Source organism: Rubrivirga sp. S365, from assembly GCF_032248475.1.
In the GTDB taxonomy this organism is placed as follows: domain Bacteria; phylum Bacteroidota; class Rhodothermia; order Rhodothermales; family Rubricoccaceae; genus Rubrivirga; species Rubrivirga litoralis.
Genome location: NZ_JAVTTN010000001.1, coordinates 567,199 through 624,364, shown reverse-complemented (window position 1 = coordinate 624,364; position 57,166 = coordinate 567,199). Strand labels below are relative to the sequence as shown.

Below are 57,166 nucleotides of genomic sequence, written 5' to 3'. Positions count from 1 at the left end.
TAGCAAAACTGCATCAGGGTCGAACCTGAAGCACCTCCACCTCGGTGGGGTTGTAGACGGTTCGTCTTGCTGAGACAAAGCATCGAGCGACTGGAGACTCTCCAGATCGAACGTAGACTCAATCGAGGTCGCATCAAGCGATTAAGAGCACACGGTGGATGCCTTGGCACAAGAAGGCGACGAAGGACGTGATAAGCTGCGATAAGCCGCGGGAAGGGGCAAATACCCGACGATCCGCGGATTTCCGAATGGGAAAACCCAGCAGGTTGAAGACCTGTTACCTGCACCTGAAAACATAGGGTGTAGGGGCCAACCCGGCGAACTGAAACATCTAAGTAGCCGGAGGAAAGGAAAACAATTAGTGACTCCCTAAGTAGTGGCGAGCGAACGGGGAATAGCCCAAACCGAAAGAGTTTCGGCTCTTTCGGGGTTGTAGGACCTGCACACGGTGATCTGCAAGCAGAAGACGAAGTGGTCTGGAAAGCCACACCATAGAGGGTGATAGTCCCGTAGACGTAAAGCGAGCAGCGCCGCAGTGTTCCTGAGTACCACGGGACCGGAGAAATCTTGTGGGAATCTGCCAGCACCATCTGGTAAGGCTAAGTACTCTCTTGTGACCGATAGTGAACTAGTACCGTGAGGGAAAGGTGAAAAGAACGCCTAGTAGGCGAGTGAAATAGTACCTGAAACCGTGTGCTTACAACCAGTCGGAGCCCGTATATCGGGTGACGGCGTGCCTTTTGCATAATGATCCTACGAGTTACTCTTCACTGGCAAGGTTAAGGCGTTTAGCGCCGAATCCGAAGCGAAAGCGAGTCTGAATAGGGCGCACAGTCAGTGGAGGTAGACGCGAAACCAGGTGAGCTACCCATGGCCAGGTTGAAGCGCGGGTAAGACCGCGTGGAGGACCGAACGGGTGTCTGTTGAAAAAGGCTCCGATGAGCTGTGGGTAGGGGTGAAAGGCCTATCAAACTTGGAAATAGCTCGTACTCCCCGAAATGTATTTAGGTACAGCGTCTCTCCATAGTGTGCCGGAGGTAGAGCACTGATTGGACGCGGGCCCTTCACCGGGTACCAACTCCAGACAAACTCCGAATGCCGGACACACGTTCAGAGGCAGTGAGGGCGCGGGTGATAAGATCCGTGTCCGAGAGGGAAACAACCCAGATCGACAGCTAAGGCCCCCAAGTCCATGCTAAGTTGACCAAAGGAGGTCGGACTGCTTAGACAACTAGGATGTTGGCTTAGAAGCAGCCATTCATTTAAAGAGTGCGTAATAGCTCACTAGTCGAGCGGTCCGGCATCGAAAATGTATCGGGCATCAAGCATGGCGCCGAAGCTTCGGATTCTACTACGTAGAGTGGTAGGGGAGCATTCCAGCAGCGCTGAAGCTGAACCGTAAGGTTTGGTGGAGCAACTGGAAGAGAAAATGTAGGAATGAGTAACGATAAGACGGGTGAGAAGCCCGTCCGCCGTAAGCCCAAGGGTTCCTGTTCAACGTTAATCGGAACAGGGTTAGTCGGGACCTAAGCCGAGGCCGAAAGGCGTAGGCGATGGCAAACGGGTTTAATATTCCCGTACCACCCAAAGGCGTTAACGTGAGGCGTGACGCAGCAGCGTAAGGTCCGCGACCCGACGGAATGGGTCGTTGAAGTGCGTAGGCTGGAGCGGTAGGCAAATCCGTTGCTCCTTTAAGGCCGAACCACGACAGTAGGGGGATCCGAGAGGTGAACCCATAGTGACCCCAAGCACACTGCCGAGAAAAGCGTCGTACGTTGCCAAGGGTGCCCGTACCGTAAACCGACACAGGTAGGCGAGGAGAGTATCCTCAGGCGCTCGAGTGATGCGCGGTCAAGGAACTAGGCAAATTGGTCCCCTAACTTCGGAAGAAGGGACGCCCTCTTCGGAGGGCCGCAGTGAAAAGGCCCAACCGACTGTTTAGCAAAAACACAGCTCTCTGCCAAGTCGCAAGACGACGTATAGGGAGTGACACCTGCCCGGTGCTGGAAGGTTAAGGAAGGGGGTTAGCCGTAAGGCGAAGCTCTCGACCGAAGCCCCAGTAAACGGCGGCCGTAACTATAACGGTCCTAAGGTAGCGAAATTCCTTGTCGGGTAAGTTCCGACCTGCACGAATGGTGCAACGAGTTGGGCACTGTCTCGACCGCGCGCTCGGTGAAATTGTGGTCCCGGTGAAGACGCCGGGTACCCGCAGCGGGACGGAAAGACCCCGTGCACCTTTACTACAGCTTAGCATTGACTCTGGCCAAAACGTGTGTAGGATAGGCGGGAGGCTTTGAAGCGGCGTCGCTAGGCGTCGTGGAGCCACCCTTGAAATACCGCCCTCGTTTTGGTCGGCGCCTAACCCGCTGCCGTTATCCGGCAGGGGGACAGTGTTAGGTGGGTAGTTTGACTGGGGCGGTCGCCTCCCAAATTGTAACGGAGGCTCCCAAAGGTGCCCTCAGCACGGTCGGTAATCGTGCGTAGAGTGTAAAAGCACAAGGGCGCTTGACTGCGAGACATACAGGTCGAGCAGGTACGAAAGTAGGGTTTAGTGATCCGGCGGTCCCGTATGGAAGGGCCGTCGCTCAAAGGATAAAAGGTACGCCGGGGATAACAGGCTTATCTCCCCCAAGAGTTCACATCGACGGGGAGGTTTGGCACCTCGATGTCGGCTCATCGCATCCTGGGGCTGAAGAAGGTCCCAAGGGTTGGGCTGTTCGCCCATTAAAGCGGTACGCGAGCTGGGTTCAGAACGTCGTGAGACAGTTCGGTCCCTATCTGCTGCGGGCGTTGGAGAATTGAGTGGATCTGTCTTTAGTACGAGAGGACCGAGACGGACTGACCTCTAGTGTACCAGTTGTGACGCCAGTTGCATTGCTGGGTAGCTACGTCGGGAAGGGATAAGCGCTGAAAGCATCTAAGCACGAAGCCCACCACAAGATGAGTTCTCCCTTGTAGATCGTTCTAGATGAGGACGTTGATAGGCGGCAGGTGTACGCATGGCAACATGTTTAGCCGAGCCGTACTAATTATCTACCAGGCTTGATGCACTCCACCTCGACTGCGTGTACGTACGTCAGGAGGGTCTCAAGACGCTCGATGAATATTTGCAAGGAGAGTTACAGGCATTGCCTGTTGGCTCTGCCCTGTGCAGTTTTGCTACGGCTATCCATATGTCATCCGATTCTTGGTGACTATAGCGCGGGGGATCCACCTCTTCCCATTCCGAACAGAGCCGTTAAGCCCCGCAGCGCCGATGGTACTGCCTTTTAGGTGGGAGAGTAGGTCGTCGCCAAGTCCCCTTAAGCCCCGACGCTTCAGAGCGTCGGGGCTTATTTGTTTGGCTGAATCCTGTTCGGACTTAGGAGACCAAGAACGTCATCCAAGACATTCTGACGAATCGCCTCAGCTGTGGCCGCACCGTCTAAACGCACAGTACGGTCCGGGCTTGAGTCGCAGAGGCGGAGATACGCATCTCGGACTCTATTGTAGAAGGGGATGTCTTCCTTCTCGATCCGATCGCTTGTGCCTTCGTCTCTCCGACTCTTTGCCTGTTGAGGAGTGACGTCGATGAAGTAGGTCCGGTCTGGCTGCCGACCTGCCACAACGAAATCGTTGAATGTCTCGAACCACTCCAACTCCTTCAGGGAGCGCCCTCCACCCTGGTAGGCCGTTGAGGAGTCAGCAAACCGATCCGCGATTACGATGGCGCCTCTGCTTAAAGCAGGTTTGACGACTGTGTCGACGAGGTGAGAGCGCGCTGCGCTGAATAGCAGCAGCTCAGTTCGTGGCGAGACCGTGCGTGTGCTGTCGAGTACTATGCCCCTTAGGTCTTCCCCCAACTGAGTTCCCCCGGGTTCTCGAACCTCCACCACGTCATACTGGAGGCGGCGCAGCTCAATGCCGAGGAGCTTTGCTTGCGTGCTCTTCCCAGAGCCGTCGATGCCTTCGAAGGAAATGAAGAGGGGCTGAGACATGACGTGGCGCAGAGGGCCGACAAGCGGGACGACTGAGAAGGAATGCTGGAGGTGGACGGCGCTGGTGTGAACCGCCTGCGCGTTGCATCACCCGAAGCGCCCGGCTATACTAGGCACGCCCATAGGAACGAGATGGCCTCGTCCCGATCTCCTGCTCACATAGAGCCTAAACGCTCGCGCGAATGTTCGACTACGAGTTCGATGATCCCGCTGGAGACGACCGCACGGACGAACTGGTAAAGGCGTACGAGGCTTCTCTCTGCGACGGCGCTGCAGGTTTCTTTGCCTTAGACGACCTGGAGCACATCGCCGCCTACTACTTCGAGGTGGGCCGCTTTGAGGAGGCCCTCCGTGTTGTCGACGATCAGATCGAACGGTCCGCAGGGGCGTCCGATCCGTGGATGCGGAGGGGGGTGCTGCTGAACCACATGGAGCGGCACGAGGAGGCTTTGAGAGCGTACGAGCAGGCTCTGTCTCTGAACCCGATCGATCCGGAGACGCTTGTCAACTACGGGATCACGCTTGACACCTTAGGCCGCTCAGAAAGCGCGCTCGTTGCGTTCGACCGCGCATTGACAGTTGACCCTCTCGCGGCAGACGCTCTCTTCAACAGCGGAATCGCGCTTGAGAAGCTGGAGCGATATGATGAAGCGGCTCTCGCGCTCGAGCGGTGCGCAGAGATCGACGAGGAGCACCCGGAGGTGTGGTACGAGTTGGGGTACTGCTACGACAGGTTGGGACGCCTTGATGAAAGTGTCCGCGCGTATGACCAGCAGATTGAGGTCGACCCGTACGCGCAGAACGCGTGGTACAACCGAGGCATCGTCCTCAATCAGGTCGGGAAGTACGACGAGGCGGTACAGTCGTACGACTTCGCGGTCGCGATCGACGACGGATTTACGTCTGCGTGGTACAACCGGGGGAACGCCCTTGCGAACCTGGACGACGCCCGGGGGGCGGCCGAGAGTTACCTCAAGGTGCTGGAGCACGAGGACGGAGACGCGTCCACGTTCTACAACCTGGGGCTCGCGTACGACGACTTAAACGAATACGAGGCGGCCGTCGACTACTTCCGCCGCGCCGTCGGCGACGACCCGGAGTATGCCGATGCGTGGTACGGGATGGGCTGCGCCCTAGACGCTCAGTCCCTCTACGCCGACGCGCTGGCTGCATTTTCGCAGGCCATCTCTCTCACGCCACAGGAGAGCGAGTACTGGCACGCCCGAGCGGACACGGAGTACAACGCCGGCCAACTCGCGGAGGCGTTGCGCTCGTACGGGCGGGTCATCGAACTGGACGCGTCGAACAAGGAAGCGTGGCTCGACTTGGCGGAGACGTGTTTGGAGATGGGGCTCCGAACGGAAGCGCTCGAAGCGTTCTCGCAGGTTATCCGCCTCGACCCCGAATCCAGCGAGGCGCACCTGCGCCAGGCCTGGGCGCTCGCGTCTGTCGGCCAGCGGGAGAATGCCGTGCGGTCGTTCCGGCGAGCGGCAGAGCTTGACCCGTCGCGGGCCGATGAGATTCGGCGGGCGTACCCCGACCTGATGGGCGACCTGAGGTCGGGTGGGTTCCCCCGCGGCCCCGTCTCTGGAGACGAGAGGGCGTAGTGGCAGCGAGGTTGGTCGTTCTGTTGGGGACGCCGGTCGCGCACTCCGTCTCGCCCGCCCTCCACAACGCGGCCTTCCAGGCGCAGGAGTTGGACTACACCTACGTCGCGTGCGACGTGGACAGGCCGTCGCTGCCGGCTGCGGTGGAGGGGCTGTGGGCACTCGGAGGCGCCGGAGCAAACGTGACGATCCCCCACAAAGAGCAGGCGCTCTCGCTGGCATCCGCCGTGACGCACAGTGCCGAAGTGGTCGGCGCCGCCAACACCCTCGTCCGCACCGCCCAGGGCTGGCGAGCCGATAACACCGACATCGACGGATTCCTCGCCCCGCTCAGGCGACTCGCCACCCCGCCCCGCTACGAGACCGTCGTCGTGTTCGGAGCGGGCGGGGCGGCCCGCGCCGTCGTCTACGGCGCGTTGCGCGACCTGAGCCCGCGCCGCGTCACCGTCGTCGCCCGGCGGCCGGAGCAGGCAGAGCGCCTGATCCACGACCTCCACCACGTCGCGGGCGGGGCGGAGCTTGTCGCCGCCCCGCCCGGCGAGGCTGGCGGCGCCGTCCGCGAGGCCGCGCTCGTCGTGAACGCCACGCCGCTCGGGATGGGCGATGGGCGGACGCCGTGGGCCGAAGCCAGCGACTTCCACGCCCGCCAGGTCGTCTACGACCTCGTGTACCGCCCCGCCCAAACGCCCTTGCTTCGGATGGCGGCCGAGCGGGGGGCGACGACGATCGGCGGGCTGCCGATGCTGCTCGCGCAGGCCGCGGGGAGCTACCGCCAGTGGACGGGCCGCGAGCTCCCGATGGACGTGGCCGAGCGGGCGGCGCGTGAGGCGCTGGGAATAGGATGACCGACGCCGCTCTCCGCCCCGCCCTCTTCGCGGACGCTCCGGGGCTCGTCGCCGGGTTTACGACGCGCGCCTTTTCGCCCGCTGGTGAGCCGCTCGACGCGGCGCGCGCGCGGCTCGCTCGGGAGACGGGGATAGCGGTCGCGTCTGTCGGGCAGGTGCATGGAGCGGATGTCGTCGTTGTTCGACAGGCGGGGCACGTTCCCGATCACGACGGGCTCGTGACGGACCGTCCCGGCCTGCTCCTGAGCGTGATCGCCGCCGACTGCGCGCTCGTCCTGCTCGCCGACTCCGAGGCCGGCGTCGTCGGGGCGTGTCACAGCGGGTGGCGCGGGACCGTCGCCGGTGTCGTCGGGCGGACGGTCGAGGCGATGGGCGGGGTGGGCGCCGACCCCGCCCGCCTGCTCGCCTATGTCGGCCCGTGCATCTCGGCCGAGGCGTTCGAGGTGGGCGAGGAGGTCGCGGCCCAGTTCGACGCCTCGGTTGTCGTGCGGCGTCCCGAGTGGCCCCGCCCGCACATCGACTTGCGGGCCGAGATCGAGCGGCAACTCCGGGCGCTCGGCGTCCGCCCCGCCCGCGTCGAGGCGACCGACGCGTGCACGGTGGCCGACGGCCGGTTCTACTCGTACCGCGCCGAAGGCGGGGCGGCCGGGCGGATGCTCGGGTTCGTCGGGCGGCGCTCCGCCTGAGGACCGCCCCGCCCGCGCGAGACGGGCGGGGTGGGGAGAGCGGCCCGGTGCCCGCCCCGCCCGCCCCGTATCTTGGACGCTAGTAAAACAGAGAGCGGGGCGGGAACGCTCCGGCACCTATGACCGAGGATTCCCCCGCCGCGCCCTCCCCGTCGGAGGACCCCGGCACGACGACCCGCTGGACGCTCCGCGCGGTCGAGGACGAGGCCGCCGTCGACCAGATCGCCTCCGACCTCAACGCGCTCCCGCACGCGCTCGCGCGGTCGCTCGCGCTCCGCGGCGTCCGGTCCTTCGACGACGCCCACACGTTTTTCCGCCCCGCCCTCGGCCGTCTCCACGACCCCGGCCTGATGCGCGACATGGACCGGGCCGTCGAGCGCGTGGCGCGGGCCGTCCGCGGCGGCGAGCGCGTGCTCGTCTACGGCGACTACGACGTCGACGGGACGACGTCGACGGCCATGATGACGACGTTCCTGCAGGGGCAGGGGCTCGACACCTCGTTCTTCATCCCCAACCGCTTCGAGCACGGATACGGGCTGGGCGAGGCCGGGATCGACGCGGCCGTCGAGCGCGGCGCCTCGCTCATCGTGGCCCTCGACTGCGGCATCACGGCCGTCGACGAGGCGGCATACGCGAAGGCGCGCGGGCTCGACCTCGTCATCTGCGACCACCACACGGCGGGCGACGTGCTCCCCGACGCCGTGGCCGTCCTCGACCCCAAGCGGCCCGACTGCGACTACCCGTTCAAGGGCTTGAGCGGATGCGGCGTCGGGTTCAAGCTGATCCAGGGCGTCCTCGCCGAGCTTGGCCTGCCGCCCGAGGAGGCGTGGCCGTACCTCGACCTCGTCGCCGTCTCGACGGCGTGCGACATCGTGCCGATGGTGGGCGAGAACCGCGTGCTCATGCGGGCCGGGCTGAAGCAGCTCGTCGAGCGCCCGCGGCTCGGCCTCACGCTTTTGGCCGACCGCGCGGGCGTCGACCTGGATGCGTGCACGGCGTCGAAGATGGTGTTCCAGATCGGCCCGCGCATCAACGCCGCCGGGCGGATCGCCGACGCCGGCATCGCCGCCGAGCTGCTCGCCACGACGGACGCCGTCGAGGGGCAGCGGCTCGTGGACGAGATCGAAGGCCTCAACATCCGCCGCCGCGAGCTCGACCGCGAAACGCGCGACGAGGCGTTCCGGCTCGCCGAGCGCCAGATGGACGACGACCCGCTCGCGCTCGTCGTCTACAAGCCCGGGTGGCACCCCGGCGTCATCGGGATCACAGCCAGCCGCGTGGCCGAGCACTTCCACCGGCCGACGGTCCTCATGACCTCGAACGGCGACACGCGCACGGCGAAGGGCTCGGCCCGGTCGGTCCAGGGCATCTCGATCTACGACGCGCTCGCCCAGTGCTCGGACCTCCTCGACCGCTTCGGCGGCCACGCCTTCGCCGCCGGCCTCGCCCTCCCCATCGACCGCGTGGACGAGCTCCGCCGGCGGATGCAGGACGCCGTCGGCCTCGCCGTCGACGACCCGTCCGACCTCGTCCCCGAGATCGAGGTCGACGCCCACCTCCACCTGGGCGACGTGACGCCGCGGTTCTGGAGCGTCCTCAAGCAGTTCGGCCCGCACGGGCCGGACAACCTGCGCCCGGTGTTCTGGGGCGAGGGGCTCCGCGTGGTCGGCCAGCCGTCGCGCGTGGGCGCGCAGAAGCAGCACCTCCGGCTCCGCGTGGCCCAGCAGGAGGGCGGGGCGACGTTCCCCGTCATCGGGTTCGGCTTGAGCGAGCGGTACGACGCCGCGCTCGCGAGCGTCCGCCGCGGGCGCCCGCTCGAGCTCGCCTTCCAGGTCGACGAGAACACGTGGAACGGGCGGACGACGCTCCAACTCAAGGCGCAGGACCTGCGCGTAGCCGAGGTCTAGAGGCCGCCGCCCCGCCCAGGGCTCGTCCACATGCGGCCGCCCCGCCCTCGACGTCGAGGGCGGGGCGGTCTGTATTAAGGGGTGCTGCCCGGGCGGAGAGGCGGCTCCGGGCGGGGTGTCGTCGGAGCGCGTTGTCGGACAGACACGTACGTGCAGGTCGGACGCGGCCCCGTCTTCGGGCGGGGCGGGACATTCGGGTGTCTGGAGGCGGTTCCAGACAGCACCACACGACCCCCCTTCCCTATGTCATCCCCCCTGCCCCCCGCTCTCGCGGCAACCGACCGCCGCGGGTTCTTTAAGCGAGCTGGACTCGGTCTGGGCGTCGCGGCGGCCGCGACCACGCTCCAGGCGTGCGACACGAACGACGACGACGACGACGCGGGCGCAGTAACGCTCGACTTCTCGTCCGATGTCGGCGTGCTCAACTACGCGTACGCTCTCGAACAGCTTGAGGCCGCGTTCTACTCGGCCGTCGTCGCCGACGCCGGCTTTGGCTCGACGTTCAACGCCGACGAGCAGGCCGTCCTCCGCGCCCTCTCGGCCCACGAGAACATCCACCGCGACTTCTTCGCGACGGCCATCCAGCAGGCGGCCGGTGCCGCGGCCGTGCTCCCGGACCTGGAGGTCGACTTTAGCGCCGTCAACCTCTCGGACCGCCGGAGCGTGCTCGAAGCGGCGCGGACGTTCGAAGACACGGGAGTCGGCGCGTACAACGGGGCGGGGCGGTACCTCGAGAGCGCGGACTACCTCCTCATCGCGGGCAAGATCGTATCCGTCGAGGCCCGCCACGCCTCGGTCATCGCGGGCCTGCTCGAAACCAACGCGATCGGCGGGACGCGCATCGGGGGCGGAAGCCAGATCGACGGGAACGGCCTCGACCCGGCGTACACGCCCAGCGAGGTGCTGGGGGCGGTCGACCCGTTCGTCCGCACGGTCATCCGCGCCGTCAACGTGCCGTCGTAGCACTGGCGCTCCTGTCCGTCTCTCCCTCTATTCCGACTCCCCATGTTTGACCTTCTCTCCACGCTCGACGCCGACGCGGCGGCCGGCGTCGCCTCCCGCCGCCGCGCCCTCCACACGGTCGGCAAGATCGGCCTCGGCGCGGCCGCGGCCTCCATCCCGTTCCTCAAGCCGTCCGTTGCCTTTGCCCAGTCGGGCGGCAACACGGCGTTTGAGGTCCTCAACTACGCGCTCACGCTCGAGTACCTGGAGCGGTCGTTTTACCGCCAGGCGCTCGACATGAACTATCTCTCCACAGCCCGCCCGCTCGTCGAGACGATCGAGGCCGACGAGACGGCCCACGTCGCGCTCCTCCGCGGCGCGATCGAGGCGGCCGGCGGCGACCCCGTTGATTACGAGGACGCCGACTTCACGTTCGGCGACTTTCTCTCGTCTTACGACAACTTCCTCGCGCTCGCGCAGTCGCTCGAAGACACGGGCGTCCGCGCGTACAAGGGGCAGGCTGGGGCCATCCAGGGCACGGACTACCTGACGACGGCGCTCCAGATCCACTCGGTCGAGGGGCGCCACGCGGCCGCCATCCGCCGGCTCCGCGGCAACCAGGGCTGGATCCCGCTCGACCAGCCCGGCGCTCCGGTCCCCGCCGTCTACGGCGCCGGCAACGGGTTCCCGGCCGAGGACAACGTGACGCAGGGCGGGGTGGACCTCGCGGGCGCCCTCACCGGCTACACCCGCCAGGAGATCACCGAGGCGTTCGACGAGGGCCTCGACATGGAGACCGTGCTCGGCATCGCCGGCGGGTTCATCACGGGCAACAAAGACCAGGACGACGACGGCGATGGCAGCGACAACAACTAGCCGCCCCGCTCGCTAAACCGCGCCGCCCCGCCCTCACGTTGAGGGCGGGGCGGTCGTCGTTAGAGGAGGCGGGTCGCCGCCCCGCCCGGGTGGGGCGGGCTACTCGGCCACGCGCCGCGCGAGGACCGAGCCCAGCGCGAGCGTCAGCACGTCCTCAGCGACGGCGACGGCCGCGTCTGGGAGGCCGGTCGCGTCGCTGGAGGTGCGCCGCACGGAGAGCATGACGTAGGACGAGGCCACCGCCCCGCCCGCGCCGGCCAGGATCGAGGGGACGAGCGACGTGCGCCGGGCCGCCGCCGCGGCCGCACCCACGAGCGCGCCCGATGCGATCCGCCCGGCGAGTACGCGGGGGGCCGTCCGCGACTCCATGCCGGGCATCTTGTCGCCCACCATCTCGCCGGCGGCGGCGACGGTCAGGAGGCGGCGGGCGAGCGTCGAGTGAAGCGCGTCGGCCGGCTGGCGGAGGCGGCGGCGCCCTTCGAGGGCGCGGCTGAGGAGGGCGGGGGCGGCCATGCTGCGCATGCCGGCGGCCCAGCCGAGGCCGGCGGCGAGGGCTGGTGTGGAGAGGTCCATAAAGAGGGGGAAGAGGAAAGGAGTCCGACGCTCCCCGCCCCGCCCCGTTTCACCGTCCGCCCCGCCTACACCCTAATCGGGGGGCGCCCTACACCTGCGGCGCGCGGTCGCTCGGCGCCGTCCCGGCCGAACACGACGCAGGGCCGGCCCCCGGTGGAGCCGGCCCTGACGGAGCGCGCGGGCGGGGCGCCCTACATCGACCGCTCCCTGGCCAGGCGGATCGCCTCGGCGGCGTTAACGACGCCGCCCGTGGCCGAGAGCGTCCCGAACGCGACGGGCTCGCCGCTGCCCGGCCGCGCGACCTCGTCGTCGGCGTAGCGCGTGGCCGAGTCGAGGAGGATCTGGCGGACCTCCTCGGCAGTGAAGTCGGGGAAGTACGCCATCACGAGCGCGGCCACGCCGGCCACGACGGGCGAGGCGAAGCTGGTCCCGTTCGCCGTCTGCACGCCGCCGCCCGGGGCCAGCGACGTCACGTCGGCGCCGGGCGCGAACAGGTCGACGCCGGCCTGGCCGTAGTTCGAGAACCCGGCCGCGAGGCCGGCCGAGTCCGCCGTGCTCGCGCCGACTTCGAGCCAGCCGTCCGAGGCCGTCCCGTTGAGGAAGGTCCGCGTCGGGAAGTTGTCCTCGACGTCGATGTCCTCGCCCGAGTTGCCGGCGGCGTGGACGAGCAGGACGCCCTGATCGACGGCGTACGCCACGGCCTCGTCGACGGCCTCCTTCTGCGGCGAGTACGACTTGCCAAAGCTCATGTTGATCACGCGCGCGCCGTTGTCAGCCGCGTAGCGGATGGCGTTGGCCACGTCCTTGTCGCGCTCGTCGCCGCCGGGGACCGCCCGGAGCACCATGATCCGAGCCGGCGCGATCCCGTCGATCCCGAGATTGTTGCCGCGCACGGCGCCGACCAGTCCGGCCACGCCGGTCCCGTGGTTGGGGTCGGGGCCGGCCACGTCGGTGTTGCCGTAGAAGCGCTCCGTGACGTCGGCGTAGTCGTCGCCGACGATCTCGCGCGGGTCGTAGTCCGGGTTGAGGCCGTACGTGAGCATGGACGAGATCTGCTCCTCGGCCGCTTCGACGTCGGAGAGCGAGGCGCCCTGGCCGGCGAGGAAGCCGAGGATCTGCTGGGCGCGCTGCGCGTCGGGGTCGTCGCCCACGTCCAGGGCCGTCGGGTCCTCGGGGTCGTAGTCGTCGCCGAACCGCTCGCGGAGCGTGGCGTCGGCGCCGCGGACCTGGCCGAGGATCTGGCCGATCTGGGCGGCCTGCGCCGCGAGCGGCGCGCGCTCGGCTTCGAGGTCGGCCTCGAGCGCCTCGCAGTCGGTGTAGGTCGGGTCGGGCGTGCCGTCGCGGCAGAGCTTGACGAGCCGGGCGAGCTCGTACGAGTCGTGCTCGACGTTCCGGCCGTCTGCCCCGCCCAGGAAGCTCCAGCCGTGGACGTCGTCGACGTAGCCGTTGCCGTCGTCGTCGACGCCGTTGCCGGCCACCTCGTCCTCGTTCGTCCACAGGGCGGGCTCGATGTCGGGGTGCGTCACGTCGACGCCGCTGTCGATGATGGCGACGACGACGGCCTCGGGGTCGCGGTCGCCGAGCTCGGCGTACGCCCGGTCGAGGTCGATGCCGGCCACGCCGGCGTCGCTCCCGAGCAGGTGCCAGTCTGACGGCGGGGGCGGGGCGGCGTCCTGCGCGAAGGCCGGGGCGGCGACGAGGGCCGCGGCGGCGAGGAGGGGGCGGAGAGTCATGCAGAGAGTAGATGGGAGGGCGAGAAACGGGGGCGGGGCGGCGTTCGCGTGGCCGCCCCGCCCGGCCGCTGGCGGAGCCGGAACCTACTCGCGCGGGCGGGGCGGCCGGCGCCGCGCGGCGTCGCCCACCCCGCCCCAGCCGAGGCCGCCCATGTCGGGTGGGGCGGTCGGCGGGAGTCCCCAAAGACGCCGCCCCGCCCACGGCGTGCGGGCGGGGCGGCGGGTGCGCGTGGGGGCGGCCGCTACTGGCGGCGGAGGGTGGCCGGGGCGTCGCCGGGGTCCGTCTCGATGGCGATCGTGTCGCCGTCGTCGCTGACGGTCCCCGTCAGCGCCTCACCGTCCACGACGAGCGTGAGGGCGGGGTGGTCGTAGGTGCCGGTGCCGGTGACGGGGTCGATCACCTCGTCGAACCCGCCCTGCTCAATGACCGAGCCCTCGAACCGGAACGACTCGCCGCTCTCGGTGTCGGGAATGTCGACCGTGAGCGTGGTGAACGTGCCCTCGCCTGTGTCTTCATCCCGGAGGTCCTCGGTCACGCCGGAGTAGGTCCCTCCGATCTCGAACTCGGAGTCGGCCGAATCGCAGGCCGCGAGCGCTAGCGTCGCAAGCAGGCAAGCAGAGAGGGCGGTTGGGTAGAAGCGGCGCATCGGGCGGGGGCGGGGTGGGTGCAGAGGCAGTGAGTTTACGGGGCCTCCGTGCAGGGTGCACGGTCGCCGCCCCGCCCCGAGTCGCCGAAGCACTCAACGCCCCGCCCTGTGGCGCGAGCGGGGCGGTCGCCCCGCCCTCTGCCGCTGCGTCCGGGCACCACGGGGCGGGGCGGAGCGTTGGGACGGCCTCCCCGCCCGACCCCCGACCGCCCCGCCCGTCGCTACACCCTTAACTCCCGCTCCCATGCCGCGCATCCTCTGGGCCGACGACGAGATCGACCTCCTCAAGCCCCACGTCCTGTTCCTCGAAGCCAAGGGCTACAACGTCGAGACGGTCACGAACGGGGCCGACGCCGTCGACCGCGTCCGCGAGCGGGGCGGCTACGACGTGGTCTTCCTCGACGAGCAGATGCCCGGGCTGGGCGGGCTCGACGCGCTCCAGGAGATCAAGGGCGCCCGGCCCGAGACGCCGGTCGTGATGATCACGAAGTCGGAGGAGGAGCACATCATGGAGGACGCCATCGGCCGCCAGATCGCCGACTACCTCATCAAGCCGGTCAACCCGAAGCAGATCCTGCTCTCGGTCAAGAAGATCCTCGAGGGCGACCGGATCCGCGGCGCGCAGGTCCAGCAGGACTACCTCCAGGGGTTCGGCGAGCTGACGGCGCGGATCGGGGGCGCCGACGACGCCGGCGACTGGACCGACGTCTACGAGACGCTCGTGCGCCACGACCTCGGCCTGGGCGGGGCGGACGAGGGCGTCCGCCAGATCCTCGACGACCAGTACCGCGAGGCCAACCGGGCCTTCGCCGGGTTCGTCGAACGCCGCTACCCGCGGTGGATCGAAGACGTCCAGGCCGGCGAGAAGCCGCGCCGCGACCGCCCCGCCCTCAGCCACGAGGTGCTCCCGCGGTGGGTGTTCCCGCACCTGGGCGGGGCGGGCGAGCGGCCCGAGCGGCCGGTCGTGTTCCTGCTCATCGACTGCATGCGCTACGACCAGTGGCTCCTGTTCGAGGACCACCTCCGCGCGCTCTACGACGTCGAGAAGGATTGGCACTACGGGCTCCTGCCGACGGCCACGCCGTTCAGCCGGAACGCGCTCTTCGCCGGGCTCCTGCCCATCGACCTCGCCAAGCGGTTCCAGAACTACACCGTCGACGAGCGGGGCGACGAGGCCTCGCTCAACGCGCACGAGGCCGAGTACCTCGACGACCACCTCGCGCGCCGCCACCGCGGCGACGTCCGGGTCCGCTACGACAAGCTGGTCTCGCAGAGCGACGGCACCCAGTTCGCCGACCGCGTGACGGACTACCTCCAGCACGACCTCTCGGCCGTCGTCGTCAACTTCGTCGACATCTTGGCCCACAGCCGCTCGGACACGCGGATCCTCAAGGAGATCGCCCCCGACCTCCCGGCCTACCGCTCGCTGACCGGGGCGTGGTTCGAGCACAGCTGGCTGCTGGCCGCGCTCCAGGAGCTGGCCCGCCACGACTGCACGGTCGTCGTGAGCACCGACCACGGGGCCGTCCGCGCGCTCCACCCGACGAAGGTGATCGGCGACCGCGAGGCGTCGACGAGCCTCCGCTACAAGCACGGCCGGAACCTGAAGGTGGACACCGACGACGCCATCTTCGTCAAGGAGCCGGAGACGTACGGGCTGCCGCGGCTGGGCATCAACGAGAACTACATTTTCGCCCGCGGCGACAGCTACTTCGTCTACCCGACGAACTACAACCGCTACGTGAACCAGTACCGCGACACGTTCCAGCACGGCGGCGTGACGATGGAGGAGGTCCTGCTGCCGGTCGTCACGCTCCGCCCGAAGCAGAACGGGAACTAGGAACGGGAAACGAGGAACGGGGCAGAGTCAAAATCGGGGGCGGGGCGGCCGTCATTTTCCTATTTCCCGTTCCCGTTGCCTGCTCCCCACCCCGCCCCGCCCCCCGGCTACCTCCCCGCCCGCGTCGAGCGGCGGCTGGACGTGGCCGACGACCTCGCCGTGATCTGGCTCCGCCCGTCCGAGCCGGTCACGTTCCTCCCCGGCCAGTACCTCACGCTGGCGGCGCCCGGCGCCGACGGCGGCGTCGTGAAGCGGCCGTACTCGGTCGTGAGCGCGCCGCACGAGCCGCTCGTCGAGCTCGTGGTGGAGCTGGTGCCCGAGGGCACGCTCACGCCGCTCCTCTGGCCGCTCGGCCCGGGCGACGGCGTCTGGGTGCGGCGCCGGGCCGCGGGCCGGTTCCTGCTCGACCCGGAGCGCTCGCGGCACGTCATGGCCTGCACCGTGACCGGCGTGGCCCCGTTCCTCTCGATGATCCGCGCGCACGTGGCCGTGGGCGGGGCGGCGGATGACCGCTTTCTCGTGGTCTGGGGCGCGAGTCACGCGGCCGAGTTCGGCCCGTACCTCGAGGAGCTGGACGCGCTCGCCGCCCGGGACGACGTCGAGGCTGTCCCGACGGTCAGCCGGCCGTGGGAGAACCCGGCGTGGGACGGGGAGGTCGGGCGCGTGGAGGACGTGCTCCGCAAGCACCTCGACCGCCTCGGGTGGGCCGCCGCCGACGTGGCGGGCTACGCCTGCGGGCACCCGCAGATGGTCGAGACCGTGCAGGGCCTGCTCCGCCGCGCGGGCGTCGCCGAGGACCACGTCCACGAGGAGGTGTTTTTCACCGAGGGCGGGGCGGAGGACGATCCGCCCGCCCCGTCCGGGACGCTCCCGCCCGAGCCGCCCCGCCCGAGCCGACCGCCCGGCGCGCCGGGCGGGGTGGTGCTGAAGACGGTCCCCCGCCCGTAGGCGCCCGCCCCGCCCTCGACTCGGGCGGGGTGGTGCACGGAGGCCGAACCGCCCCGCCCCCTGGCGCGGCGCGGACGGGGCGCTCATCTTCCGCCTTCCGCCTTCCGCCTTCCGCCTTCCGCCTTCCGCCTTCCCGTGTTCGACGGCCTCCTCCCCGCCCAGACCGACGGCGCCGCCGAGACGCTCGCGCTCGGCCGCCGCCTCGCCGCGCGGCTGGAGCCCGGCGACGTCGTCGCGCTCCAGGGCGACCTGGGCGCGGGCAAGACGCACCTCGCCAAGGGAATCGCGGCCGGTCTCGGCCTGGACCCCGACGCGGTCACCTCGCCCACGTTCACGATCGTCCAGGAGCACGGCGACGGCGCGCTCCTCCACCTCGACCTCTACCGGATCGAGTCCGACGCCGACCTCGCTGGGTTGGGGCTCGACGAGCTCCTCGACGGCGACGCGGTCGCCCTCGTCGAGTGGCCCGAGCGGGGCGGCGCGTGGCTCCCCGCCCGCACCGTCTGGCTCCGGCTCGCGCACCTCGGCGGCGACCGGCGCCGGGTGGAGGAGGCGGAAAGGGCGGAACCGGAGACCGGGGAGTAGGTGAGCGGGGCGGGGTGGACGAGTCCATTTCCTAGTTCCCAGTGCCCACCGCCTCTACAGCTGAAGACCGCCTCCTCGCCCTCCCCCGCTTTGCCGACGCCGGCGCGGCGGCGTACAAGCCCGGCCTGGAGCGGATGCGCGCGCTCCTCGCCGCGCTGGGCGACCCGCACCTCGTCTACCCTACGGTCCACGTCGCCGGGACGAACGGGAAGGGCTCGACGGCGTCGTTCGCCGCGTCCGTGGCGCAGGCCGCCGGGCTCCGCGTCGGGCTCCACACGTCGCCGCACCTGGTCTCGCTCCGCGAGCGGATGCGCATCGACGGCCGCCCCGCCCCGCCCGCGTGGCTCGACGGCGCCGTCGACCGCTGGGGCGGGGCGGTCGAGGCCGTCGGCCCCAGCTTTTTCGAGGCGACGGTCGCGCTGTCGCTCCTCTACTTCGCCGAACAGGACGTGGACCTCGCCGTCGTCGAGGTGGGGCTGGGTGGGCGGCTCGACGCGACGAACGTGCTGGTCCCGTGCGTGGCCGCGGTCACGCACGTCGGGCTCGACCACACGGACCTGCTGGGCGCGACAACGCGCGAGATCGCGCGCGAGAAGGCCGGCATCGCCAAACCGGGCGTCCCGCTCCTCCACGCCGTCGCGGACGCCGACGCCCGCGACTCGCTCGAAACCGAAGCGCGCGGGCGGGGCGGGGTGGTGGAGGCCGTGCGCGAGACGTGCCGCGTCGAGCCCGCCGGTGTGGGGTCTGGCGGCGCGGAGGCCGCCCCGCCCGGTTCCGCCCCGCCCGGTCCCGCCCCGCCCCGCGTCTGCCTCGTGACGCCGCTGCGCGACTACGGGCCGGTCGTGCTCGGGCTGCCCGGGCCGCACCAGGCGTGGAACGCGGCGCTCGCCGTACGCGCCGCCGAGGTTGCGTCGCCCGCCCCGCCCACGCCCGAGGCCGTCCGCGCCGGACTGGCCGAGGTCGCCCGGCGGACCGGCCTGCGCGGGCGGGGCGGGGCCTGGGCCGCCGACCCGCGCGTCGTGCTCGACGTGGCCCACAACGCCGACGGCTGGCGGGCGGCGCTCGACGCCGTCGCCGTGCCCGAGGGCGGCCGCTTGTGGGTGCTCGCCGGCGTTCTGGCCGACAAGGACGCCGCGGCGCTCGGCGCGCTCCTGGCCCGCCGGCCCGCCGGCCTGCCGTCTGCCCACCGCGTGCTGGCCGCCGGGCTGGAGGGCGAGCGGGCGCTCTCGGCCGAGGCGCTCGCCGAGGCGCTGGGGCGGGGCGGGGCCGACGCCGAGCCCGCAGGAACGCCCGCCGAGGCGCTCCGCCGGTTCCAGGACGCCGCGGGGCCGGCCGACCGGCTCCTGGTCACGGGGTCGCACCAGACGGTCGCTGCCGTGCTCCAGGGCGAACCCTGAGCGGGGGCGTGGGTTAGACGGCACCCCGGGTACAATTTGCCGCCGGGTCCACGTCTATATATCCCCGGACCGCACCCCGCCCCTCTCCGCGGTCCGCGCCTCCTCCCCCAGTCCCGCGCCCCGGTGCCGGGGCGCCGTCGACATGAACATCACCGCTCTGGAGCAGAAGAAGGTCTCCGAGCTCCACGAGATCGCGCGCCGCCTGGGCATCGGGGGCTACGCGGACCTCCGGAGGCGGGACCTCATCTACGAGATCCTCGGCGCGCAGGCCGACGCGGAAGCCGATGCCGCCGAGCCGCCGCCCCGCCCGGGCTACGACGCCGGCGACCGCCCGGCGGTCCGCCCCCGCTCGTCCGTGCGCCGCGCTGCGCCGGCCGAGGGCCGCCGCGAGGTCCGCCGGCGGCGGACGTCCCGCGAGCGCCGGCCGATCTCGCCCGAGTGGCCCGGCTACATGCAGGGGTACGACCCGCAGGCGGTCACGCTCGACGGGCTCATCCGCAAGGCGGGCGTGCTCGAGATCCTGCCCGACGGGTACGGCTTCCTCCGGTCGGCCGAGTACAGCTACCTCCCGTCGCCCGACGACATCTACGTCAGCCCGAGCCAGATCAAGCGGTTCGCGCTCCGCGTCGGCGACACGGTCGACGGCCAACTCCGGCCGCCGAAGGAGGGCCAGCGCTTTTTCGCGCTCATCCGCGTCCACTCCATCAACGGCCGGGCGCCCGAGGACTTCGACGAGCGGACGGGCTACGACTACCTCACGCCGGCCTACCCCGACCACCAGCTCCGCCTCGAAACGACGCCGGACGAGCTCTCGACGCGCGTGGTCGACCTGGTCGCGCCGATCGGGAAGGGCCAGCGCGGGCTCGTCGTCGCCCCGCCCCAGTCGGGGAAGACGGTCCTCCTGCAGAAGGTCGCCCGGGCGATCCTCGAAAACGAGCCGGGGACGACGGTCATCGCGCTCCTCGTCGACGAGCGCCCCGAGGAGGTCACGGACTTCGAGCGGGCCGTGCCCGGCGTCGAGGTGGTCGCCTCGACGTTCGACGAGTCGCCCGAGCGCCAGGTCCACATTGCCGACCTCGTGCTCGAAAAGGCCAAGCGGCTCGTCGAGGCGGGCCAGGACGTGGTCGTCCTGCTCGACTCGATCACGCGCCTCGCCCGCGCCCACAATGCCCTGCCGCACCCGGGCGGGGCGGCCGTCGAGGGGGCGGGGCGGACGCTCTCGGACACCGTCGACGCCGCCGCGCTCCGCGGCCCGAAGCGCCTGTTCGGCGCCGCCCGCGCCGTCGAGGAGGGCGGCTCGCTGACCGTCATCGCGACGGCCCTCGTCGAGACGGACAGCCGCATGGACGACGTGATCTACGAGGAGTTCAAGGGCACCGGCAACATGGAGCTCGTGCTGTCCCGCGACCTCGCCGACCGCCGCACCTTCCCCGCCGTCGACGTCGCGCGGAGCGGCACGCGCCGCGAGGAGATGCTCGTGCCGCCCGAGCGCCTCGCCCGCGTCCACGCCCTCCGCCGCCGGCTCGCCGGCCTCGACCCCGTCGACGCCATGACCTTCCTCCTCGACCGCCTGCGCGGCACGGCGTCGAACGACGCGTTTCTGCAGGAGATGGGCGACGAGTGATGAGTGAAGAGCGGGCTGCAAAGCGCCGGGCGGGGCGGGGTAGTCGTATTCAAGGCGGGGCGTCCCCGACCACCCCGCCCGTTACTCGTCACCCATCGCCCGTTGCCCGTTTTGAAAGCTGTCTTGCTCGACATGGACGGCGTCCTCGTGGACGTCCGCGGCTCGTTCCGGCGGGCCGTCGCTGAGACCGTCGGCCGGTTTACCGGCACGGAGCCCACGCCGGAGGCGATCCAGGCCAAAAAGGACCAGGGCGGGTTCAACAACGACTGGATCCTCTCGCACACGCTCGTCCAGGAGGCGGGCGGGGCGGCGTCGTTCGACGAGATCAAGGAGGCGTTCAACGCGCTCTACCGCGGCCGCGACTTCGACGGGCTCATCGCGACCGAGCCGCCGCTCGTCGAGACGGCCACGCTCGAAGCCCTCGCCGAGCGGTACGCGCTCGCGCTCGTCACCGGCCGCCCCGAGGAGGACGCCGAGTGGACGCTCCGCCGGTTCGGGTGGGACGCGCTCGTGCCCCTCGTCGTGGGGATGGGCCAGCAGGCGGGCCGCGAGAAGCCGGACCCGTACGGGCTCGCGCTCGCGCTCGACGCGCTCGGCGCCGCCCCGCCTGAGGCCGTCTACGCCGGCGACACGGTCGACGACCAGCGGGCGGCCGTCGCCGCCGGGTGCCGGGCCGTCGGCGTGGTGCCCCCCGGCCTCGACGTCGGCGCCCACGGGCGGACGCTGATGGCGGCCGGCGCCGAGGTCGTGCTCTCGACCCCGAACGACCTCCCCGCCCTCCTGGCGACGTGGGATGCGCGGTAGCAGGTAGAGCAGGTAGAGCAGGTAGAGCAGGTAGAGCAGGTAGAGCAGGTAGAGCAGGTAGAGCAGGTAGAGCAGGTAGAGCAGGTAGAGCAGGTAGAGCAGGTAGAGCAGGTAGAGCAGGGGGCGGGGCGGCGACCGAAAAGTTCCACGGCGGCTCCGCCCCGCCCGGTGGCGCGCACGGGGCGGGGCGGGCACCTTGCTCTCTCCGCTCTCTCCGCTCTCTCCGCTCTCTCCGCTCTCTCCGCTACGCCGCCTGCTCCGTCGGCTCCGGCAGCGCGCGCCAGACGAGGGCGGCCATCGCGAGCGTGACGGCGGCCGAGACCAGCGTCGTCGCCCGGTAGCCGGCGTCGGCGTAGAGGGCGCCGGCGGCCGTGGCGCCCAGGCCGGTCCCGATCTGGCCGACCGCGATCGTGAGCGACAGGAACGCCCCGCGCTGGCGGCCGGGCACGAGCGCCGTGAGGAGCGCCTGGAGCGGGGCGGCCCGCATCGCGAACAGGCCCATGATGGCCACGTACACCGGGTACGCCGTCCACCGCTCGGCGACGACGAACGTGAGCGCCGCCGTCACGACGGCGAGCCCGAGGCACGAGGCGAGGATGAGCGGCTTGCGCCCGACCGAGTCCGAGAGCGTCCCCGCCCGCGGCCCGATCGCCACGCTCGCCGCCCCGCCCACGAGGAACAGCGTGGCGATAAAGTCGAGCGGGAGCCCGAAGACCGCGAGCGGGCGCCCGAAGACGGCCACGTCGAGCGGGAACCGGGTCGTCAGCCACTGGGGGAGGTAGACGATGAGGAGGCCCAGCCCGAGGTACATCAGGAAGTAGGTGGCGACCGCGACCGCCGTGTCGCGCCGGGCCAGGAGCGCCCGGTACTGGCGGAGCGCGCCGGCGACCGTCGGCCGCTCGTCCGAGAGGCGGACGTCGGGCTGCGGCACGACCGTCAGGATGAGGACGAACGCGATCACCATGACGCCGGCGAACGCCACGAACGGCGTCCTGAACCCGACGCCGACCGCGAGCGCCCGCCCGATGGGGATGCCGAGCACGAGCCCGAACGGGACCCCGCTCATGACCCACCCCGTCGCCCAGCCCCGCCGCTCGTACGGGAAGTAGTCGCCGCAGTAGCTGACGGCCGCGCCCGAAAGCATCCCGCCCCCCGCGCCGGCCAGCACGCGGACGGTCAGGAGCGACCCGAACGTGTCGGCCAGGCCGTGGAGCGCGAGCGCGGCTGCCAGCGCCCCCGACCCGATGAGGAGCACGCGGCGGCGCCCCACGCGGTCCGAGATCGGCCCCATGACGAGCGCCGCCGCCGCGAGCACCCACGAGTACGCCGACACGAGCAGCCCGAGCTTCCCCACACCTACGCCCAGCGCCTCGCCGATGATGGGCAAGATGGGCGTGACGACGATCGTCTGGCTCGCCGCCGTGAACACGAGGAGCCAGAGGGCGAACAGGATGCCGGCGGTGCGGGCGGAGGAGGGGGCCAGTGGGGTCAGTCGGTGTCGGGGGGAGCAGGACGAGCTTGGGCGGGGCGGGGTTCGCGTGGGCCGCCCCGCCCCACGCGGCCGTCGGCGCGCGCCATCCGGGAGGCACAATGATCGGGGGCGAGCCGAGTCTTTTCCGTCCCGTATCCTCGCCGTCATGACCCGCGCCGCTCTCCTCCTGCTCGCCCTCCTCCCGGCCGTCGCCGCGTGCGGCGCCGACCGCCCCGCCCCGCCCGCCGTGGTCGCCACGGGCGGGGCGGTGGAGGCCACAGAGGCCCCGGGCGGGGCGGCGCCCGCCGTCGTCCCCGCCGGCCTGGACGTGCCCGCCGAGATGGCCTACGTCCCGGGCGGGGCGGTGACCGTCGGCGTGCTCCCGGGCGAGGGAGGGATGCCCCACGAGCGCCCCGCCTTCCGCGCCGATGTCGCCCCGTTCCTCCTCGACCGCTCGCCCGTCACCGTCGCCCGCTTCCGCGCCTTCGCCGAGGCGACGGGCCGCGAGACGGAGGCCGAGCGGTTCGGCGACGGCCTCGTGATGGACCAGCAGACGGGGCAGTGGGCGCTCGTGCCCGGCGCCTCGTGGCGCCGCCCGCGCGGGGGCGCCGCGCCCGCCCCGCCCGACGACCACCCGGTCACGCAGGTGTCGTGGGCCGACGCCGACGCCTTCTGCCGCTGGGACGGCGCCGACGCCGGCGCCCCCAAGCGGCTCCCGACCGAGGTCGAGTGGGAGCACGCCGCGCGCGGGGCCGCCGACGGCCGGAGCCCCTACGCCTGGGGCGACGCGCTCGGGGCCGGCGACCCGGCGCGGGGCGGGGCGGCCCGCGCCAACACCTGGACCGGCACGTTCCCCGGCGGCGACGACGGGGCCGACGGCTACCGCGACGGGACGAGCCCGGTCGGCGCGTTCGGCGCCACCCCGCTCGGGCTCACCGACCTGGGCGGGAACGTGTGGGAGTGGACGGCCTCGTGGTACCGGCCGTACCCGCTCGGCGCCGACGGCGGGGCCGGCCCCGGCGCGCCGGCCGGGCCGAGCGGCGAGCCGGAGCGGGCGCAGCGCGGCGGCTCGTTCCTGTGCCACCCGTCGTACTGCCACGGCTTCCGCGTGAGCGCGCGGAGCCACTCGACGCCCGAATCGTCGTTCGCCCACGTCGGCTTCCGCTGCGCGCGCGACGCGGGCGGGGCGTAAAGGGCAGAGGGCGGGGCGGCCTCCGATCTCCACCCCGCCCCACCGGAGCGCGGGCGGGGCGGGTGTGAGAGACTGTTTGGTGGAGGGTCTCCCTCCCCCACCGGGGGAGGGCCGGGGAGGGGGACGGACATCGAAACGGCCGTTGGGGGCAGGGCGGCCGCCCTGGGTCCCCTGGCTGCGCCGACCTCACGGTTGGCTGCGCCGGCCTTTCGGCTCCCGGCCTCGCAGGCTGGGGGAGGACTCGGAGCCGACTACGACCAGTCTCTGAGGCGAAGCCACGGCTCGCTTTAGCACAGGCTCGCCCCGGCGGACGGTTCCGTCGGGGTCCCGGCGGGTCCAGATGGACTTACCCTTGCGGGATCCCTCACCCGCCCCGCCCGACCGCTGGAATGGACTTCGCCACAATCGATTACGTCGTCTTCGGCGCCTACGCCGCCCTCATCATCGGCGTCGGCCTCTGGGTCTCGCGCGAGAAGGAGGGGCGCACGAAGGACTCGGCCGACTACTTCCTCGCCGGCAAGTCGCTCCCGTGGTGGGCGATCGGCGCCTCGCTGATCGCGTCGAACATCTCGGCCGAGCAGTTTATCGGCATGTCGGGGTCCGGCTTCCGGCTCGGCCTCGCGATCGCGTCCTACGAGTGGATGGCGGCCATCACGCTCCTCGTGATCGCGTGGTTCTTCCTCCCGATCTACCTCGAAAAAGGCATCTTCACGATGCCCCAGTTCCTCGAAGAACGCTACGACGGCCGCGTGCGGACGCTGCTCGCCGTGTTCTGGCTGCTCGTCTACGTCTTCGTCAACCTCACGGCCGTGCTCTACCTGGGCGCGCTCGCGATGGAGGGGATCATGGGCGTCCCGCTGTTCTGGGGGATCGCCGGGCTCGCGATCTTCGCGACCGTCTACTCGATCTACGGCGGGCTGGAGGCGGTCGCCTGGACCGACGTCGTGCAGGTCGTCGTGCTCTTGGGAGGCGGCCTGCTTACGACGGTCCTGGCCCTCGACGCCTACGCCGACGGGGGCGGGGCGGCGGCCGGGCTCTCGAAGCTCGTCAGCGACCTCCCCAGCCGGTTCGACATGATCCTCGGGCCGGGCGAGCTCCTCTACCAGGACGACGCCGGGGTCACGCAGGACGCCTACCAACTCCTGCCCGGGCTGGGCGTGCTCTTGGGCGGCATGTGGGTGGCCAACCTGTTCTACTGGGGCTGCAACCAGTACATCATCCAGCGGGCGCTGGCGGCGAAGTCGCTGAAGGAGGCCCAGCGCGGGCTGGCGTTCGCGGCCGGCCTCAAGCTCGTGCTCCCGCTCGTCGTCGTGATCCCGGGCATCGTGGCGTTCGGGCTCGACGCGCCCATCGACAAGGCGGACCAGGCGTACCCGTGGCTCCTGGGCACCTACATCGGGCCGGGCCTGAAGGGGCTCGCGTTCGCGGCCCTCGCCGCGGCGATTGTGTCGTCGTTGGCGTCGATGATGAACTCGACGGCTACGATCTTCACGATCGACCTCTACAAGTCGCGGAACCCCGGGGCGTCGGAAACGCGGCTCGTGACGATCGGCCGGCTCGTGAGCCTCGTCGCGATCACGATCGCGGCGCTCGTGGCGTACCCGCTCCTGGGCGCCATCGACCAGGCGTTCCAGTACATCCAGGAGTACACCGGTTTTATCAGCCCAGGCGTGCTCGCCGTCTTCGTGATGGGCCTGTTCTGGCGCAAGGCGACGGCCAACGCCGCGCTCGTGACGGCGGTCCTCTCGATCCCGCTCTCGGCGCTCGCCAAGGTGCTGCTCCCGTCGATCCCGTTCCTGAACCGGATGGGCTACGTGTTCCTGGTCTCCGTCGCGCTCATCGTGGTCATCTCGCTCCTTGAGGCGAAGGGCAAGGACAGCCCGAAGGCGATCCGCATCGCGGGCGTGAAGCTGGCGAGCGATCCGGTGTTCCTGACCGCCACGTTCGGCATCCTCGGCGTGACGGCGGCGCTCTACGCCGTGTTCTGGTAGGATCGCCCTGCTCGCGGAAGCCGCCCCGCCCGATCCTGTGCGCATGGTCGGCGCGGTCGAGGCCGTCGCCGGAGCCCCGCCCCCCGCTGCGACGGCTGGGGCGGGGCGGCGGACCTGGAGGTGACGCGGGCCGTGAACCCGCCCGGGCAGCCCACCACCCCGCCCGGAGACTGCGCGGGCGGGGCGGCGGGCTCGCAGGAAAGCCAGGCCGAAACGGCCTCGGCAGCCGCTTAGCGGTCGAGGACGCCCGCGAACTCGTCGATCCCCGCGCCCTCGGGGTACGGGTCCTTCGGGTCCGGCCCGTACGCGTTGGGGCCGGCGTCGCCCTCGATGACCATGAAGTAGAGGAGGATGAACCCGCCGATAAAGGGGACGAGCGACACGAGGTACCACCACCCGCTCCGGTCCGTGTCGTGGAGCCGGCGCACGGCGACAGCGAGGGACGGAAGGAGGAGGCCGAGCGCCAGCGCGATGTAGAGGAGGCCTGCAACGATCGCCAGACTCTCCGAAATGGAGATCAGGATGACGGCGACGACGACGACCGCGATCGCGACAAGTACGGAGAACAGGTAGAACATCCAGTACTCCTTGCGCCGCGCGCGGCCCTCGAAATCGGCGTAGTGGTTTTTGACGATGTCGACGAAGTATTCCTGGAAGGCGTCCATAGGGGCGAGGTGGGTGGAGAGGCTCCAAAGAACGGAGCCCTAACCCCTTGTGCAACTGGAGAGCCTTTGCCGCGCCCGTCCGTCGCGGGGAGCCGCCGGCCCGCCCGCCGGTACCTTCCGGCTCCGCCCCGCCCCCGCCCTCTGGGTCCGCCCGCATGACGCCGCAGCCGCTCCCCGCCGACCCCGAGGTCACCGACGCCCTCGCCCGCGAGCACGGGCTGACCGACGACGAGTACGCGCGCGTCCAGGAGGTCCTGGGCCGCGTGCCGACCTACACCGAACTCGGCGTGTACTCGGTCATGTGGTCCGAGCACTGCTCGTACAAGAACTCGATCGCGCTCCTCAAGACGCTCCCCCGCGACGGCGAGCGGCTCCTGGCCGCGGCCGGCGACGAGAACGCCGGGCTCGTCGACATCGGGGGCGGGCTCGCGTGCGCGTTCAAGATCGAGAGCCACAACCACCCGAGCGCCGTCGAGCCGTACCAGGGCGCGGCGACGGGCGTGGGCGGCATCCAGCGCGACATCTTTACGATGGGCGCCCGGCCCATCGCCAGCCTCAACTCGCTCCGGTTCGGGTCGCTCGACAGCCCGCGCGTGCGGTTCCTGTTCGACGGCGTCGTCCGCGGCATCGGCGGCTACGGCAACTCGTTCGGCGTGCCGACGGTGGGCGGGGAGGTCGTGTTCGACGCCTCTTACGAGGGCAACCCGCTCGTGAACGCCATGTCGGTCGGCGTGGTCAAGGCCGGCGAGACCGTGAGCGCGACGGCCGAGGGCGTGGGCAACCCGGTCTACATCGTGGGCTCGGCGACCGGCCGCGACGGCATCCACGGGGCCACGTTCGCGTCCGAGGAGATTTCGGAGGACTCCGACGCGAAGCGGCCCAACGTCCAGGTGGGCGACCCGTTCACCGAAAAGCTGCTGCTCGAAGCCAGCCTGGAGGCCATCGCGACGGGCGCCGTCGTAGGGATGCAGGACATGGGCGCGGCCGGCATCACGTGCTCGTCGTCGGAGATGAGCGAGAAGGGCGGGGTGGGGATGGACCTCCAGCTCGACCGGACGCCCCAGCGCGAGGCCGGCATGACGCCGTACGAGCTGCTGCTGTCCGAGAGCCAGGAGCGGATGCTGGTCGTGGTCGAGCGGGGCCGCGAGGCCGAGATCGAGGCCGTCTTCGACAAGTGGGACCTCCACGCCGTCCAGATCGGCGAGGTCACGGACACGGAGCGCGTCCGCGTCTTTTGGCACGGCGACTTGGTCGTCGACGTGCCGGCCGAGTCGCTGGTGCTGGGTGGCGGCGCGCCGGTCTACCATCGCGAGACGCAGCGGCCGGGCTATCTCGACGCCACGCGTGCGTGGGACGCCACGGACCTGGCCGACCTCCTGCCCACGTCGGCGGAGACCGGCGCTGGGACGGCCGGCGGCGCCCTCGTCGCGCTCATGGGCGCGCCCAACGTGGCCTCCAAGCGGTGGGTGTTCCAGCAGTACGACCACGAGGTGCGGACGAACACCGTCGCCGGCCCCGGCCCCACCGACGCCGCCGTCGTCCGCCTCAAAGGCACCACCCCGCCCGCCGCAGACGGCCCGGGCGGGGCGGGCAGCCCGGGCGGGGCGGAGCGCGGGCTGGCCATGACGACCGACTGCAACGGCCGCTACGTCTACCTCAACCCGCGGCGCGGCGCCCGGATCGCCGTCGCCGAGGCGGCGCGGAACGTGGTCTGCGCCGGCGGCGAGCCGCTCGCCGTCACGAACTGCCTCAACTTCGGTAACCCGTACAAGCCCGAGGTCTACTGGCAGTTTACCGAGGCCGTCGGCGGGCTGGGCGACGCGTGCCGCGCGCTGGGAACGCCCGTCACCGGCGGCAACGTCAGCTTCTACAACGAGAGCCCGGACGAGCGCGGCGGCACGCGCGCCGTCTTCCCCACGCCCACGATCGGGATGGTGGGGCTCGTCGACGACGTGGCCGCGCACACGACGACGGCCGCGTGGGCGGCGCCCGGCGACCGGCTCCTCCTGGTCTCGCCCGCCGCGTGGTGGCACACGGGCGGGGTGGAGGCGAGCGAGTACCTCGCCCACGTCCACGGGACCACGGCCGGCGACGCGCCGCACCTGGACCTGGACGAAGAGAAGGCGGTCCAGGCGGCGGTGCTGGCCGCGATCCGCGCCGGCCTCGTGCGGAGCGCCCACGACGTCGCCGACGGCGGCCTCGCCGTGTCGCTCGCCGAGAGCGCCGTGTTTTCCGGCCTGGGCGCCGAGGTGGCCCTCCCCGCCCTCGACGCGCGCCTCGACGCCGTCCTGTTCGGCGAGGCCCAGAGCCGCGTCGTCCTCTCGGTCGCGCCCGACGACGCCCAATCCGTGCGCGCGCTCTGCGCCGAGCACGGCGCCCAGGCGACGCCGATCGGGACGGTCACGGACGGCCCGCTCCAGGTCACCGTCGGTGCCGAGCCCGCCCTCTCGGTGCCGGTCGCCGACCTCGCGCGGCCCTACGAGACGGCGATCCCCGACGCGATGGCCGCCCCGGAAGCCAGGGGCGGCCCGGCGGTCTAGCCGCCCCGCCCGCGCCGCTGGGGCGGGGTGGCTCCCGGGCGGGGCGGCCGCTACGCCGCGCGCAGGACCGGGGCCGGAGCGTGCTCGTTAGCCGCCCCGCCCCGCCCGGCGGCAGGCGTTTCCGCGAGTGGGGCGGTGGGCGGGGCGGCGGCGCCGCGGGGGAGCGTGACGGTAAAGGTGGTCCCCACGCCGGGCGCGCTCTCGGTCGCGATCGTGCCGCCCATCAGGTCGACGAGCCGCTGGGTGATGGCGAGGCCCAGCCCGGACCCCTCGTGGCTCCGCGCGTCGCCCTCGGACTGCTGGCGGAACTCGTCGAACAGGCTGGGCAGGAAGTCCTTTGAGATGCCGATGCCCGTGTCGGCCACGCGGAGGACGACGGCGGCATCGTCGGGGCAGACGCCGACCTCGACCGTCACCCCGCCCCGCTCGGTAAACTTGACTGCGTTCCCGACGAGGTTGGTCAGGATGCGGTCGAGGGCGCCGGCGTCGAGCGTGGCCGGGACCGGGCCGTCCGGGGCCACGACGTCGAGGCGGAGGCCGCGGGCCTCGGCCGCCGGGCGGAGCAGCGTCGCGCTCCCCTCGACGTGGCCGACGACGTCGAGCGGGACCGGCCGGAGCGCCTCGGTGTGGGCGTCGAGCCGGGCCAGGTCCAGGACCGAGTTGAGCGTGGCCAGCAGCCGCCGGCCGCCGGTCTCGATGGCCTCGACGAGCCCGCGGGCGTCGCGGTCCACCTCGTCCATGAGGAGGTCGGCGAACCCGATGACGGCCGTCAGCGGCGTGCGGATCTCGTGGCTCATGTTGGCCAGGAAGGCGCTCTTCACGCGGGCCGTCTCCTCGGCCGCCTCTCGGGCCTCGACCAAGCCGCGCTCGTAGTCCCGCCGCGCCCCGACGTCGCGGCCGAGCGAGAGCACGCGCTGGGTGCCGCCGACATCGATCACCTGAGACTCGAACTCGAGCAGCCGCTCGGACCCGTCGGGCAGGACCACGCGGAGGTCGGTCCGGGCGTTGCCGACGGCCTGGAGGCGGCGCATGTGGTCGCGCGCGAGCGGCCGGTCCGCCTCGGCCACGGAGCCGATCAGGGGCGGGGCGGCCTCGCCCTCGGCGACGCCCATGATCGCGCGGGCGGCCCGGTTGAGCTCGGCGTCTTCGCCGTCGAGGCCGTGGACAAACACGGCGTCCGAGGCCCGGTCGACGAGCGTGTGGTAGCGAGCCTCCGACGCCCGGAGCGCCTCGACGCGGCGGCGGACCTGGGCGCGGAGGGCGACCGACGCCCCGAACGCGAGCAGGAACAGGACGCCGGCGCCTAGCGCCCCCCAGCGGTACGCCGAGGCCGAGATGCCGGCCCGCTCGACGTCGGCCGGGCTGCGTGGGTAGATCTGGTACGACTCGTCGTAAGGGGCTAAGCGGTCGTACTGGCCCGCCACGCCGACCGCGCGGACCCGGTCGCCGGCGCCCAAGCCCTCGAACGACACGGGCCTCGGCTGCCCCTCGAACGCGAACACGACCACGAGCGAGAGGTCGTCGAGCGAGACGAGGAGCGCGCGGCCGGCGCCCACGTCGTTCTGCCCCACGACCGTCCCCTCGACCTCGACGAGCCGGCCTTCCAGCCCTTCGGCGTCGGCCGCGTCGTAGGGCAGCGGCGCGGGCGCACGGGACCGCCCCGCCCCCCGCTCGAGCGCGCGGGGCTCGATCATGGCGACGCCGTTGCGGAACCCGAGCGTCCCCGTGACCACGACGGGCTCGCCGGCGCGGACGCGGCGCCCGTCGGCGAGCACGCCGCCGCCGACGGCGACGCCGCCCCGCCCGTCCTGCACGTAGAGGTCGGCCGGCGACGACCCGAACGCGCCCTGGTCCGCCGAGGCCCACCCCGCCACGGTCACCGTCTGCCCCACGCGGTCGGGCACGCGGTCGCCGTCGGCGTCGTGGAGGACGTCGGCGATGGGCTCGGGCCGCTGCGCCGCGGCGGGCGGGGCGGCGGCGACGAGCGCGAGGGCCAGCCAGGTGCGCGTGCGCATGTCTTTAGGAGAGGGCGGGGTCGTTCTCGGCCCGTTCGACGGTCGGGGGGCGGGGCGGGGCGCTGTCGCTGTCGGGGGCCGCCGCCCCGCCCGCGTCGGAAAACGGAGCGGCGGGCGCGGCCGAGGGAGCCGGGGGCGGGGCGGCCGGATCGGGGGCGCGCTCGGGGAGGACCACCTCGAACAGGGTCCCCTCGTCCTTCCGGCTCCACACGCGGATCTCCCCGCCCATGACGTCGACGAGCCGCTTGGTGATGGCCAGGCCCAGCCCGGTCCCCTCGTGGCTCCGCGTGTGGCCGTCGGACTCCTGCTTGAACGCCTCGTAGAGGTCGGGGAGGAACGCGTCGGAGATGCCGACGCCCGTGTCGCGCACGCGGACGACGACGTAGCCCTCGGCGGCGTGGAGCGAGACGCGGACCTCGCCGTGGTCGGTGAACTTGACCGCGTTCCCGACGAGGTTCGTCACGATCCGTTCGAGGGCCGTCCGCGAGTGGTGGGCGGGGAGGGCGCGGACGTCGGACTGGACGTGGAGCCCGAGCCCCTTCCGCTGGGCGAGCGGGGCGAGGAGCCGGACGGCCCCCTCGACCACGGGCACCACGTCGACGGCCTCGGGCGCGACCGGCGCGCGCTCGGCGTCGAGCCGCGCGAGGTCGAGCACGTCGTTGAGCGTGTTGAGCAGGCGCTCACCCCCGGCGTGGACCGTGTCGGCGTACTCCCAGAGGTCCTCGGGGACCTCGTCGCGCAGGATGTCGGCGAACCCGATGATGGCCGTCAGCGGCGTGCGGATCTCGTGGCTCATGTTGGCCAGGATCGACGCCCGGAGCTGGGCCGTCTTCTCGGCCTGCTCGCGGGCCTCCTCGGCGGCCTGGATCGCCCGGAGCAGCCCGTGCTCGTAGGCCCGGCGCTCCTCGACGTCGCGGGCCACGGACACGAACGCCGAACCGTCGCGGAGCCGGCGCGTGGCGATCTCGAACGGGACGGCCGCCCCGCCCGGCCCGCGGAGTTCGAGCACGCCCGAGACCGACCCGTTCTTGTCGGCGTCGGCGAGGTGGAACCGGGCCTCCTGCTCGTCGAGGGCGAGGTCGGCGAGCCGGACCTCCCGGCCGTCGGGGCGCGCGCCGTCGGCCGCGAGCCCGAACGCACGCTGGGCGGCCTGGTTGGCCGCCGTGACCTCGCCGCCCCGCCCCGTGTCGAGGACCAGGACGGGGTCGGCCGCGGCCTCGAACAGGTGGCCGTAGCGGGCCTCAGACGCCCGCAGCGCCGCCGTCCGCCGGCGGACCTGGGTGCGCAGGGCGACGGCCCACAAGAGGGCCACGACGAGCAGGCCGCCGACGGCGACGGCCCCCCACGTGTACTCGGCCGGCGAGAGCCCCCGCCGCTGGACGTCCGACGCCGCGAGCGGGTAGACCCGGTAGGCGCCGCGGCCGTCCGCCGCCGGCCCGTCCTGGACGAGAACGCCGCGGACGCGGACGTAGTCGCCGGCGTCGACGCCGGCGAACCCAGCCAGCTCCGTCCGGTGGTCGGGGACGACGGCCGAGACGAGGTCGACGCCGGACAGCACCACGAGCCGGTGGGCGCCGTCCGCCTGGTCGATCTGGACCGCCCGGCCCTCCAACTCGACCACCTCGCCCTCGCGGGCCTCGAAGTCCAGCCGCCGCCCGCCCCGGGCCAGCTCCCGCACGGGGACCGGGCGGGGCGGGGCGGCCGCCCGCGCCGGCGGGCCGACGGTCTCGACGCGGGCGTCGGCCAGCTCGGTCGTCCCGTGCCGGACCTGGAGCCGGCCGACGGCGCGGACGCTGTCGCCCGTGGCGACGGGCGCGCTGCCGGGCGCGAGCGCGAGGCGGAGGCCGCCCGTCGCGTCCTGCACGAACACCTCGTCCGGCGCGACGAGCCCCGAGCCCGCCGTGACCCGCCCCGCCACGGCGACGGTCGCGCCCGCCCGCTCGCCCTCGGCGCCCGCGCGGACGGCGCGAACGGACTCGACCGCCGGCGCCCCCGCCCCGCCCGCCTGTGCCCACGCCGAGAGCGGCGCCGCGCTCGCGAGGAGGAGCGCGACGGTCCATAAGGGGCGTCGGGGGCGCGTAGGCACAGGGGGCGGGGTGGGACGCCCCCGGTATCGTCGGGCCGGTGTCGGACCTAAGGCGCGGCGGGCCGCCGCGGTAAGAGCGGCGGGCGGGGCGGCGTCTGGAGAGCGTGCGCCGCCGGCCGGAAGAACCCGAACCCGCCCCGCCCGTACTATTCCGACCCCTTACCATCTCCACGTTTCCATGTCCGCCTACGTCACCGGCACCGACGACAACTTCGAGTCCGAAGTCCTCCACAGCGACCAGCCCGTCCTCGTCGACTTCTGGGCCACGTGGTGCGGCCCGTGCCGCACGATCGCCCCGACGATCGAAGAGATCGCCGCCGACTACGACGGGAAGGCCAAGGTGGTCAAGCTCGACGTCGACAGCAACCCGCAGACGGCGATGAAGTACGGGATCCGCTCGATCCCCTCGCTCCTGTTCTTCAAGGGCGGCAAGCCCGTCGACCAGATGGTCGGCGTGGTCCCGAAGAAGGTGCTCGCCGAGAAGCTCGACGCCCTCGCCGGCCAAGCGGCCTAGCCCGCCCCGCCCGCGCCGGGGGCGCCTCCTCACGCGGGGGGGCGCCCCCGACTTGTATCCGCTCGCACTCCGAAACCGATGCCCACGCCCCCCACCCCGCTCCCCGACGGCCTCGACTGGGGCGCCGCCGAGCGCCGACCGATCGTCATCGTCGGCACCGGCCCCGCCGGGTTCACGGCCGCCCTCTACGCCGCCCGCGCCGGGCTCGCGCCGCTCGTCGTCCAGGGGTCCGAGCCCGGCGGCCAGCTCACGACCACGACCGACGTCGAGAACTTCCCCGGCTACCCCGACGGCGTGATGGGGCCGGACATGATGGCCGACCTCGAAAAGCAGGCCGTCCGGTTCGGCGCCGAGCTCCGGTGGGGGACCGTCACGCACGTCGACTTCTCGGGCAGCCCGCACCGGCTCGTCGTCGACGAGACGACGCCCATCCTGGCCGACGCCGTCGTGGTCTCGACCGGGGCGAGCGCGAAGTACCTCGGGCTGGAGAACGAGCGCCGCCTGCTCGGGCGGGGCGTCTCGGCGTGCGCGACGTGCGACGGCGCGTTCTTCCGCGGCGAGGAGATCGCGATCGTCGGCGGCGGCGACACGGCGATGGAGGAGGCCCTCTTCCTCACGCGCTTCGCGTCGACGGTCCACCTGATCCACCGGCGCGACAGCTTCCGCGCGAGCCAGATCATGCAGGACCGGGTGCTGAACCACGACAGCGTCCGCGTCCACTGGAACACGGTCGTCACCGAGGTCCGCGGCGACGACGCCGTGATCGGCCTGACCCTCGAAGACACCGAGACGGGCGAGGCCCGCGAGCTCCCCGTGACCGGGTTCTTCGTCGCCATCGGCCACAAGCCGAACACGGAGATCTTCGCCGGCTGGCTCGACCAGGACGAGGCCGGCTACATCCAGACGCTCCCCGACAGCACGTACACGAACGTCGACGGCGTCTTCGCCTGCGGCGACGCCCAGGACCACGTCTACCGCCAGGCCGTGACGGCGGCCGGGACCGGCTGCATGGCGGCCATCGACGCCGAGCGCTGGCTGGCCGAGCACGACGTCATCGAGGAGACGCGGACGGAGACCGAGTACCACGTGGCGCCGGCCGAGGACTCGGACGACGGCGTCCCGGTCCAGGACAAGCTGGCCGAGGCCCGGTCGTAAGACGCCGGGGGCGGGGTGGGCATGGGCGGACTCCCGCCCGGCGTCCCGCGAGCCGGACCGCCCCGCCCGCTCAGACGCGGCCGCCGTCGCCTGGGCGGGGCGGCTTGGGCGGGGCGGGGGCATCAGGACGTTCCTCGTTGACCGGGCGCCGCCCCGCCCCTACGTTCGGCCCATGTTCTCCGTCGACCACGTCCTCGTCTCCGACGCGCTCCTCGACGCGCCGTTTGCGTGCCACCTCGGCTCGTGCTTCGGCGCGTGCTGCGTCCACGGCGACCGCGGGGCGCCCGTCGAGCCCGACGAGCGGGCCGCGCTCGAAGCCGCGCTCCCGGCCGTCGAAGCGAAGCTCCGGCCCGAGGCGCTCCGCGAGATCGCCCGGAACGGGGTCTGGGAGGGCGACGAGCGCGAGGGCTACGGGACCACCACCGTCGGCGGCCGCGAGTGCGTGTTCGTGACCTACGACGGCGGCGGCGCCCGCCCCATCGCCAAGTGCTCGCTCCAGGAGGCCTTCTGGGCGGGGCGGACCGACTTCGAGAAGCCGGTCTCGTGCCACCTCTACCCCCTCCGCGTCGAGTCCTACGGCGAGGGCGCCGACGCCGTGGACGTGCTGAACTACGAGCGGATCGACCTGTGCCGCCCCGCCGTCCCCCACGGCGAGCGGACGGGCGTCCAGCTCGCCGACTTTCTCGAACGCCCGCTCACGCGGAAGTACGGGGAGGCGTGGTTCGGGCGCTTCCGCGAGGCGCTCCGCCAGCGCCGGCTCGACGTCGGCATTGGCCCGCAGGAGGCCGCCCCGCCCGCCCCCGTAGATTCGGAGGTGGCGCCTTAACCTGGGCGGGCCGGCGTGCGATATTGGGCTCTGATACGTCCCAAACACGATGCTCAACCTCCAACAGAAGCAAGGACTCCAGCAGAAGCTCTCGCCGCAGCAGATCCAGTACATCAAGCTGCTGCAGCTGCCCACGCTCGCACTCGAGCAGCGGATCAAGGCCGAGCTCGAGTCGAACCCGCTCCTCGAAGAGGGTGAAGAGGAGGACGAGCTCCAGCTCGACAACACGGCCGACGAGCCGACCGACAGCGACGACGAGCTCCCGTCCGAGCAGACCGAGTCGTCGTCGGACGACGAGTTCGACTGGGACGAGTTCTTGAACGCCCCCGACGACCTCTACGGCTACAAGGCCCAGGTCGACCACTCGGCCGAGGAGGACGACCGCGAGATGCCCATGCCGGCGACCTCGTCGATCGCCGAGTCGCTCCGCGACCAGGTCGGGCTCCTCGACTTCGACGAGACCGAGGAGCTCATCGCCGATCAGATCATCGGGTCCATCGATGAGGACGGCTACCTCCGGCGCCCGGTCGAGTCGATCCTCGACGACGTCATGTTCAACTACGGCCTCGTCATCACCGAGGACGACGTCGAGCGCGTGCTCTCGCGTGTCCAGCGGCTCGACCCCGTCGGCATCGCCGCGCGCGACCTGAGGGAGTGCCTCCTCGTCCAGCTCGACGTCATGGGCGACGAGGTCGACGGCCGCGAAAACGCGGTCGACCTGCTCCGGGACTGCTACAAGCAGTTCACGATGAAGCACTTCGACGCCATCCAGCGCAAGCTGGGCATCGACGAGTACGACCTGAAGGAGGCCTACGACCTCGTCCGCAGCCTCGACCCTAAGCCGGGCGAGGGCGACTTCGCCGTCCAGACCAACTACATCACGCCCGACTTCACGGTCGAGCGCGACGCCGACGACTTCCGCATCCTGCTCAACGGCCGCAACGCCCCCGAGCTCCGCGTCAACCGGCACTACCGGAACATGTGGAACACGCTCTCGGCGCAGACCACGAAGGGCGACGGCAACGCGAAGGAGACGAAGGACTTCCTGAAGACGCGGATGGAGAGCGCCCGGTGGTTTATCTCGTCCATCCAGCAGCGGCGGAACACGATGCTCCGCGTGATGGAGGCCATCGTGCAGATCCAGCACGACTTTTTCGAGCACGGCGAGGGCCACCTGAAGCCGATGATCCTGAAGGACATCGCGGAGATCATCAAGATGGACATTTCGACCGTCTCCCGCGTGGTCAACGGGAAGTACGTGCAGACGGAGTACGGCGTCTACGAGCTCAAGCACTTTTTCTCCGAAGGGATCACGGGCGACGACGGTGAGGAGGTCTCGAACAAGGAGGTCAAGGCCATCCTGGAGCGGATCGTCGGCGAGGAGGACAAGGCGAAGCCGCTCAGCGACCAGAAGCTGGCCGACCTCCTCAAGGATGAGGGCTACCCCATCGCCCGGCGGACGGTGACCAAGTACCGCGAGCAGCTCGGGGTCCCGGTGGCACGGCTCCGCCGCCAGATCGTGCTGGCGTAGGGCCGTTGACGTGGGGGGGCGGGGCGGTCTACGTCCCCACCCCGCCCGTCGTCGTCGGCTGAGCGGGCGGGGCGGTCAGGGCTCCAGCTTGCTCACGGCCGTCTCGTGCGCCACCCCGCTCGACGTGCGGCACGACGCCACCCCGCCCAGGTCGGCGCCGTCGAGGAAGGCCGCGGTCACGTCCGCGGTGCAGCGCGCGAGCAGACCCAAGGGGCGGGGTGGGAGCGCGAAGGGTAACGCCGCCGTTCCGTCCTGACACCCGACGAGCGGGGCGGAGGGCCGTTCAGGCAAGCGCGAGGGGCGCGCGGCGAACGTGGCACGGCTCTTGGTGAAAGGGCCATCAACGCTCACACCCCGCCCCGCATGACCACCGCTACCGCCCCCCGCCGCTCCGCCCACGCCGCCCTGCTCGCCGGCTACATCGTCGGGGCCGTCACCGACGAGGCCATGTCGCAGTTCGACACGCTCTTCGAGGACACCGCCGCGACGGCCGACGAGCGCCACGCGTTCGCTCTCTTCTTCCTCGACGCCGTGCAGACCGGTGACATCGAGAACGCGGTTCCGACGACGGCCGCCGAGGCCGCCGGCATCCTCGTGGCCGCCCGCGCGTAGATCGGGCGAGCCGCCCCGCCCACCCGCCGAGCCTGCCCGTGTCGACGTGCCCTGACCACCTCCCGTCGACGCCGGACGGACGCTACTTCGTCCACGGCGGGCGCCTCTGGCGGTGCACGAACCCCGACCTCGCCGCCGGCGACAAGGACCGCCTGGTCAAAGAGCTGATGAGCGCCCGCCGCGCTGTCGGACAGGCCAAGCGCAGCGCCGACGAGGACGCCGAGCGGGCCGCCCGCGCCCGCGTCCACGAGGCCAAGGTCGCGCTCGGCGAGCGGGGGCCGACGTGGTGGGACGGACCCGACCACAACCGTAAGAAGCCCGAGAACACGCCCTACGCCGATTGGTGGGCGGCCCTCGACGACGACGCGCGGCGGGCCGGCCAGTGACCACCCCGCCCCCTGGCGCTTCTGCGGGCGGGGCGGACGGAAAAAGACCACTCGGCATTCGGTGCCAAGCGGTCCCTGCGCCCGAGCGACCGGAGGGGAGGGCACGGCGCGGTACCGTTTCTGACGATCTTCCAGCCGTCCGTCCCCCCCGGCCATGCTGAAGTCTGTCCTGGCGAGCCCTGCCCTGCTCGCGCTCGCCGCCGCGCTCGCCCTCTCCGGGTGCGCGGGCACCTCGGCCAGCGGCCCCAACGGATGGGCCGCCGGTCCCACCGCTCGGCCCGAAGGCCGCCCCGACCGCCGACCGCCGGCTCGTCGCCCGTCCGCCCGCCCCGCCCCGCGCTCAGCGGCCGTCCCCTCGGGGCTCGTGATCCCCGTCGTGGGCGTCCGCGCCGGCGACCTCCGCGACTCGTTCGCGGCCGGCCGGTCGGGGGGGCGGACTCACAACGCGATCGACATCGCGGCCCCGACGGGCACGCTCATCGTCGCGCCGACGGACGGCGTCGTCAGCCGGAAGCATTGGAACCGGCTGGGCGGGCGCACGCTCTACCTCCGGTCGGCCGACGGCCGGTTCGACTTCTACCTCGCCCACCTCGACGCCTACGCGGACGGGGTCGAGGTGGGCACGCGCGTGGCGCGCGGGGAGCCGCTCGGGACGGTCGGGTCGACGGGGAACGCGCGGGGGCCGCACCTCCACCTCCAGGTCCTCGACCGGAGCGGGGCGGGGCGGGGGACGCCGCTCAACCCGTATGACCTCCTCCGCGGGGCGGACGTGGCCGCCGGGCGGTAAGGGGCGGCGGGCCACCCCGCCCGTCTAGTCGCTGCCGCCCAGGTCGATGTCGACTCGGTAGGTGACGCCTCGGTTTACGACGACGTCGCGTTCCTGGGACCCCAGCGTGGGGTGGCTCACGCGGATCCGGTGGGTGCCGGTCGGGAGCTCCGTCCGGTACACGACGTCGGACTCGCGCTGGCGGAGCTGGCCGTCGATCTCGATCCGCCCCCACGGGCGGACGAGGATCTCGACGGTGCCCACGCCGGGGTCGGGGCGGGGCGGGGCGGGCGTCGGGCGGGCCTGGGGCGGGGCGGGGCCGGACGTCGGAGAGCTCGTGGAGCGGAGCTCGAGCGCGGTCTCGTAGCGGGTGCCCGGGCGGAGCGTGACGCGCCGCGTGGCCGGCTCGTACCCCGGCTGCTGGACGGCGAGCGCGTACTCGCCCGGGGTGAGGCCGTCCACCGTGACCGGCGTTTGGCCCACGCGGCGGCCGTCGAGGAGCACGGCGGCGCCGGCCGGCGTGCTCGTCACGCGGATCGACCCGCGTTCGGCCTCGGCCGCCGTGGGCCGGCCGGCCGGCTCGTCGCGGCGCCCTGCGGCGAAGACCGCCACGCGTCCGTACTCGACCTGCACCGTGGTGTCGAGCAGCGCGCGCGCGCCGCGCGCGACGAGCACCCGCTTCGGGCCGGGCTCAGAGAGCGAGAGGCGCAGGGGCGTCGTCCCGACGGAGTCGCCGTTGACGAAGACGGAGGCGCCCTCGACGGCGGAGTCCACCTCCAGGACCGCCTCGCCCGCCCCGCCCTCGTTCAGCCCACTTTCGGCCCCGTCCTCGCCGTCCACCCCGCCCCCGTTGGAGACGCTCGGCGGGGCCGCCTCATAGCCCACGTCCGCCGCCGGCGTCCGCGAGGTGTACCAGTCGGCGACGAGCAGCCCGACGCCCAGGACCACGACGACGGCCATCGCCGCGACCATGCGGAACACGACCGTCCGCGCGTTCCCCCTCGCCACGTCCGCCGGCTCGGGCGTCCACGTCTCCGGCTCGGGCGTCCAGGGGCGGGGCGGGGGCGAAGGCGTCGGGGGCATGGCCGGTCAGACCGAAACGGGGGCCGCGGGCGCGGGGGAACCCGTCGAACGGACCGGCGGCTCCCGTGCGTGCCCTCGCGGGCGGGGCGGTTATGTTGAACCAAAGTAGACCCCACGCTCCAATGCCCGTCGCCACGTCCGCCCGCTGGTTTGTCCTGCTGATTCTCGCCGTCGGGGGCGGGGCGGCGGCGGCGCAGTCGGACCCGTGCCCCGAGGCCCTCGCGGACGCTGAGCGCCGGTACCAGGAGCAGGACTACGCGGCGGTCGAGCCGGCCGTGTCGGCGTGCATCTATAGCGACGACGCCGAACCCGACGAGGTCCAGGAGGGGTACCGCCTGCTCGCCCTCTCGCTGCTCCGCCAGGGTCAGCTCCCCGAGGCTCGGCTCACGGTCGTGAACCTGCTGGGCGTGAACTACGACTACGAGCCCGACGTCGTCTACGACCCCCCGTCCTACGTCTCGCTCGTCACGGCGGTCAAGGAGCAGCTCCGCGTCGAGGCCGGGCGGGGCGGGGCGGTCGTCGACCTCAACGCGGCGCCGGAGGACGAGATCGCCCCGCTCGCGGGCGTCGGGCCGGCCCTCGCCCGTCGCATCGTGTCCTTCCGTGATGCGATGGGGCCGTTCGACGACCTCGCCGCGCTCGTGGTCGTCGAGGGCGTCACGCCGCGGCTCGTGGAGCGGCTCGCACGCGTGGCCGTCGTCCGCCCCGTCGACGTGGGGCGCTGAGCGGGGCGGTCTGGGCCGACAGTGGGGACGACGTCCGGCGGCCCGGGTCGCCGCGCAGACGAAAGCCCTGGCGCGGGGCGATATTGAAGGCCCCGCCGCCGCCCCGTGGAGACCACCGCCCCGCCCTCCAGCCTTCCCGCGCCGCCCGACGGCGGCACGGGCGAACCCGGCGCCCGCCACGTCCCGGCCGTCGTCGTCGGGTGGATCCAGGCCGGCCCGCTCGACGAGCAGCAGCGGACGGCGCTGAAGGTGGCCCGGCGCCGCGTGCGGCAGGTGCTCGCGCGCGAGTTGCCGGGGTTCGCGTGGGCGCTCCCGCTCGTCCGCCGGCGCGACCTGGCCCCGGCCGGGGTCCGCGTCGAGCCCGTCGACCTCCTCGACGCCGGGGCCGCCGAGCGGGCCGTGGCGGGGTGGGACTTTGCCCTCGTCGTTACGGCCGCCGACCTCCACGCGCGGCACCGCTCGTTCGCGCTCGCCACGCCGTCGCAGGCGCTGGCCTCGGCCGTGCTGTCGCTGGCCCGGCTCGACCCCAGCCTCCGCGACAGCCGCCGGACGCCGGCCGAGCGCGCCGAGACGGCCGGCCGGCGCCTCGCGGCCCTCGCGCTCCACGCGCTCGGCCACCTCAACGGGCTCGGCCACGAGGACGACGCGGGGGCCTGGATGCACGCGCCGAAGACGGCGGCCGACCTCGACCGCCCCGCCCACTACACGGCGTCCAACCGCGAGGAGCTCGAGGACGAGCTCGCCGACGTGGCCGACCCGCGGATGGAGGAGCGCGCCCGGTTCCGGCGGCTCTCCGGCGCCGCGTTCACGCTCCGCGCGCTCCGCCACGGGTGGGCCGACGTGGCTGACACGGTCCTCCAGATCCGTCCGTGGCTGTTCCCGTTCCAGCTCTCGAAGCTGACGACGGCTGCCTTCTCGACGCTCGTCGTCCTCGTCATCACGGCCGAGGCGTGGGACCTGGGCACGCGCCAGCCGCCGACCCGCGTCGCCGCGCTCTCCGTCTTCGCCCTCGTGACCACGAGCGTCTATCTCGTCCGCAAGCAGCGGCTGCTCGCGCGGCGCCACGGGCGGGGGCGGACCGAGCAGCAGGTGGTCACGTCGGCCTCGATCGTCATCGCGCTCGGCCTGGGCATGGCCACGACCTACGCGCTCCTGTTCGCGGCGACGACGGCGCTGGCCGCCGCCTTCTTCGACGGCCAGATCCTGGCGGAGTGGGCGGCCGCGCTGGGCGAGCCGGTCGGGGTCCGCCACGTGCTCGTGTTCGCCGGCTTCGTCGCCGCGCTCGGGATCGGCGTCGGCGCGCTCGGCGCCAGCTTCGAGGAGCAGACCTACTTCCGCTACGTGGCCTACGTCGACGAGGAAACGTAGAGCGGAGAGAGCAGGTAGAGCGGAGAGAGCAGGTAGAGCGGAGAGAGCAGGTAGAGCGGGCAGAATGGCTTGACTCAGGCCGACGGCGCCCGACCTTCCTGCTCTACCCTGCTCTACCCTGCTCTACCCTGCTCTACCCTGCTCTACCCTGCTCTACCCTGCTCTACCCTGCTCGCCCCGCTCCAGCACGTCGAGGCGGTAGTCCGCCGTCCGCCCCGCCCGGAGGGGCCGCCACGCAGGGTCGGCGAGGAAGGCGTCGTGGACGTCGTCGCCCGAGAGCGGGTAGTCCGTCTCGCCCGTCCAGTGGACGAGGACGAGGTGGCCGCCCCGCCCCACGGACGCGGCGCACCGCGCGCGGAGGCGGTCGAGGTCGGGCGGGGCGAGGTAGTAGCCCACCTCGCTCACGAGGACGAGGTCGAACGGCCGGTCGACCTCCGCCGAGCGCTCGTCCGGCCACTCGCCGGGGACCGCCATCCGCCGGATCTCTACGCCGCCCCGCCCGGCGCACCGGCGGCGCGCCTGCGCGAGCGCCGCCTCGGCCACGTCGACGGCCAGGACGCGGTCGCAGCGGTCGGCGAGACGCTCGGTCAGGACCCCGTTCGCGCACCCGACCTCGAAGGCGGACGCGTACCGGGCGCGCGGGAGCGCGTCGAGCGTGGCCTCGTACTTGGCGGCCTCGTACGGGCTCGTCTCGAACGCCCACGGGTCGGGGTCGCCCTCGTAGAGCCGCTCGAAGTAGGCCGGCGCGATCGACCCGCTCTCGGTCCGGTGCGGCGTGGTCGGGGGCGGGGTGGGCATGGCGGGTTCGGGTCGGAGGGTTCGAGGTTGGGAGGTTCAGGGTTCGGAGTCAAGGACCGACCACCCCGCCCTGAACCCTCACTCCGTTGGGTCCAGGAACAGCTCCCACGGGCGCTCGAAGTGGGCGAGCACGTCGGGGCGAAGCACGAACCCGTTCGGGTCGTCGTCGATGAGGTGCGTGGTCTGCGAGCGGTGGGCGGCGACCGCCCGGCGCTTCCGGTCGAGCACCGATGACACGTCGAGCCGCCACGCCGCGGCCTCGTGCGCGAGCGGGGCGGCGTCGGCGTCGGTCCACGCCCACACGGGGTACTCCAGCCAGCGGACCGCCGGGTCGCGGCGCGCCCGCGCGAGCGCCCACGTGGCGACGTGGTCGCAGTGCGGGTCGCGGCGCCAGGGGACGACCAGCGTGTCCGGCCGGAGGTCGGCGAGGAGCGCCTGGAGCCGGTCGGCGGCCGCCTCGAACGCCGGCGTGCCCTCGGCCGGCAGCCCGCAGTCGGGGTGGCGCAAAAACTCGACGCGCCGCTCGTGCCCCAGATGGCCCACCGCCTGCTGGGCCTCGGTCTCGCGGAGCGTGCGGAGCCGGCTCGGCGGCCACGTCGGCGAGTCGTGCGACTTCGTCCCATCGGTCACGACGACGACGTGGGCGGGGCGGCCGGCGTCGGCGAGGAGCGCGAGGAGCCCGCCGCAGCCCAGCGACTCGTCGTCGGGGTGCGGGGCCAGGACCACGACGCGGCCCAGCTCGCAGACCGCCCCGCCCGGGCGCAGCGGGTGGCGCTCGGGGTCGTCGAGGAGCGAGCCGGCCCCGCCCGCGTGGTCTTCACGGCGGCGGGGGGCGGGGCGGCGGGAGGCGCTGCGGCGGGGGGCGGGGCGGTCGGTCGTCTCAGGCATGGGAGGGCGGGGCGGAGCCGCGGGCGAGCCCGGGGCGGTCGAGGGCCGCCGCGCCGGCCGCGTCGAGCGTGGCGTCGGGGGCCGGCTGGCGGAGGTAGAGCCGGAGGTCGCGGCCGATCCGCTCGACCGGCGACGGCGGCAGGAGCCCGCGCGCGCCGACGCTCCGGTCGACGAGTTCGAGCACGTCGAGGCACGCGCGCTCGATGGCCGTCCGCGTCATCTGCGCGTAGGCCACGACGGCGCCGGGCTCGGCCTCGCCGGCGGCGTGGGCTTCCCACAGGCGGGCGGCGCCGAGGAGCCACAGCGCGCCCGTCTCGACGGCGATCGCGGCCCGCCCCGCCCGCGCGTGCTGGTGCGGATCGGCCGTGCGGCCCATCTGCCGGAGGAGACTGCCCGAGGCGTCGGCGAGCGCCTGCGCCCCGCCCAGGTGAACGGCCGCGAATCGGACCGCCCCGCCCGTAAAGTCGGGCTCGGCCGTGTAGTCGCCCGGCGCGCCGACGAGCGCGTCGGGGCCGACGGCGAGGCCCTCGAACGAGACGCGGCCGCTGACCGAGGCGCGCATGCCCTCGGCCGTCCACGAATCCGGCTCGACGCGGTCGTCTTTCCCGTCGAGGTCTACGAGCACCATCTGCCACGAGCCGTCCGGCCAGGCCCCGTTCGCGAACGCGCGCGTCACGTGGCCGGCGCCGGAGCAGAACACCTTCGCCCCGTGGAGGACCGCCCCGCCCTCGCCGTCGGGGTCGAGGCGCACGCCGTCGGCGGCCTCGGTATTCCACACGCCGAACAGGTGGCCGGCGTGGGCGTCGTCGGCCGCCCGCCCGCGCTGCCGCTCGGTCCCCCACGTCATCACCAAGTCGAGCGCGTTGACGTGGCCCTCGTAGACGCGGCCGACGGCGAGGCTGCCGCGGCCGACCTCGGCGAGCACGCGGTAGAGCGCGTGGCGCGCGCCCGGTCCGCCCAGGCCCGCCCCGCCCAACTCGGTCGGGAGCGTCGCCGTGAGCAGGCCGGCCTCGCCCAACCGGTCGAACGCCTCCTGGGGGAACGCGCGGTCGGCGTCGCGGTCGGCGGCCGTCTCGGCGATCTGGTCGGCCACGGCAGCGGCCGCCTGGACGAGCGCGTCGATGCCCTGCCCCGAACGCGGGGCGGGGTGGGGAGCCGACGGGCGGGGCGGGGCGGGGGAGGTGCTCATGCGGCCAGGGTCAGCGTGCGGGGCGGTGGGGCGGGGAGGGCGAGGCGGTTGTCCAGCGATAGTGCGCGGAGCCGTGCGGCCGCCACGCGGAGGTCGCGCAGGACGCGCTCGATGGCGTCGGCGTCCTCGTCGGGCGGCGGCTCGGGCGGATGCGTCAGCTCGGGCGGGGCGGGGCGGCTGGGGTGCTCGCGGACGAACCGGCCCAGGCACGCCAGCCGGCGCTCGGCCGCCGCCGCGCTCTCGACGCGGACGCCCGCGCCGGCCTCGGCCTGCCCGGTCCACCACCCGAGCGCGTCGGCCAGCCCGCCCGAGGCCCGCCCCACGACGCGCGCCGACGTCGCCGCTCGGAAGCGGTAGCTGTGGCGGACGCGCCCGCCCACGGCCTCGACGGCGCGGACGAGCGCGACGTCCTCGGAGGCGGGCACCGGAGGGAGCCCGCCGGCCCGCCGGTACGCCGCTGCCGTCACGGCGAGGCACGCCCCGAAGTGCTGGTGATGGCGCGGGAACGGGTCCCACGCGCAGGGCGCGTAGAGCGCGCAGACCTCCTCGAGCGCCCGCCGGTACCCGATGTCGAGCAGGAACATCCGCCGGACCGCCGGGGGCAGCGCCGCCCGCTCGGCGGGGTCCAGCGTCACGCGTCCGCCGACGAGGTCGGCCCCGGCGTCGACCTCGGCCTGGGCGCTCGCGACCCAGTCCGGCGGCACGCGCGTGTCGGCGTCCGTCGTCAGGATCAGGCCGCCCCGCCCGAGCGCGGCGAACCGCGCGCACGCCGCGTCGAGCACGAACTGCCGCGCGCGGCCGACGTGGGCCTCGGGCGGGGCGAGCTCGACCTCGACCGCGTGGAGGCGGAGCCCCGGGTGCGCCCGCCCCGCCCGCTCCAGCGCCTCGCGCGAGCCGTCGCGGCAGTTGTTGAGCAGGACGACAACCTCGAACGCCCCCGGCGCCAGCGGCCGCCCCGCCCCGTCGCGCTGCGCGGCCAGCGAGGCGACAAGCTGCGGCAGGCGTTCGGCCTCGTCCCGCGCCGGCACGCCCACGCAGGCGGCGAGGGCGGGGTGGGGCGCGGGCAGGGAGAGCGGGATAGGGCGGATGGCCGTCGCGGAACGTGTGCGTTGCCTACTCGGCGCCGCCGCCCCCGGTGCCGTCCTGACCCCGCGTTCGGGGGCGGCCTCACGCGCCCCTACGCCGCGGCCCGAAGTCCGCCGCCCCGCCCAGGCAGCGTCGGCGGGCGGGGTGGCGCTACGTGAGCGGCTCGTGCCCCCGCAGCTCGTTGTTCCGGTCCGTCGCCTCGTCCGCCGGGCGCGTGAGCGCGCTCGGGGCCGCGTCCGAGAACGACTCCCAGCCCGTCCGCCGCTCGTCGCCTTTCGGTCCGGTGGGGGCGGGGAGGAGCCGGGCCGCGAGCTTCGCCGCCCCGCCCACGAGCCCGGGCGCGACGCCGTCGAGGGCGGCGCCGAGCGTGGCCGGCAGCGTCAGCGTGAGGGCCGCGTCGCCGTGGCGGAGCGCGTCGACGACCTTGTCGGCCGCTCGGTCGCCGCTGATCGAGAGGAGCGGGTTGGCGTCGGCGGCCGCGAACCACGCGAACTCCGCCTCGTGGTCGCCCTTGGTGTGGGCGTTGGGGTGCGAGCCCGTGCGCATGAGGCCCGGCGTGATCGTCGTCACGCGGACGCCCGACGCGGCCAGCTCGGCGCGCACGGCGTCGGCGTAGCCCACGAGCGCGTGCTTGCCCACCGAGTACGGGGCGAGGTGCGGGGCGGCCACGCGCCCGGCCACCGACGACACGTACCCGATCCGGGCGCCGTCGCCCAGGTGCGGGCGGAGAGCTTCGGTCAAATAGTAGCCGCCCCAAAAGTGGACGTCCAGCGACCGCCGGTAGTCCTCCTCCGCCATGTGCGCCTCCGGGCCGACCCCGATGACGCCGGCGTCGTGGAGGAGCACGGACGGCGGCCCCAGCTCCCGCGCCACGCGGGCGACGGCGGCCTCGACCTGCTCGCGGTCGCGCACGTCGCACGGGACGGCGATCGCCGCCCCGCCCGTGAGCGCGGCGCCCAGGAGCGGACCGCCCCGCCCTCCCAGGTCGGCGAGGGCGGCGTCGAGGTCCGCCTCGGTCCGCGCGAGGAGCGCGACGCGGGCGCCCTCGGCCACGAGGCGGCGGGCGACGAGCAGGCCGAGCCCGCGGCTCCCGCCCGAGATCACGACCGTGCGGCCGGCGAACGAGAGGGCGCGGCGGCGGCGGAGCGCCCGGGCCGCGGCCCAGGCCCCCACCCCGCCCAGCGCGAGCTTGGTGTTGGCGGTCATGCCTCCACCTTCTGCGTCCGCACCTCGACCTCGTGGTCGTCGTCCCAGGACGTGTCGAGGACCACCTTGACGCAGTCGTCGTCCTTGTCGCGGAACGTCTCGTAGAGCTCGGGGGCCTTCGCCAGCGGCGCCTTGTGCGTGATGATGTACGACGGGTCGAGCTCGCCCCGCTCGACGTGCCCGAGCAGGTCGCGGATGTACTTCTGGACGTGCGTCTGGCCCATCTTGAACGTGAGCCCCTTCCCGAAGGCGGCCCCCATGTTCACGTGGTTGAGGACGCCGCCGTAGACGCCGGCGATGCTGACCGTGCCGCCCTTGCCGCAGCTCTGGATGGCCTCGATGAGCGCCGTCCCGCGGTCGGTCTGGAGCTTCAGCGCCTGCTCCGCCTTTTGCGCCACGCCCGTCAGCCCGAGGCCGTGGGCTTCGAGCCCGACGGCGTCGATGCAAGCGTTGGGGCCGCGGCCGTCGTTGACCTCCTTGAGCTTGTCGAACACGTCCTCGTCCTCGAAGTTGAGGACCGTCGAGCCCGCGAACTGCTCGGCCATGCGGAGCCGCTCGGGGATCCGGTCGATGCCGATCACCTGGGCGCCCAGCATCTTGGCCGAGATCTGCGCGAACAGGCCGACCGGCCCGCAGCCCCACACGGCGACCACGTCGCCCTGCTGGATGTCGCAGTTGACGGCGGCCTGGTAGCCGGTCGGGTAGATGTCGGTGAGGAACAGGACCTGCTCGTCGGTCAGCGACTCCGGCACCTTGAGCGGGCCGACGTCGGCGTAGGGCACGCGGACGTACTCGGCCTGGCCGCCGTCGAACCCGCCCATCATGTGGCTGTAGCCGTAGAGGCCGGCGCCGCCGTAGCCGTAGGCCGCGGCCTGCACCTCCTTGTTGGGGTTCGAGTTGTCGCACAGGCTGTACTCGTCCCGGTTGCAGTAGTGGCAGTGCCCGCACGCGATGGGGAACGGGACGACCACGCGGTCGCCCTTTTTCAGCGTCTGCACGCCGCTGCCGACTTCGACGACCTCGCCCATGAACTCGTGGCCGAGGATGTCGCCGTCCTCCATCGTCGGGATGTAGCCGTCGAACAGGTGGAGGTCGCTCCCGCAGATCGCGGTCAGCGAGACGTCGATGATGCAGTCGTGGGCGTCGAGGATCTGGGGGTCGTCGACGGTGTCGACGGAGACGTCGCCTGTGCCGTGCCAGCGGAGCGCTTTCATATCAATGGGGCGGGGTGGAGGGGCCGCGTCCACCCCGCCCCGCCCGTCGCGGTTGCGTCCTGGGGCCGCGTTCGGGCCGTCCCCGACGCCGCTGTCCGGGGACCCGCCCCGCCCGAACGCGCCCCGCCCCCGGCCGCGTGAGCAACCGGGGGCGGGGTGGAGGGCCAGGACGGGCGGGTCGGCTACATCGTCCCGAACGCCTCCTTCAGCCGGTCGACGGCCAGCGCCTGGGCGTTTACGGCCTGCTCGAGGACGGCGGCCATCCCGAAAAACTCGTGGGTCACGCCCGGGTACACCTCGCGGACCACGTCCACGCCGGCCGCCCGCATCCGGTCGGCCAGCTCGCCGCCCTCGGACTGGAGCGGGTCGATCTCGGCGTTGATGACGGTCGTCGGCGGGAAGCCACTGTAGTCGCGGGCCGTGAGGTCCACGTACTCGTAGTCCTGCGTGCGCCAGTCGGGCGTGGCGTAGTCGAAGAACCACTCCATGAACCCGCGGCTGAGCGGGACGGCGTTCGCGTACCGCTCGTAGCTCTCGGACTCGACGTCGCCGTCGGCGATGGGGTACACCGAGACGACGGCGTCGGGGACGCGCCCGCCTCGCTCCTGCGCCATGAGCGCGACGGCGACGGACAGGTTGCCGCCGGCGCTCTCGCCGGCCGTCGCGATCCGGTCGGGGTCGCCGCCGAGCTCGGCCGCGTTCTTCGTCACCCAGTCGTAGGCCGCGTAGGAGTCCTCGTGGAACGCGGGGTAGACGACGTCCGGGGCCTGGCGGTAGGCCACCGAGACCACGATGGCCCCGGCCTTCTCGGCGAGCGCCCGCGCCGAGGGCTCGTACGTGTCGAGGTCGGCGATGACCCAGCCGCCGCCGTGGTAGTACACGACGACCGGGAGCGGGCCGGGGCCGGCGTCGAGGGGCGTGTACGTCCGCACGAGGACGCCGTCGTCGGTGCTCACGGGCAAGATCCGGTGGCCGATGTCGACCGCGGGCGAGGACGGCGGGAGGCCCGTCCGCATGAGGAGCGAGGCGACGGCCTCGGCCGGGAGCTTCCCGTTGCGGACCTGGAACGGGGTCATCTCGGTGAACGGCGGCTGCTCGTAGGCCCCGAGCCGCTCGATCACGGCCAGCATCTGCGGGTCGATCGTCGGCCCCCAGGGCGGGGCGGAGCCGGACGGCGTGATGTCCATCGGGTCCGTGGCCGCGACGGACGGGCCGACCTCGGCGTCGGCGGGCGGGGCGGGCATGTCGGCCCGGTCCATGTCGGTCCGGCCCATGTCGGAGCCCATCGACGGCGTGCCGCACCCGGCCCCGACGACGGCGAGTGCGAGGAGGAAGGGAGAGAATTTCATGCCGTGTACGGGAGGAAAAAGAAAGCGGGAGCCCATGGGCCAGGGGCGGGCAGGAGAGGGGCCTTAGACGAGGCGTTCCCGCTGCTGTGCCCCCAGGCCGCCCACGGCGGCCCATTTCAGGGGCCTCCCCGGGCTCCGACTCGGGAAATACCCGTTCCAACAACGATCGCCCCGCGCCCTACCCCGAGCGGGGCGGCGGGCGGGGCGGGCGGTCTAGCTTCGGGCCATGCGCCTGCCCCGCCCCGCCCTGTGCCTCGCCGCCGTCCTGGCCCTCGCCGCGTGCCGCGAGCGCCCCGCGTCCGGCACCTCGACCGTCGGGCCGTACGTGCCCGCGGCCGGCGAGGCCACGGTTCTCCCCGACCTCCGCGGCGGCGACCTCCTCGCGGCGCTCCGCGCCGAGTACGCGCCGGCGCGGACGCTGGGCTATGGCCCCGCCCGCGACTCCCTGTTCACGTACGAGATGGAGACGGACGGGCGGCTCGAAGCGGTCTACAGCGGGTTTTCCGTCGCCGTCCCGCCGGGCGTCGACCCGAGCGCGACGGCGGCCGACCTCGGCGTCAACACGGAGCACGTGTGGCCGCAGTCGTACGGGGCCGGCGAGGAGCCGCTGAGGAGCGACCTCCACCACCTGTTCCCGGCCCGCCAGACTGTGAACTCGTCGCGCGGCAACCTCCCGTTCGGCGAGGTCCCCGACGACCGGGCCGAGGCGTGGTACCGGCTCGACCAGAGCCAGTCCGCCACCCCGCGCGTCGCCATCGACGAGTGGAGCGAGCGGGGCGACGGCCGGTTCGAGCCGCGCGAGGACCGGGCCGGCGACGTCGCCCGCGCCGCGTTCTACGTGGCCGCGCTCTATCCGGCACAGGCGGGCGGGGCGGCTGCCTTTTTCGACGGCATGCGCGCCGACCTCCTCGCCTGGAACCGCCAGGACCCGCCCGACGACGCCGAGCGCGCGCGGAGCGCGTGGATCGCGATGCAGCAGGGGACCGAGAACCCGTTCGTCCTCGACCCGACGCTCGCCGACCGCGCCTTCGGCGGCCCAGCGCCGCCCCGCCCCGCCCGGGACGCGGGCGGGGCGGCCGACCTCGCGGTCGTCGAGGTCCACTACGACAACGAGGGCGCGGACGTGGGCGAGGGCGTCGAACTCGCCGGCCCGCCCGGGGCGCCGCTCGACGGGTGGAGCCTCACGCTCTACAACGGGAGCGACGGCCGCGTCTACCGGACGGTCCCGCTGAGCGGCGCGCTCCCGGCCTCGGGCGTCGCGTGGACGCCCGTCGAGGGCCTCCAGAACGGGAGCCCGGACGCGCTCGCGCTCGTGGCGCCGGGCGGGGCGGTCCGCCAGTTCCTGAGCTACGAGGGCACGCTCACGGCGACGGACGGCCCCGCCGCCGGGCAGACGGCGGACGACCTCGGCGTGGCCGAGACGGCCTCCACCCCGCCCGGCCGCTCGCTCCAGTTCGTCAGCGGGTCGTGGACCGAGGCGCCGGCCACGCCGGGGCGGCCCAACCGCTAGCGGGCGGGATCTGCGGGCGGGGCGGCGCCGTGTGTGGCTTCCCCCGCCGCCCCGCCCGTGCCGCTCTCCGTCCTCACGCTCGTCCGCGACCGGACGGCGTACCTCCACGGGCTGCTCGCCGCGCTCGCCGCCGCGCCCGACCCGCCTGCCGAGGTCGTCGTCGCCGTGTGCGGGGGGGACGACCCGCGGCCGGGGGCGCCCGCGACGCCGTTCCCCGTCCGGTTTCTCGACGTCGACTCGGGCGAGCGGATCGCGTACAGCCCGGCCCGGAACGCCTGCGCGCGGGCGGCGGGGTCGGAGCGGCTCCTGTTCCTCGACGCCGACTGCGTCCCCCTCCCGGGCGCGCTCGCCGCGTTCGACCGCGCGCTCGCCGCCGAGGACGCCCTCGCCATCGGCGAGGTCCTCTACCTGCCCCCGGGCGTCGACGTGGACCCGGCCGATGTCGGCGCGCTCCGGCGGGCGGGGCGGCCCCACCCCGCCCGGCCCGTGCCGCCGGCCGAGGGCTGGGAGCGCTCGGACCGCTACGGCCTAGCGTGGGGGCTTGCCGTGGCCGTGCGGAAGACGACGTTCCTCGCGCTCGGCGGCTTCGACGAGGGCTACGGCGGCTACGCAGGCGAGGACACGGACTTTGCCGAAGCCGCCCGCCGTGCCGGCGTTCCGCTCGTGGTCGTGGGCGGGGCGGCCGTCGCGCACCGGCACCATGACGTGTTCGAGCCGCCGGTCCAGCAGCTCACCGCGACGGTCGCCAACGCCCAGCGCTTCCGCGACAAGTGGGGGTGGTGGCCGATGGGCGGGTGGCTCGCCGGGTTCGCCCAGCTCGGCCTGGTCGAGTGGACGGAGGACGCCGAACGTGCCGTCGTCCTCCGCGAGCCGACGCCAGCCGAGGTCGAGGCGGCGCGGCGGACCTCGGCGCGGCCGTTCCGCACGTAGGGACGGCCGGCGCCGCCCCGCCCGCCGGCATGTCACCCCGCCCCGCGTGCCACGTCGTCCAGGACCGCCGCCGCCCGGGCCGCCCCGCCCCCGTCCGCGAGGGCGCGGAGCGGGGCGGTGTCGCAGCCGAGGGCGCGGTCGAGGAGGGCGGGCCAGGCCGCCGGCTCCGGCCACCGTGGGCACGCGACGGCCGCGCCGATGCGGTCCAGGGCCGCCGCCTTCCGCGCCTGCTCGTCGAACGGCCGCGGCTCCGGCACGACGACGAGCGGCCGCCCCGCCGCCGCCGCCTCCATGACGGCGTTGTGGCCCGCCGTCGCCACGACGACGGACGCCGAGGCCAGGTGCGTCCACGGGTCCGCGACCCACCCCGCCCCCTCCAGAGTGTCGGGCGAGCCGGGCGGGGTGGCGGCACCCAGCACCGTCCACCGCCAGCGCGGCGTCGCGCGAGCGGCGGCGGCGAGGTCGCCGGGTCCCCACGCCCGACCCGACGCCGCTCCACCCGCCCCGCCCCCGCCCAAAACCACGACGCGGCGGGCGCCCCGAGAGCGGGGCGGGGCGGGGCGGCCGTCGAACCGGCTGAACCCGCCCACGTACGCCGTCTTCTCGCGGACCCACGCCGGCGCGTCGGGCTCCTCCAGCGACGGGGGAAACGGCGCGAGCAGGCGCTCGGCCAGGCCGTACGCCGTGCGGTGCGGCCCGTCCCACCGCGCCCCGTGCTGGCGGACGATGACGACGGGCAGCGACAGCAGCCGGCCGAGCGTGGCCACCTCGACGGACACGTCGGCGACGAGGGCGCCCGGCCCCTCGGCGGCCCACGCCGCGATCTGCGCCATCCGCTGGCGGACGCCGCCGTGCCCGACCGGCGCGTAGTGGAACGGCTCGGGCGACACGCGCTCCGCCCCGCCCGAGCCGGCTTCGGGGTCGTCGGGCGGGAGGCGGACGCAGGCGACGCCGTCCGGCAGCGGCGGCGGCTCGGCCGACGTAAACAGCGTGGCCTCGGCGCGGACGTGCGCCAGGACCGCGGCGGCGCGCGTCACGTGGCCCCGCCCGTGGTGGCCGGCGTAGTACGCCAGCCTCACGCCTCGGCGCCGACGGCCTCGGCGACCTCCACCCCGCCCGACGCCGCCCCGCCCGACGCCGCGACGAGCCGCACCGGCAGCGGGCGGGGCGGGGCGGGCTCACGCGCCGCGACGAGCCGGCGGTACAGGGCGAGGTAGCGGTCGATCATGGCCCGCTCCGAAGCATGCGCCTCGGCCCACGCCCGGCACGCCCTGCGGTCCAGGGCCGCCGCCTCGCGGGCGGCGCGGGCCAGGTCGGCGGCGTCGTCGGGCGCGGCGAGTCGGCCGGTCGCGCGCGTCAGGAGCTCCGGCGCCGCCCCGCGCCGGAACGCGGCGACGGGCGTCCCGCACGCGAGCGCCTCGACGAGCGTGAGCCCGTACGGCTCCTCCCACCGCGCCGTCGAGAGCGCGACGGCCGCCGCCCCGTAGTGCCGGGCCAGGTCGGCGTGGCTCGCGTGGCCCACGACGTCGACGTCGGCGCCCAGGCGGGGCGCGATCTCCGCGTCGTAGTAGGATGCGTCGTAGGCCGGCCCAACGAGCCGGAGCCGGAGCCCGGCCGCACGCGCGGCGTCGATGGCCAGGTGCGGCCCCTTCTCGGGGACGAGCCGCCCCGCCCAGACCGCGAGGTCGGGGGCGGGGCGGTCCGAGAACGTCCACCGCCCGAGGTCGACCCCGTTCGGAACGACGCCGCACGACGGGAGCGACGGCCGCCAGAGCGCCCGGTTCGTGGCCGAGACGGTCACGGCGGCGGGCCGGTCGCGCTCGGGGAGGCACGCGAACGCGCTCTCCTGCCACGGCGTCGGCGGCGAGTGGAGCGTCGTGAGGTGCGCCGCGTCGACGGCCGGCGCCATGCCGATCGGGAGGTGGTGGAGCGAGTGGTTGTGGACGACATCGAACCGGCCCCACGTCCCGCGTTGCAGCCCCAGCATCAGCGCGAGCGCCGCGTGGTGCTCGCGCATGAACGGCTCGGCCAGCATCGACACGTCGCCGCGGGCGGCCGCGGAGTAGTCCAGCCCGCTCGCCGCGCAGAACGGGACCGTGCGGACCCCGCCGCCAGCGTCGGACCCCTCGGGCGCGAACAGCGTCACGTCGTGGCCCCGCTCCGCCAGCCCCCGCGCGAGCCCGACCACGTGCGCGGCGACTCCGCCGACGTAGGGTTCGCGGAAGGCGTACCGCGCGCTCCCGATCAGGGCGACGCGGAGGGGGAACGTGAGCACGGGGCGGAGCCGGGGGAGACGAGGGGACGGGCTGCGGCCAGAGTCCGCCGCTCCCCTCACGATCCCTCCGCCCCGCCCGAGAGCGCTTCAGGAAAGGTCTCAACGAGGGGTCAGGAGCGGGACGGCGGTTCGCCTGGGCGGCCATTTGCCTGGGCGGGGCGGCTCGTGCGTGGCCCCTTCCGGCTCCACCCCGCCCCCGTCGCCGTTTGGTCCGCCCTGCCTGGTCGTTCTCGTCACGCCTGGTGGTCGTCGCTGCGAGCGACCGCACGCTGCGGCCTGGTCACGCCCGGGCGGGGTGGCCTACCGGACGTCCGCAAGCGCGGCGGGGTCCGCCACGGCGAACGCCTCGGCCGACCGCCCCGCCCCCAACCTCGCGCCCTCGGCGTCCGCGAACGCCGCGAGCCGCTCGCGCATCGCGGCCTCGGGCGGGGCGGCGGCGTCGCGGCCGAACTGGTACGGGATCTGGCTCGCGTAGGCGGCGCAGGCGTCGAGCTTGGCCGCGAGCGCCGCCCCGCCCACGGGCACGGCCACCTCGGACAGACCGGCGGGGAGACCCAGCGCGGGTGGGGCGGCGGGCGCGCGGAGCGCGTAGGGCGCGTCGCGCCACCAGGCAACGGGGAGCCCGGTCTCGTCGGCGAGCGCGGCGACGGCGCGGACCACGTGGAGGTGGTCGACGTGGCCGCCGAGCCCCTGGCACGAGAGGACGAGGCGGGGCGGGCGCGCGGCGACGAGGGCGCGGAGCCGGTCGAGCGCGTCGCGCCACGTCCGCCGGTCGCCGTCGTGGACGCCGGCGAACAGGGCCTCGGGCGAGTCGTAGCCGCGATGCGGGGCCTCGGGCAAGTCGAGCCAGACGGGGTCGGCGCCGAGCGCGGCGCAGGCGGCCCGGTCCTCCTCGCGCCGGAGCGCGAGGTAGTCCACGTCCGGCGCGACGCCCTTGTCGGTCTGGCAGCGGAGCGCGAAGCCGGCAGGGGCGGGGTGGCTCTGCGTAAAGACGGTCGCGACAGTCACGGCGGTCTGCGCCCCGGCGACCGTGACCGCCCCGCCCCGCCCCCACGTCGCGAGCGCGCCGCCGGCCGAGAACGCGGCGTCGTCCAGGTGCGGGCTGACGGCGAGGATCATGGGGGAGGGATGGAGGGATGCGGGATGGAGGAGGGATGAGGGGGAACGGCGGGGCGGGGTGGCGACCGCTGCCGCGGCCGATTCTGCCCATCCCTCCATCGCCGATCCCTCTATCCCTCCCTCACAGCAGCTGCGGCGTCCCGCGGTAGACGCACGGGTCCGGGTCCGAGCCGTCGTAGGTCCAGCCGTTGTCGGGCGCCGTGCCCTGGAGCGAGGCGTAGACGCCGGCGATCTGCTCGCCGCGGGCGCGCCACGAGTAGAGCGTGCGGGCCTCGTCGAGCGCCGTCTGGGCGAGCCGCTCGCGGAGGGGCGCGTCGTCCAGGAGCCGCTCGACGGCGGCGGCCAGCTGCTCCGGCGCCTCGGGCGCGACGAGGAGCGCGTCGCGGTCGTCTTGGAGGCAGTCGACCACGCCGACGACCTCGCAGGACACGATGGGCAGGCCGCTCGCCATCGCCTCCAGGATCGTGTTCGAGAACCCCTCCATGTAGGTCGGGCTCACGAACACGTCGCCCAGGTGGTACCGGGCCGGCGCCTCCTCGTAGCCCGCGATGCCGAGCACGTCGACCACCCCGCCCAGGTCCAGCACGGCCACGCGCTCGCGCACGGCGTCGACGTCCGGCCCGATGCCGCTGACGGCGAGGCGGACGGCGCGGCCGCGGTCGCGGAGCAGGCGGACGGCGTCGAGCAGGTCGAGCACGCCCTTCCGCCGGTCCACGCGGCCGTGGTAGAGGAGGACCGGCGCCGCCTCGTCCGCCACCCCGCCCACCGCAGGGGCGGGGCGGGGCCGGAACCGCTCGACGCTGACGGCGCCGGGGACGATCGTGAACCGCGCGAGGTCGGTCCCCAGCCGGCCGTGGACCTCGCGCGCGAAGCTGTCGCTCCCGATGAGGACCGCGCCGGCGTGGTCGAGGACCGCGTGCATGGCCTCGCGGTGCGTCCCGCAGCACTCGCCGACCCAGTGGCCGTCGCCGCCCTGGATCGAGACCACGTTGGGAGCGCCCGTCCGCCGGCTGGCTTCGAGCGCGGCCAGCCCGGTCGGGTAGGCGTACTGCGCGTGGATCACGTCAAACGGTTTCTCCCGGTGCTTCTGCTCCACGACCTGGACGATGGCCTCGATGTCGGCCTCGAAGTCGCCCGTCGTCTGCTCGCCCACCGACTCCATCCCGATCGTCTCGATGCCGGGCACCTCCATCGGCGGGCCGTCGCCGTAGACGGTCGCCGCCTCGCCGCCGTAGTGCTGGCTCACCAAGACGACGTCGTGGCCCTGGTCGCGGAGCTGGCGGAGCAGGTTGAGGGCGTAGACGCTCATCCCCGAGATCGTGGGGAAAAAGCGGCGGGAGATAAAGCAGACGCGCACGGGCGGACCCAAAGGGCGAGGTGGAGTGGGTGGCAGGTGCTGGGTGAGCAGGGGGCGGGGCGGCGTCCGGCGGTCCCACCCCGCCCGCGCACGGCGGGCACCCGTAGGGACACGACGTGTTGTATCCGGGGCAGGCGGGGCGTACGGAGTCGAGCCACCCCGCCCGGCGGTCGGCCGCCGTAAGGACGTGGTCCGTCGCGTCCCCGATCCACCACCCCGCCCGGTCTAGCCTCCGGGCGGGGCGGGCTCGATGTAGAGGTCGCGGTGGGCGGCGCAGCCCGGGTTGAACGGTGCGCCGCAAGCGGGGCACTCGTGGCCCGAGGCGAGG

48 protein-coding genes and 2 rRNA genes (1 of these 50 cut by a window edge) are annotated in these 57,166 nt (G+C 73.1%); 28 read left to right on the top strand and 22 right to left on the bottom strand.

The genetic code is table 11. The annotated features are described in order from the left end of the window. Positions 1-131 precede the first annotated feature (131 nt). Positions 132-3,050, top strand: a 23S ribosomal RNA gene (locus tag RQM47_RS02785). Positions 3,051-3,186: 136 nt separating this feature from the next. After that, positions 3,187-3,298, top strand: a 5S ribosomal RNA gene (gene rrf, locus RQM47_RS02780). A 34-nt stretch (positions 3,299-3,332) separates the two neighbouring features. On the opposite strand, the gene tmk is transcribed toward rrf, so the two are convergent. Beyond that, entirely contained in the window at positions 3,333-3,977 is a 645-nt protein-coding gene (gene tmk / locus RQM47_RS02775; RefSeq protein ID WP_314007291.1) for a dTMP kinase, read from the bottom strand. Between the two features lie 182 nt (positions 3,978-4,159). Here tmk and RQM47_RS02770 point away from each other — a divergent pair, with 182 nt between their 5' ends. The 6 genes from RQM47_RS02770 (at position 4,160) to RQM47_RS02745 (ending at position 10,840) form a co-directional block, all read left to right on the top strand. Then, positions 4,160-5,584 (top strand): tetratricopeptide repeat protein, encoded by a 1,425-nt coding sequence (locus RQM47_RS02770; protein ID WP_311663037.1) that lies wholly within the window; start codon positions 4,160-4,162, stop codon positions 5,582-5,584. Continuing rightward, positions 5,584-6,429, top strand: coding sequence for a shikimate dehydrogenase (locus RQM47_RS02765; protein WP_311663038.1), 846 nt, complete (start codon positions 5,584-5,586; stop codon positions 6,427-6,429). The genes RQM47_RS02770 and RQM47_RS02765 overlap by 1 nt, the downstream gene beginning before the upstream one ends. After that, positions 6,426-7,115 (top strand): polyphenol oxidase family protein, encoded by a 690-nt coding sequence (locus RQM47_RS02760; protein ID WP_311663039.1) that lies wholly within the window; start codon positions 6,426-6,428, stop codon positions 7,113-7,115. The genes RQM47_RS02765 and RQM47_RS02760 overlap by 4 nt, the downstream gene beginning before the upstream one ends. Before the next feature lie 119 nt (positions 7,116-7,234). Further along, the gene (recJ, locus tag RQM47_RS02755) at positions 7,235-9,022 is read left to right on the top strand and encodes a single-stranded-DNA-specific exonuclease RecJ (RefSeq protein WP_311663040.1); all 1,788 of its coding nucleotides are present in this window, start codon (positions 7,235-7,237) and stop codon (positions 9,020-9,022) included. Between the two features lie 243 nt (positions 9,023-9,265). After that, entirely contained in the window at positions 9,266-9,985 is a 720-nt protein-coding gene (locus RQM47_RS02750; RefSeq protein WP_311663041.1) for a ferritin-like domain-containing protein, read from the top strand. Between the two features lie 42 nt (positions 9,986-10,027). After that, on the top strand, positions 10,028-10,840 hold the full coding sequence (locus RQM47_RS02745; RefSeq protein ID WP_311663042.1) for a ferritin-like domain-containing protein: 813 nt from the start codon (positions 10,028-10,030) through the stop codon (positions 10,838-10,840). Positions 10,841-10,939: 99 nt separating this feature from the next. Here RQM47_RS02745 and RQM47_RS02740 read toward each other — a convergent pair whose 3' ends face one another. The 3 genes from RQM47_RS02740 to RQM47_RS02730 all read right to left on the bottom strand — a co-directional run bounded on the left by RQM47_RS02740 (position 10,940) and on the right by RQM47_RS02730 (position 13,793). After that, a complete protein-coding gene (locus RQM47_RS02740; protein WP_311663043.1) occupies positions 10,940-11,413 on the bottom strand; it encodes a DUF4126 family protein in 474 nt (157 codons plus the stop codon). A 191-nt stretch (positions 11,414-11,604) separates the two neighbouring features. Beyond that, entirely contained in the window at positions 11,605-13,146 is a 1,542-nt protein-coding gene (locus tag RQM47_RS02735) for a S8 family serine peptidase (RefSeq protein WP_311663044.1), read from the bottom strand. 242 nt (positions 13,147-13,388) lie between these two features. Then, complete coding sequence (locus tag RQM47_RS02730) at positions 13,389-13,793, bottom strand: hypothetical protein (RefSeq protein WP_311663045.1); 405 nt, start codon at positions 13,791-13,793, stop codon at positions 13,389-13,391. 244 nt (positions 13,794-14,037) lie between these two features. On the opposite strand from RQM47_RS02730, the gene RQM47_RS02725 reads away from it, so the two are divergent. The 6 genes from RQM47_RS02725 (at position 14,038) to RQM47_RS02700 (ending at position 20,991) form a co-directional block, all read left to right on the top strand. Beyond that, positions 14,038-15,633 carry a response regulator gene (locus RQM47_RS02725; RefSeq protein ID WP_311663046.1) on the top strand — a complete coding sequence of 532 codons (1,596 nt, stop codon included), beginning with the start codon at positions 14,038-14,040 and terminating at the stop codon, positions 15,631-15,633. Between the two features lie 75 nt (positions 15,634-15,708). Further along, positions 15,709-16,581 carry an FAD-binding oxidoreductase gene (locus RQM47_RS02720; protein WP_311663047.1) on the top strand — a complete coding sequence of 291 codons (873 nt, stop codon included), beginning with the start codon at positions 15,709-15,711 and terminating at the stop codon, positions 16,579-16,581. A 135-nt stretch (positions 16,582-16,716) separates the two neighbouring features. Beyond that, positions 16,717-17,166 carry a tRNA (adenosine(37)-N6)-threonylcarbamoyltransferase complex ATPase subunit type 1 TsaE gene (tsaE, locus tag RQM47_RS02715; protein WP_311663049.1) on the top strand — a complete coding sequence of 150 codons (450 nt, stop codon included), beginning with the start codon at positions 16,717-16,719 and terminating at the stop codon, positions 17,164-17,166. Positions 17,167-17,207: 41 nt separating this feature from the next. Further along, positions 17,208-18,563 carry a bifunctional folylpolyglutamate synthase/dihydrofolate synthase gene (locus tag RQM47_RS02710; RefSeq protein WP_314007290.1) on the top strand — a complete coding sequence of 452 codons (1,356 nt, stop codon included), beginning with the start codon at positions 17,208-17,210 and terminating at the stop codon, positions 18,561-18,563. A gap of 142 nt (positions 18,564-18,705) precedes the next feature. Continuing rightward, positions 18,706-20,187 (top strand): transcription termination factor Rho, encoded by a 1,482-nt coding sequence (gene rho / locus RQM47_RS02705; protein ID WP_311663051.1) that lies wholly within the window; start codon positions 18,706-18,708, stop codon positions 20,185-20,187. 102 nt (positions 20,188-20,289) lie between these two features. Continuing rightward, on the top strand, positions 20,290-20,991 hold the full coding sequence (locus RQM47_RS02700; RefSeq protein ID WP_314007288.1) for a TIGR01548 family HAD-type hydrolase: 702 nt from the start codon (positions 20,290-20,292) through the stop codon (positions 20,989-20,991). A gap of 244 nt (positions 20,992-21,235) precedes the next feature. Here the strand turns inward: RQM47_RS02700 and RQM47_RS02695 are convergent, their stop codons facing one another. Continuing rightward, the gene (locus tag RQM47_RS02695) at positions 21,236-22,420 is read right to left on the bottom strand and encodes an MFS transporter (protein WP_311662816.1); all 1,185 of its coding nucleotides are present in this window, start codon (positions 22,418-22,420) and stop codon (positions 21,236-21,238) included. A gap of 208 nt (positions 22,421-22,628) precedes the next feature. Here RQM47_RS02695 and RQM47_RS02690 point away from each other — a divergent pair, with 208 nt between their 5' ends. Both RQM47_RS02690 and RQM47_RS02685 read left to right on the top strand, forming a co-directional pair. Beyond that, positions 22,629-23,654, top strand: a complete 1,026-nt coding sequence (locus tag RQM47_RS02690) for a formylglycine-generating enzyme family protein (RefSeq protein ID WP_311662817.1) — start codon at positions 22,629-22,631, stop codon at positions 23,652-23,654. Between the two features lie 389 nt (positions 23,655-24,043). Further along, the gene (locus RQM47_RS02685; protein WP_311662818.1) at positions 24,044-25,645 is read left to right on the top strand and encodes a sodium:solute symporter family transporter; all 1,602 of its coding nucleotides are present in this window, start codon (positions 24,044-24,046) and stop codon (positions 25,643-25,645) included. A gap of 230 nt (positions 25,646-25,875) precedes the next feature. Here RQM47_RS02685 and RQM47_RS02680 read toward each other — a convergent pair whose 3' ends face one another. Then, entirely contained in the window at positions 25,876-26,310 is a 435-nt protein-coding gene (locus tag RQM47_RS02680; RefSeq protein ID WP_311662819.1) for a DUF805 domain-containing protein, read from the bottom strand. A gap of 155 nt (positions 26,311-26,465) precedes the next feature. Between RQM47_RS02680 and purL the strand changes: the two genes are divergently transcribed. Further along, positions 26,466-28,850: a phosphoribosylformylglycinamidine synthase subunit PurL gene (gene purL / locus RQM47_RS02675; RefSeq protein WP_311662820.1), complete on the top strand. Its 2,385-nt coding sequence runs from the start codon at positions 26,466-26,468 to the stop codon at positions 28,848-28,850. A gap of 50 nt (positions 28,851-28,900) precedes the next feature. On the opposite strand, the gene RQM47_RS02670 is transcribed toward purL, so the two are convergent. Both RQM47_RS02670 and RQM47_RS02665 read right to left on the bottom strand, forming a co-directional pair. Next, complete coding sequence (locus tag RQM47_RS02670) at positions 28,901-30,865, bottom strand: PAS domain-containing sensor histidine kinase (RefSeq protein WP_311662821.1); 1,965 nt, start codon at positions 30,863-30,865, stop codon at positions 28,901-28,903. A gap of 4 nt (positions 30,866-30,869) precedes the next feature. After that, on the bottom strand, positions 30,870-32,951 hold the full coding sequence (locus tag RQM47_RS02665; protein WP_314007285.1) for a PAS domain-containing sensor histidine kinase: 2,082 nt from the start codon (positions 32,949-32,951) through the stop codon (positions 30,870-30,872). Between the two features lie 178 nt (positions 32,952-33,129). Between RQM47_RS02665 and trxA the strand changes: the two genes are divergently transcribed. The 4 genes from trxA to rpoN all read left to right on the top strand — a co-directional run bounded on the left by trxA (position 33,130) and on the right by rpoN (position 36,977). Beyond that, positions 33,130-33,465: a thioredoxin gene (trxA, locus tag RQM47_RS02660; protein ID WP_311662823.1), complete on the top strand. Its 336-nt coding sequence runs from the start codon at positions 33,130-33,132 to the stop codon at positions 33,463-33,465. Positions 33,466-33,543: 78 nt separating this feature from the next. Further along, a complete protein-coding gene (gene trxB, locus RQM47_RS02655) occupies positions 33,544-34,620 on the top strand; it encodes a thioredoxin-disulfide reductase (RefSeq protein ID WP_311662824.1) in 1,077 nt (358 codons plus the stop codon). Between the two features lie 172 nt (positions 34,621-34,792). Further along, positions 34,793-35,446 (top strand): DUF3109 family protein, encoded by a 654-nt coding sequence (locus tag RQM47_RS02650; RefSeq protein WP_311662825.1) that lies wholly within the window; start codon positions 34,793-34,795, stop codon positions 35,444-35,446. Between the two features lie 49 nt (positions 35,447-35,495). After that, positions 35,496-36,977: an RNA polymerase factor sigma-54 gene (gene rpoN / locus RQM47_RS02645; RefSeq protein WP_311662826.1), complete on the top strand. Its 1,482-nt coding sequence runs from the start codon at positions 35,496-35,498 to the stop codon at positions 36,975-36,977. Positions 36,978-37,052: 75 nt separating this feature from the next. Here rpoN and RQM47_RS02640 read toward each other — a convergent pair whose 3' ends face one another. After that, on the bottom strand, positions 37,053-37,187 hold the full coding sequence (locus RQM47_RS02640) for a hypothetical protein (RefSeq protein ID WP_314007284.1): 135 nt from the start codon (positions 37,185-37,187) through the stop codon (positions 37,053-37,055). A gap of 153 nt (positions 37,188-37,340) precedes the next feature. Between RQM47_RS02640 and RQM47_RS02635 the strand changes: the two genes are divergently transcribed. The 3 genes from RQM47_RS02635 (at position 37,341) to RQM47_RS02625 (ending at position 38,762) form a co-directional block, all read left to right on the top strand. After that, positions 37,341-37,589, top strand: coding sequence for a hypothetical protein (locus RQM47_RS02635; protein WP_311662827.1), 249 nt, complete (start codon positions 37,341-37,343; stop codon positions 37,587-37,589). Between the two features lie 32 nt (positions 37,590-37,621). Beyond that, positions 37,622-37,975, top strand: coding sequence for a hypothetical protein (locus RQM47_RS02630; RefSeq protein WP_409945951.1), 354 nt, complete (start codon positions 37,622-37,624; stop codon positions 37,973-37,975). Positions 37,976-38,129: 154 nt separating this feature from the next. After that, a complete protein-coding gene (locus tag RQM47_RS02625; RefSeq protein ID WP_311662829.1) occupies positions 38,130-38,762 on the top strand; it encodes a M23 family metallopeptidase in 633 nt (210 codons plus the stop codon). Positions 38,763-38,786: 24 nt separating this feature from the next. On the opposite strand, the gene RQM47_RS02620 is transcribed toward RQM47_RS02625, so the two are convergent. Further along, entirely contained in the window at positions 38,787-39,824 is a 1,038-nt protein-coding gene (locus RQM47_RS02620) for a PEGA domain-containing protein (RefSeq protein WP_311662830.1), read from the bottom strand. A gap of 122 nt (positions 39,825-39,946) precedes the next feature. Between RQM47_RS02620 and RQM47_RS02615 the strand changes: the two genes are divergently transcribed. Next, the gene (locus tag RQM47_RS02615) at positions 39,947-40,549 is read left to right on the top strand and encodes a helix-hairpin-helix domain-containing protein (protein ID WP_311662831.1); all 603 of its coding nucleotides are present in this window, start codon (positions 39,947-39,949) and stop codon (positions 40,547-40,549) included. Between the two features lie 105 nt (positions 40,550-40,654). Beyond that, a complete protein-coding gene (locus tag RQM47_RS02610) occupies positions 40,655-41,917 on the top strand; it encodes a DUF2391 domain-containing protein (protein ID WP_311662832.1) in 1,263 nt (420 codons plus the stop codon). A 153-nt stretch (positions 41,918-42,070) separates the two neighbouring features. Here the strand turns inward: RQM47_RS02610 and RQM47_RS02605 are convergent, their stop codons facing one another. From RQM47_RS02605 to RQM47_RS02575, 7 genes are all read right to left on the bottom strand, one after another. Further along, positions 42,071-42,715 (bottom strand): class I SAM-dependent DNA methyltransferase, encoded by a 645-nt coding sequence (locus tag RQM47_RS02605; protein WP_311662833.1) that lies wholly within the window; start codon positions 42,713-42,715, stop codon positions 42,071-42,073. 78 nt (positions 42,716-42,793) lie between these two features. After that, a complete protein-coding gene (locus RQM47_RS02600) occupies positions 42,794-43,603 on the bottom strand; it encodes a PIG-L deacetylase family protein (RefSeq protein ID WP_311662834.1) in 810 nt (269 codons plus the stop codon). Then, positions 43,596-44,792 carry an acyl-CoA dehydrogenase family protein gene (locus tag RQM47_RS02595; protein WP_311662835.1) on the bottom strand — a complete coding sequence of 399 codons (1,197 nt, stop codon included), beginning with the start codon at positions 44,790-44,792 and terminating at the stop codon, positions 43,596-43,598. Before RQM47_RS02595 ends, RQM47_RS02600 begins: the two co-directional genes overlap by 8 nt. Next, the gene (locus RQM47_RS02590) at positions 44,789-45,826 is read right to left on the bottom strand and encodes a glycosyltransferase family A protein (protein ID WP_314007282.1); all 1,038 of its coding nucleotides are present in this window, start codon (positions 45,824-45,826) and stop codon (positions 44,789-44,791) included. Before RQM47_RS02590 ends, RQM47_RS02595 begins: the two co-directional genes overlap by 4 nt. Positions 45,827-46,028: 202 nt before the next feature. Continuing rightward, entirely contained in the window at positions 46,029-47,084 is a 1,056-nt protein-coding gene (locus RQM47_RS02585; RefSeq protein ID WP_311662837.1) for an SDR family oxidoreductase, read from the bottom strand. Continuing rightward, the gene (locus RQM47_RS02580) at positions 47,081-48,298 is read right to left on the bottom strand and encodes a zinc-dependent alcohol dehydrogenase (protein ID WP_311662838.1); all 1,218 of its coding nucleotides are present in this window, start codon (positions 48,296-48,298) and stop codon (positions 47,081-47,083) included. The genes RQM47_RS02585 and RQM47_RS02580 overlap by 4 nt, the downstream gene beginning before the upstream one ends. Positions 48,299-48,480: 182 nt before the next feature. Beyond that, complete coding sequence (locus RQM47_RS02575) at positions 48,481-49,647, bottom strand: alpha/beta hydrolase (RefSeq protein ID WP_311662839.1); 1,167 nt, start codon at positions 49,645-49,647, stop codon at positions 48,481-48,483. Between the two features lie 226 nt (positions 49,648-49,873). On the opposite strand from RQM47_RS02575, the gene RQM47_RS02570 reads away from it, so the two are divergent. Continuing rightward, complete coding sequence (locus RQM47_RS02570; RefSeq protein WP_311662840.1) at positions 49,874-51,157, top strand: endonuclease; 1,284 nt, start codon at positions 49,874-49,876, stop codon at positions 51,155-51,157. 57 nt (positions 51,158-51,214) lie between these two features. Beyond that, the gene (locus RQM47_RS02565) at positions 51,215-52,087 is read left to right on the top strand and encodes a glycosyltransferase family 2 protein (RefSeq protein ID WP_311662841.1); all 873 of its coding nucleotides are present in this window, start codon (positions 51,215-51,217) and stop codon (positions 52,085-52,087) included. Between the two features lie 32 nt (positions 52,088-52,119). Here the strand turns inward: RQM47_RS02565 and RQM47_RS02560 are convergent, their stop codons facing one another. The 5 genes from RQM47_RS02560 to RQM47_RS02540 all read right to left on the bottom strand — a co-directional run. Next, positions 52,120-53,124 carry a glycosyltransferase gene (locus RQM47_RS02560; RefSeq protein ID WP_314007280.1) on the bottom strand — a complete coding sequence of 335 codons (1,005 nt, stop codon included), beginning with the start codon at positions 53,122-53,124 and terminating at the stop codon, positions 52,120-52,122. 38 nt (positions 53,125-53,162) lie between these two features. Further along, positions 53,163-54,362, bottom strand: coding sequence for a glycosyltransferase (locus tag RQM47_RS02555; protein WP_311662843.1), 1,200 nt, complete (start codon positions 54,360-54,362; stop codon positions 53,163-53,165). Between the two features lie 300 nt (positions 54,363-54,662). Continuing rightward, entirely contained in the window at positions 54,663-55,481 is an 819-nt protein-coding gene (locus tag RQM47_RS02550) for a PIG-L deacetylase family protein (protein WP_314007278.1), read from the bottom strand. A gap of 121 nt (positions 55,482-55,602) precedes the next feature. Continuing rightward, entirely contained in the window at positions 55,603-56,838 is a 1,236-nt protein-coding gene (locus RQM47_RS02545; RefSeq protein WP_314007277.1) for a glycosyltransferase family 4 protein, read from the bottom strand. A 225-nt stretch (positions 56,839-57,063) separates the two neighbouring features. Further along, positions 57,064-57,166, bottom strand: the end of a protein-coding gene (locus RQM47_RS02540) for a CHY zinc finger protein (RefSeq protein WP_311662846.1). The gene runs 275 nt beyond the window's last position; 103 of the gene's 378 nt are visible here — the last part of the coding sequence; the start codon falls outside the window, past its right edge; its stop codon occupies positions 57,064-57,066.

What these genes read in the sequence shown, in the direction of transcription:
- RQM47_RS02575 (WP_311662839.1), bottom strand. Translation starts at nt 49,647, where the DNA reads ATGAAATTCTCTCCCTTCCTCCTCGCACTCGCCGTCGTCGGGGCCGGG.
- RQM47_RS02585 (WP_311662837.1), bottom strand. Translation starts at nt 47,084, where the DNA reads ATGACCGCCAACACCAAGCTCGCGCTGGGCGGGGTGGGGGCCTGGGCC.
- trxB (WP_311662824.1), top strand. Translation starts at nt 33,544, where the DNA reads ATGCCCACGCCCCCCACCCCGCTCCCCGACGGCCTCGACTGGGGCGCC.
- RQM47_RS02735 (WP_311663044.1), bottom strand. Translation starts at nt 13,146, where the DNA reads ATGACTCTCCGCCCCCTCCTCGCCGCCGCGGCCCTCGTCGCCGCCCCG.
- recJ (WP_311663040.1), top strand. Translation starts at nt 7,235, where the DNA reads ATGACCGAGGATTCCCCCGCCGCGCCCTCCCCGTCGGAGGACCCCGGC.
- RQM47_RS02680 (WP_311662819.1), bottom strand. Translation starts at nt 26,310, where the DNA reads ATGGACGCCTTCCAGGAATACTTCGTCGACATCGTCAAAAACCACTAC.
- RQM47_RS02760 (WP_311663039.1), top strand. Translation starts at nt 6,426, where the DNA reads ATGACCGACGCCGCTCTCCGCCCCGCCCTCTTCGCGGACGCTCCGGGG.
- RQM47_RS02685 (WP_311662818.1), top strand. Translation starts at nt 24,044, where the DNA reads ATGGACTTCGCCACAATCGATTACGTCGTCTTCGGCGCCTACGCCGCC.
- RQM47_RS02570 (WP_311662840.1), top strand. Translation starts at nt 49,874, where the DNA reads ATGCGCCTGCCCCGCCCCGCCCTGTGCCTCGCCGCCGTCCTGGCCCTC.
- rpoN (WP_311662826.1), top strand. Translation starts at nt 35,496, where the DNA reads ATGCTCAACCTCCAACAGAAGCAAGGACTCCAGCAGAAGCTCTCGCCG.
- RQM47_RS02550 (WP_314007278.1), bottom strand. Translation starts at nt 55,481, where the DNA reads ATGATCCTCGCCGTCAGCCCGCACCTGGACGACGCCGCGTTCTCGGCC.
- trxA (WP_311662823.1), top strand. Translation starts at nt 33,130, where the DNA reads ATGTCCGCCTACGTCACCGGCACCGACGACAACTTCGAGTCCGAAGTC.
- RQM47_RS02620 (WP_311662830.1), bottom strand. Translation starts at nt 39,824, where the DNA reads ATGCCCCCGACGCCTTCGCCCCCGCCCCGCCCCTGGACGCCCGAGCCG.
- RQM47_RS02670 (WP_311662821.1), bottom strand. Translation starts at nt 30,865, where the DNA reads ATGCGCACGCGCACCTGGCTGGCCCTCGCGCTCGTCGCCGCCGCCCCG.
- RQM47_RS02750 (WP_311663041.1), top strand. Translation starts at nt 9,266, where the DNA reads ATGTCATCCCCCCTGCCCCCCGCTCTCGCGGCAACCGACCGCCGCGGG.
- rho (WP_311663051.1), top strand. Translation starts at nt 18,706, where the DNA reads ATGAACATCACCGCTCTGGAGCAGAAGAAGGTCTCCGAGCTCCACGAG.
- RQM47_RS02615 (WP_311662831.1), top strand. Translation starts at nt 39,947, where the DNA reads ATGCCCGTCGCCACGTCCGCCCGCTGGTTTGTCCTGCTGATTCTCGCC.
- RQM47_RS02595 (WP_311662835.1), bottom strand. Translation starts at nt 44,792, where the DNA reads ATGAGCACCTCCCCCGCCCCGCCCCGCCCGTCGGCTCCCCACCCCGCC.
- RQM47_RS02625 (WP_311662829.1), top strand. Translation starts at nt 38,130, where the DNA reads ATGCTGAAGTCTGTCCTGGCGAGCCCTGCCCTGCTCGCGCTCGCCGCC.
- RQM47_RS02650 (WP_311662825.1), top strand. Translation starts at nt 34,793, where the DNA reads ATGTTCTCCGTCGACCACGTCCTCGTCTCCGACGCGCTCCTCGACGCG.
- RQM47_RS02730 (WP_311663045.1), bottom strand. Translation starts at nt 13,793, where the DNA reads ATGCGCCGCTTCTACCCAACCGCCCTCTCTGCTTGCCTGCTTGCGACG.
- RQM47_RS02690 (WP_311662817.1), top strand. Translation starts at nt 22,629, where the DNA reads ATGACCCGCGCCGCTCTCCTCCTGCTCGCCCTCCTCCCGGCCGTCGCC.
- RQM47_RS02745 (WP_311663042.1), top strand. Translation starts at nt 10,028, where the DNA reads ATGTTTGACCTTCTCTCCACGCTCGACGCCGACGCGGCGGCCGGCGTC.
- RQM47_RS02600 (WP_311662834.1), bottom strand. Translation starts at nt 43,603, where the DNA reads ATGCCTGAGACGACCGACCGCCCCGCCCCCCGCCGCAGCGCCTCCCGC.
- RQM47_RS02605 (WP_311662833.1), bottom strand. Translation starts at nt 42,715, where the DNA reads ATGCCCACCCCGCCCCCGACCACGCCGCACCGGACCGAGAGCGGGTCG.
- purL (WP_311662820.1), top strand. Translation starts at nt 26,466, where the DNA reads ATGACGCCGCAGCCGCTCCCCGCCGACCCCGAGGTCACCGACGCCCTC.
- RQM47_RS02725 (WP_311663046.1), top strand. Translation starts at nt 14,038, where the DNA reads ATGCCGCGCATCCTCTGGGCCGACGACGAGATCGACCTCCTCAAGCCC.
- RQM47_RS02740 (WP_311663043.1), bottom strand. Translation starts at nt 11,413, where the DNA reads ATGGACCTCTCCACACCAGCCCTCGCCGCCGGCCTCGGCTGGGCCGCC.
- RQM47_RS02580 (WP_311662838.1), bottom strand. Translation starts at nt 48,298, where the DNA reads ATGAAAGCGCTCCGCTGGCACGGCACAGGCGACGTCTCCGTCGACACC.
- RQM47_RS02635 (WP_311662827.1), top strand. Translation starts at nt 37,341, where the DNA reads ATGACCACCGCTACCGCCCCCCGCCGCTCCGCCCACGCCGCCCTGCTC.
- tmk (WP_314007291.1), bottom strand. Translation starts at nt 3,977, where the DNA reads ATGTCTCAGCCCCTCTTCATTTCCTTCGAAGGCATCGACGGCTCTGGG.
- RQM47_RS02770 (WP_311663037.1), top strand. Translation starts at nt 4,160, where the DNA reads ATGTTCGACTACGAGTTCGATGATCCCGCTGGAGACGACCGCACGGAC.